A 57,671-nucleotide genomic window follows, 5' to 3' on the forward strand; every position below is an offset into this window, starting at 1 on the left:
TGAAGGCATTCAGGACCTCTCCCTGCTTATACGCGTCATAACGGGAGCTGTACTTACAGAAGTTCCCTACATACCGGCGGACAGGGCCCAGCTTATGGAGATGCTGCTTCACCGCTGAAAATCCAGGCATCAGCGTGGACTTCATCGCTTCCATCAGGACGACCCCTTGGTTTTTGGCTGTATCAATCATACCGGCAATTTCCTGCTGGTTTGACGCCATCGGCTTCTCACAGAGTACATGTTTTCCATGCTTCATAAGAGTGACCGCATGTTCGGCGTGGAGAGCATTCGGACTGGCTATGTAGACGGCCTCGATTTCTTCACTGAGAGCCAGGTCTGTTATTTTTGTGAAACGGAGTGGAGCTCCGTACTGATCGGCGAACGCATCGGCCCGCTCCTGGTTTCTTGAATAAACCCCTGTCAATTCAAATTCCGGATGGCTGCGCCCGGCTTCAATCAGCTTTTCGGTAATGGTATTTGTTCCTATGATGGCAAATTTCAAAACGATACACCGCCCCTTCTTTATGGTCATTATACATGAAACCATAGGAAACCCCTATATTTACCGCTTGTTTTTCAACTGATTCCAGCCCAGCTCAGCCAGTTTTTCCTGTCCCTTTTTGTTCGGGTGAACATCCCGTTCTATGATATATTCCGGATGTCCTTCAAAAGCTCCGTACGCATCAATCAGCGTAACAGAAGCAAAATGACGGACCAGTTGGACGAGTGATTGATACTGCTGATTAATGTAGGAGAGGGGGGCACTCAACTGATCAGAGGCTGCCGGATAGGGATTATATAAATTATAGACAAGAATTTCCCCGTCTGACAAATCGTCAATTTCAAGGATTGTCGAATACACATTATAAATAAGATCTCTGATGACAGGTGCCGCTTTCTCCAGATCCACCCCTTGTAGGTTATCGTTTTTCTTAAGGAAATTGAGCAGGTCATTCCCTCCAATATAAAGAAGGATATAATCCGAATCAGCGACCGCTTTACGGAAGACCTTATTTGTTTTCAACTCCTGAAGCAGTTCTCCTGATGTAAGTCCCGGGACACTGAGATTATTGACGGCCATGTTCCCTTTTTTCCCAATCAAATAAGGAAAAGCATAAGGTGATGGCTGTTTATTGACGGGGGTAAGGTGATACCCATATGGGATGGAGTCACCAAGCGCTGTGATCTGCTTTTCAGGGAAGCTGTAGACATGGACAGCTCCCGTCATCCATATGAGCAGAAACAGTAGTAGTCCTGTCTTCTTCATGTGTATCGTCCTTTGCTGGTTTATGTAGAAAGGCGCCGGCAGAGCCGGCCGCTTTTCTTTACTTCGCTATGAACATCTGCACCCAGTAGTTCCCATCCTTGGCATAGCCTACACCAATGTGGGTGACACTGTTGTTCATGATATTTTTCCGGTGTCCGGAGCTGTTCAGCCATCCATCCACAACGGATTTTGGTGACTGCTGGCCTGCAGCTATGTTTTCAGCCGCTGTAGAATAATCGACATCAAAGTCCTTCAGCATATCGAACGGACTGCCGTAGGTTGGAGACGTATGGGAAAAATAATCATTCTCCGCCATATCCTCTGATTTCACCTGGGCGACCTCTTCCACTTCTGCACTATTCTTCAATGGCTCCAACCCATTCTTTTTACGGGCTTCGTTTGTTAACTCGATGACCTTTTTCTGAAAATCACCGGATGCTGCCTGGCTTTCGCTTGGGCTGGAGTCTTTTTCAGTTTGGTTCTTGTTTTGCTGAGCAGACTCCGGCTGTCCTTGGTTATCCCCGGATGGTGCAGCCTGACGTTGGTCATAACGGCCTTCCTGATCGAAAAAGTACGGACCTTCCATCCTTCCATTCGGACCATTGGGATTGATGCCCTCAAAATAGACGTTGGCATCGAAACGGCTCTGTTCATTGGAACGGGGATCTACGGCATACCTTTGTTCCTGCTGCATGTTCTCATCTTCCGGATCGAAGGTAACCTGGTTCAAATTGTTGCGCTGACTTTCACGCGCACGTTCTTCTGTTGTATTACAAGCAGCCAGCAAGCCGAGAAGCATGATGACTGATAAGATCACAAGGATATTCTTCCTCATTTTCATCCTCCTTAAGGAATAGGTTCATCTATACTATCTGCTCTTTCCATAACCTTATCCCTGAAAAGAAGTACCAGCATCACTCTTGCTTTTCCACGTAAAAAAAAGACTGCGGAACCCCACAGCCTTCGTATTTATCACCGGTGATTCAATCGGAAACAGACGACCTTCTGCTCGGTCATTGCTTCCATGCTGAAGCGCACACCTTCCCGGCCGATCCCCGATCCCTTGGTTCCACCAAACGGCATCTCATCAATCCGGTAATCACTGCTGTCGTTGATCATCAGTCCTCCAACATCCATATACTGAATAGCTTCAAACGCTTGTTGGATAGTATTGGTGAAAATTCCCGCCTGCAGCCCGTAGTTCACAGAATTGGACAATTCAATCGCTTCATCCAGACTTCTCACCGGGTGTACGAGCACAACAGGTCCGAATATTTCCTCCTTAGCCACTTTTGCATCATGCGGAACGCCGGTCAGAATGGTCGGATAGTAAAAGGCTCCTTCTCTTCTTCCACCAAGGACGATCTCCGCCCCTTCACTGACCGCTTCCTCCACCCAGCTTTCCACCCTGAGCGCCTCTTTTTCCTGAATCATCGGCCCGACATCCGTTTCTTCCTCCATTTTATCGCCAACATGGAGAGCAGCTGACGCGGCTGCGAACTCATCAAGAAAAGCTCCATACTGCTGTTCCTCCACATAAATCCGCTGCACACCGATGCAATTCTGCCCGGCCGCTGAAAAAGCACCTGAAACGCAGGCTTTTACAGCTTCTTCCCGGTCTGCGTCGTTCAAGACGATAACAGGGGAATTGGATCCGAGCTCCATACTTAATTTTTTTGTCCCTGCTTTTTTCGTAATCGCATCACCTGCTTCGGGTCCACCGGTAAATGAGATCATCTGAACGGCCGGATGAGTGATTAAAGTGTCACCAATATCTTTTCCTGATCCTGTAATGACGGACAAATACCCTTCTGGAAGCCCTGCGGCTGTAAACGCCTCAGCAAGTTTCAAAGCACTTAAGGGGGTGACAGAGGCCGGTTTCAGGACAATCGCATTACCCGCAGCGATCGCAGGGCCGATCTTATGCGCCACTAAGTTGAGGGGATCATTAAACGGCGTAATAGCTCCGATGACACCGATCGGAAAGCGCTGATAATAGCCGACTCGGTTTTCACCGCCTTCATTCTGATCAAAATTGATGGTTTCTCCTTTTAACCGCCGCGCTTCCTCGGCACTGATTTCAATCGTCTGAACCGCCCGCTTCACTTCTCCCCTGGCTTCGGTAATCGTTTTGCTTCCTTCCAGGGCGATCACTTCAGCAAAGGACTCTTGATTCTCCCGCACGTAAGCGGCAGCTTTTTTCAACACTGTCATCCGTTCATGCGTCGGCCAAGGGCGCCGGGAAGTAAAAGCACGATGCGCCCCTTCCACCGCCTCTTCCATATCTGATTTGGAGGCGGAAGGTACTTCGGCGAGTAAACGCCCGTCCTGAGGGTTGTAGACCGGGAAAGTGGAATCAGCTTCGACCCACCGCCCCGCGCACAGCATTTTTTCAACAACAGGATTCGTTTTCATGGCTCTGCTCCTTTCCTACACTTTTATTCTGGACTGCTGTTTATGGTAATGAATCAAATCAATCAACAAGGCATACCCGGTTTCCTTCAGTCCCGCTCCTGCTCCTGTCATAAAAATGGGGCCGGACATGTCACAGTCATATAAAATGGCATTCAAGGCTCCTGATACTCCCGCAAGAGGCTCATGAGCGGAGATGCGTTCCGGCTTGACCACCCCTGTAACACGGTCACCGTCCAAGGTTAATGTACCGATCAACCGCCATTTCTTTCCCGCTTTTTCCGCTTCCTGTATATCCGATGCACTCACTCCCGTAATCCCTGTACAAGGAATATCTTCCGGGGACAACGCCACACCAAAGACATGACCGGACAGGATGGCGAGTTTATAACGGACATCATAACCTTCCACATCACTGGTGGGATCAGCTTCTGCATACCCTAGGACCTGCGCCTGCTTCAAAGCCTCTCCATAGTCCAGACCCTGCTCCATCTCCGTCAAAATATAATTGGTCGTACCATTCAGGATGCCCTTAATTTTATGAATCGTATTTCCCGCAAGTGTCTGCTCTGGAAGACGCAGCGCAGGTGTTCCGCTCATGACCGTGCCTTCAAAACCGAAAAATGCACCTTTCTCCTCCGCTTTCCGGGTCAACTCCTCATACGCATGGGCGACAGGTCCTTTATTCGTCGTGATGACACTTTTCCCTTGATCCAGAGCCCGGCGGCAGTGGGTCAATGCCGGTTCGCCTGTTTCCACATTCGTATAAGTGACTTCCACGATGACGTCTGCATGAGCGTGATCGATCATCTCCAAACTGTCCCAGCCTTTAACGACACCCGCGTGTTCCGGATAGGTTTCCACAGTCCCATGATCGCTGAGCCCTTTCAAAAGAACGGGAATATCAAGCCCATCTGGATGATATACCGCCCCTTTCATAACATCACTGACTCCGACAACGACAGTATCCAAGCCATACTCCTTCCTAAGGCGGAATCTTTTCTCTTCGATGATTTCCGCAAGTGCGCGTCCGACTCCTCCAAAACCGATAAAGGCGATTTTAACAGGCATTGTCATCCCCCTCGCTTTAATAGTTCATAAGCACTCCCCAAAAGGACTTGAACACCATGGGGCAGTGCTTGTTCGTCCAAATCAAAATCGGATTGATGCAGACTTTTCTCTTCGGTCAGCCCACAGCCAAGGAAAAACATCGCACCGGGAATGGTTTTCGTGTAAAAACTGAAATCTTCACTCCCCATGCCGAAGGGTTCTTCAATAAGCTTCAAATAACCTGCGGCTGTTTTGATGGCTGTGTTGATATCGCGGTCGTTTACAAGGGCTGGTTCTCCCCGCTGGACAGTAAGTTCATATTTCCCGCCAAGGGCTGTCACGAGTGCAAGGGTCTGCTTCAATTCTTCCAGCAGCTGTTCTCGGACGGATTCCTTATAAGAACGGATCGTACCCTCCAGATAAAGCCGGTCGGGGATAATGTTTCCCGCTTCACCAGCCTGAACCCGGCCGACGCTGAGTGTCCCGACTTCCAATGGGTCCATCCGGCGCCCATTCAGGCTGTATAAAGCTCCCAGCAGCGAGGAGGCCATCCAGATTGGGTCTTTCACATGCTGTGGATAGCCGGCATGGCCGCCGGAACCATGGATGACAATGGAAAATTCATCGTTGTTTGCCATACTCGGCCCGTCATGCCACTGCACTTCCCCTGGTTTACGCCACGGACACATGTGAAGCCCCACCATTTTTTGAATATCATCCAATCTTCCTGTCTGCAGCATTTTCACAGCTCCGGTTTCCCCTTTAGAGTCGCAGCATTCTTCGGCCGGTTGAAAGATCAACTTCACTGTGCCTTTGAAACGCCCTCGTTCTGCATCTTCATGCAGCAGCTGAGCGGTACCCAGCAGTACAGCCATATGGGCATCATGGCCACAGGCGTGCATCACCCCTGGAACCCTGGAAGAGAACGAATGGGTGGTCGTTTCTTGAATCGGGAGGGCATCCATATCCGCCCGCAGTCCGACCACCGGACCTTCTCCATGACGAATGGAAGCAACCACGCCATGGCCGCCTACTTTTTCTTCTACCTTAAAGATTGGAAGCTTCTTAAGTTCCGCAGCAATCGTTTCACTCGTCCGCTTTTCCTGAAAACTGAGTTCAGGGTGGCGGTGGAAATCCCTTCTCCAGCTGACCAGCTGCTCAAACAATTGACGGGATCTCAAGGCCAAGTCCAGGTTTCTGGTCTCCACACCGCTCCCCCCTTAAGGATTCACATAGGTTTTCAGCGATTGGAATGCCTGGGCTAAGTCCGCCTTCAAATCTTCAATGTCTTCGATTCCCGCCGAATAGCGGATCAAGCCTTCAGGAATTCCCATAGCCGCTCGTTCTTCTGGTGTACACTCCACATGACTCGTCGTTCTCGAAGGGCCGACAACGGTTTCTACAGACCCTAAGTTGGCGGCTCTATTGGCATAATTCAACTTAGGCAGTAAATCACGGACACCTGCCACTCCGCCTTTCACAGAAAAGCTGAGCATGCCACCGAATCCTCTCATCTGTTCTTTCGCTGTCTGGTGATGCGGATGCTCCGGAAGGCCTGGATAGAAAACGGCTTCCACTTCGTCAAAGGATTTCAAGTATTCAGCGATGGCTGCAGCATTCTTGTTTTGTTGATCGACGCGCAGCTTCAACGTCTTCATCCCGCGCAGAAGCAGGTAGGCAGCCATCGGGTCGAGGGTGGCTCCATTGATTTCACGGTAGTGGTAGATCGGTTCAATCAATTCTTTTCTGCCACAGACTGCTCCCCCAAGAGCATCAGCATGGCCACCGAGGAATTTCGTGGCACTGTGGATGACAAGGTCTGCCCCTAGCTCCAGTGGGTTTTGGTTGACCGGTGTCGCAAATGTATTATCGACGATGACAAGGGCACCAGCAGCCTTTCCAGCCTCAGCCATCCGCTTGATATCCGTAATCTTCACGGTTGGATTGGTCGGGCTTTCCAAGTACAACACCTTGCATCCTTTGGCAATCTCCCCTTCAATCAATTCGTGATCTCCAGTCTCACAAAGGACAACCTCGACCTGCTGCTTGGGAAGGAATTCAGTAAAGATTTTATTCGTTCCGCCGTACGTATCTTTAATGGACACCACCCTGTCGCCCGGGAACAAGTACGTACTGAGCGTATTGCTGATGGCCGCCATCCCTGTGGAAAAGCTTGTGGCCGCCTCCGCTCCTTCCAAGATACGGATTTTGTCTTCAAACGCCTGCACAGTCGGGTTGGTGTTCCTGCCATAAATATGACCGGGCTTAGCGCCTACAGCAACGTCATACCATTCATCCATGTCGTCATAACCAAAAGATACGCTGTGGACGACAGGTACCTGTGTCGCTCCGAAAGCCAGCTGTTCCTTTTCACCAGCCCAGATGGATTTTGTGCTCATTTTAGCTTCTTTCACGAAGATCATCTCCTTTATTTTTCAAAGCTTTCCACGCAAACCTTGCGATGGCTGTGTCCTGCACCCCTGTTCCTGTTAAATCACAGACCGTAATATCCTCATCGGATGTTCGGGCCTGTTTACGGCCGCTGGTGAGCTCCCCGAGTTCCAGAGCCTGTTTTTCCAGATCCGGTACCCCTCTCAGTTCCCCGAGACGTCTGGACTGATGGATGACATCACAGGTGATGCTGTCCGCTTGTTCCAACACCCCGTGGTCAAGCTCCTGCTTATGTTCCGCATCCGATCCCATTGCTGTGATGTGAAGGCCGGGTTTTAACCATGCTGCATAAATCAGCGGCTCACGGGACGGGGTGGTCGTTACAACGATGTCGCTTTCATCGACGACCTGCTTCACGCTTGAGCAGATCGTTACCGGCAGGCCCAGTTCGTTTTCCACCTCTTTTTTATACGCTTCCGCCTGTTCCACTCTTCGTCCATACACATATACGTGATCGATAGGACGGACGAGCGTCAAAGCTTTCAATTGGAGTCTTGCCTGGGCACCTGTCCCGATGATACCGGCCCGGTGTGCGTCTTTTCTGCTGCAGAACGCCGCTGCCACGGCCCCCGCGGCGGCGGTACGCAGATCTGTCAATAGACCCTCATCTGCCAGCACGGCAAGCGGCTGTCCGGTACGGCTGTCAAGCAGAATCATCATGCCTCCGGATGTCGGAAGGCCTGCGGAAGGATTGTTAAAGAAGCCGGTGGATAATTTAACAGCAAAACTGTCTTCGCCCTCAATATAGGCGGACTTGATGTCCACTTCCCCGTTATGCTCCGGCACGTCTATACGCATAATCGGCGGCATCGTCACCTTTTTCGTGACCAATGCCGTAAAGGCTTGTTCGATGACTTTGAGTAATGGGGGATCGAGACGTATGAGGCGCTCGATCTCCTCCCTGGTATACAATTGAATCACGGCCACTTCCTTTCAGCTGATTTGTCCGCTCAAATCCAAATGGTCACGAATGACTAATTCCTGAGGATATGTGGTGAAGCGTTCACTGCCTGAGTCCGTCACCCGGAACGTTTCCGATATTTCTATCCCATCTGTATCAAACCAGAGTGCCGGGATGAGGTGGAAGGTCATATTAGGCTGAAGGACAGTCGGGTCCCCTTTTCTAATACTGGCTGTATGCTCGCCCCAGTCCGGAGGGTAATTCATGCCGACAGAATACCCGAGACGGGCTTCTTTTTCATATCCGTATTTTTTGATCGTGTGCCGCCATACTTCTTCAAGCTCTCCACAGGTGACTCCAGGCTTCGCAAAATCAAGCACCGTCTGAATACCTTCGAGAACCACGGGAGCGACCTGCTTCATCTTCTCATTCGGCTGTCCGATGGCTACGGTTCTTGCAAGTGGAACATGGTACCGCTTATAACACCCTGCCAGTTCTATAATAACGGCGCTTCCTTCTACAAACGGCCGGTCCGTCCACGTTAAATGAGGAATCGATGTATGGTCTCCGGTCGGCAGAAGCGGCACGATGGATGGATAATCCCCGCCGTATTCCGGCGTCCCTTTTACGAGATGGTAGTAAATCTCCGCTGCCGTATCACATTCTCTGACACCGGGCCGGACGCTTTCCACCCCTTGAGTCATGGCAAGATCCGCAATCCGGGCTGCCCGCCTCATGTATTCAATTTCCTGGTCTGACTTGACCATCCTCACTTGGTTGACCAAAAGCGAACCATCCGCAAAAGAAGCGTCCGGAAGTCCCTGCTTCAGCCGTTCCAGAGCCATACCCGTGAAGTAGTAGTGATCCATTTCCACACCGATGCGTCGTTTCCCCTGACCGATCTGCCGGATGATTTCCGCTGCAAAATCCATCGGATGGTACACGGCTGAATGGACATAGTAATCCGGATAGGCGATGACATTTTCATCGTAGATCCATGTCGTCACTTTGGCACCGCCGGCATCCTGGTATCGGCCAATCCAGAGTGGCTGAGGTTCATCAATCAAAATTACGAGCATTTGATGGACATAAAAGGACCACGCATCATAACCGGAGAGATAATTCATATTGGCAGGATCCGTTATCAGCAGCACATCGATCCCTCTGTCCGCCATATTTCCTTTGACGGCCTGCAGACGCTTCTGGTACTCCAAAATGTCAAACGGAAGAACCATTCCATCCCCTCCATCCAAGTAGTCAGAATTTCAAATCTTCATTACGTCCATTGTATTCAACAGAAATTTTTTATGTAATGTAAAAATTGTATGAATTTTCAAGGCTGTCCTTGCTACATAATGGACACAGATGTCCCCTTTGGTGTTATGCTCTTTATAAATGCTTGTAGGAGGATGATCCATGACGTACAGTTACATCTCTCACCTTTACTGCCCGAAATGCTCGAAAACCTACAACACCTCAGAACCTCACCACTTATGTACTTGCGGCTCACCACTGCTTGTAAACTATGATTTGGAAGCGCTGTCTACATCTTGGTCAAAAGAAAGCCTCAGGGACCGCAATCCCGATCTCTGGCGCTATCATGAACTTCTTCCACTACAGAACCCTTCTTCCCGGGTCTCCCTGGGAGAGGGGATGACACCGCTCCTTTCTCTGCCCGCTCTTGGAAAAGACATGAACATCCCCCATCTGGATATGAAGGATGAAGGCGTCATTCCGACGGGCTCTTTCAAAGCCCGCGGAGCAGCTGTCGGGGTATCCAAAGCCCGCGAACTTGGCGTGAAGGAACTGGCTATGCCGACAAATGGCAATGCAGGAGCGGCTTGGTCCCTCTATGCCGCCAGAGCGTCCATCACCCCCACCATTGTTATGCCGGTCGGTGCCCCGAAAATCACACGGAATGAGTGCGCGGTTTCGGGAGCACGCCTTTTCCTTGTCAATGGCTTGATCAGCGATGCCGGCCAAATCATTTCACGGGCCGCTCAGGACCCGGACATCTATGATGTTTCCACATTGAAAGAGCCTTATAGAATCGAAGGAAAGAAAACAATGGGGCTTGAAATCGCAGAACAGACCGAATGGAAGCTGCCGGATGTCATTTTGTATCCGACCGGAGGCGGCGTCGGTTTAATCGGTATTTATAAAGCGATTCGGGAGCTCCAGCGACTGGGATGGGTAGAAGACGGGCGGATGCCGCGACTTGCTGCTGTCCAGTCAGAGGGCTGTGCCCCCATTGTGAAGGCCTGGGAAGAGGGACGGACAGAGTCCGATTTCTGGGAGGATGCAGATACGATAGCGTTTGGAATCAACGTTCCGAAAGCCATCGGTGATTTCCTTGTGTTGGAGGCGATCTATGAGTCCAATGGCTGTGCGGCTGCTGTATCTGAATCATCGATTCTGGAAGAACAGCAGCGGGCGGCGGAAATGGAGGGAACATTCGTCTGCCCGGAAGGTGCGGCTGCTTTTGCTGCTGCCCGGCAGCTGCGTCAGAAGAACTGGATCAAGGAAGAAGAGCACGTCGTCGTATTGAATACCGGAGCCGGCATCAAATATCCGGACACCGTAAACCTTGATATTCCAATCCTTCAACCTGGTGACACTTTGAAAAGAAAGGTATGATGAAAGTATTCTTAAAGAAAGTTGGGATAGAATGGAACGCATACAAATAGCAGAAGACCTCTCTTATTCACGCATTGTACACGGATTATGGCGTTTAGCCGACTGGAACCAATCGAAGGAAGAGACACTGGACTTGATTGAACACAATATCGATCAAGGCATAACGACATTTGACCATGCTGATATTTACGGAAGCTATACTTGTGAGAAGCTTTTCGGAGAGGCACTCAGTCTGAAGCCATCTCTCAGGGATCAGATGGAGATTGTAACGAAGTGCGGCATCGTACTTCCTTCAGAAAACCGCCCGGAGCATATGTCTCATCACTACAATACGACGAAAGAACATATCATCAAGTCGGTGGAACAGTCGCTTACCGATCTTCAGACAGAGTATGTAGACACTTTGCTGATCCATCGTCCCGACCCGTTCATGGACCCTGCATCCACAGCTGAGGCCTTTATTCAGCTGCAGAAAGAAGGAAAAGTACGTACCTTTGGTGTGTCCAATTTCAAGGATCATCAATGGCAGATGCTTGAATCCTATCTGCCGTTTTCTCTTGTAACCAACCAGCTGGAACTTTCCGCCTACCAACTGGAAAACTTTGAAGACGGTACGTTAAACCTTTGTCAGCAGAAACGCGTCGCGCCCATGGCCTGGTCCCCTCTGGCCGGCGGAGAAGTCTTTACATCCAACGATGATAAAGCCGTGCGGCTGCGAGACACACTGGCGAAGATCCAGGAGGAAATCGGTGCCGAGGGCATAGATGAAGTCATGTATGCCTGGCTTTTGAACCATCCGTCCCGGATTATGCCGATCGTCGGATCCGGTAAAAAGAACCGGATCGCCGGTGCCGTTAGAAGCCTGGATTACACCCTTACTCATGATCAGTGGTTTGAAATTCTACAGAGCTCCATGGGCCATGATGTACCGTAATTCATTTACAAACGTTTGATTCTATAAAAAGGACCGGAACGACGCTCGTCATTGCGTCGTTCCGGTCCTTTTCAGCGTTTATAACTCTCCAACAGCCTTCCGGATATCCTCCGCTTTCGTAATGGCGGATATGACAGCTGTGCCGGATGCGCCGGCTTCCATCACTCTGTGTGCATTTTCCGTGGTGATGCCGCCGATGCCGACCACAGGCATGTCCGGCTGTCTATCTTTTAATTCTTTGATCCATTCCGTACCGGAAACCGGGTTGGCATCCTTTTTACTCGTTGTAGGATAGACCGGCCCTGCTCCAAGGTAATCGACGAGATCAACGGGGCTGTTTTCCCATTCATCCAGGTCGGAGACGGACAGACCGATCACCGCATCAGGATGTGCCTCCCGGATCCCCTTGACGTGTTCATCCGACTGACCGACATGGATGCCTTCCGCGTTCAATCGGCGGAAAAGGTCCACATCATCATTTACGATGAATAAAATACCGGCGGATTTACAGCGCTGCTGCAATGCAGCCGCCAGCTGATATTTTTCATCCCCCTGCAGCGCCCCTTCCCCTTTTTCCCGGAATTGGAAAGCCGTAACGCCCCCTTCAATCGCTTCGTCCAGGATGGATAAAGGGTCCCTGTCACAGTCCTGACTGCCCATGATCAAATATTTTCTGAGCTGCTGTTCCAAATTCACCGGTCCGCCTCCTCTTCTGCTCCCAGAGCATCGATAAACGCAGGAACAAATGTCCCGGGTCCTGACACATGAGGGTGAGAAGCGGCCTGTTCTGCTGCTTTACCAAAATGATAGAGACCGGCCCGGACGTTTCCTGCGCGGTCTCCTTCTATGGCAAGAAACGCAGTGAGAACGGCACCAAGCAGACATCCGGATCCTGTGACTTTTGAAAGCCATTGGTGTCCTGTATCGTTTTTGAAGACTTCTCCTTCATACCCGATCACATCGGTTTTGCCTGTGCAGACAGCCATCGTCTGATAAAGTTCAGAAACTTTGAGAGCAATCTCATCGGTATTGGAGGCTTCTCCAGAGTCCACCCCTTTTGTTTCGACTTTCTCTCCAGCAAGGAAAGCCAGTTCTCCCGCATTGCCTTTGATCACATCGACATGAACCGTCGACAATATTTTCCTACAGGCCTCTTCCCTGTAGGAGGTGGCAGCGACTCCTACAGGATCCAGAACGACAGGGACGCCGGCTTCATTCGCCGCTTTTCCCGCCTCCAGCATCGCTTCCACCTGCTGCTCGTTCAATGTGCCGATATTCAACAGAAGGCCGTCTGCCAAACGAGCGACATCCCCGGCTTCCTGAACGGCATTCGACATAATCGGCGAAGCGCCGAGAGCAAGCAGGCCGTTGGCTGTATAATTCATGACGACTGCATTGGTAATGTTATGGATCAAAGGGCGTTCACTCCGCAGCTTCTGGATCAATGTTTGTGTCATGGATGAAAAACCTCCCTGCGTACAGCGAAATGATTGGTCGGACCGTCCCCTTTACCAAGATCGAAAGAATGGCGAATAGCCTCTGTCACAAAATGCTTGCCCTTTTCTACCGCCTGCGCGAGCGGATATCCCTGGCTCATATAAGCGGCTATAGCAGCCGAGTACGTGCAGCCTGTGCCATGGGTATTCACTGAATCAATCCGTTCTTCTTCGAAGGTGTGCAGCTCATATCCGTCATATAGAAAGTCGACCGCTTTCCCTTTTAAATGGCCGCCTTTTACAAGCGCAGCACCGGCTCCCAGCTGTTCTACAATTTCCACAGCTGCTTCCTTCATATCCTCTTCATGATGGATCCTTCGATTGAGAAGGGTTTCTGTTTCCGGAATATTGGGGGTGACAAGCGTCGATTCTGGTACAAGATGCCTTTTTAAATAGATCTGTTCTTCCTGCTCTACAAGCGGATCTCCACTTTGAGCAATCATGACAGGGTCCATAATATACGGAGCATCGATGGTCTGCATCCAGTCTTTAATGACCTGCATCATTTCCTTATTGGCAATCATCCCTGTCTTCACAGCGTGCACCGGCATATCATCACTTACCGCAAACAGCTGCTCACGGATGAAGGAGTCAGGGAGATGATGCACATCTTTGACTCCTGTCGTATTTTGGGCGACAACCGAAGTCACCACACTCATACCATAGCTTTTCAATTCCTGGAATGTTTTCAAATCGGCCTGGATGCCGGCTCCTCCACTTGGATCCGTACCGGCAATTGTTAATACACATGCGGGTTTCATTGAACCACTTCCTTTCCTATCAATCATTCTTTTCAATTGGATTTCATCAGGACTGCGGGAGCGGGCTTTCCACCTTCACTCTTGATAAAAGGAACACAGCAATGACCGCTCCTGACAGACTACTCACTAGAAACGACGGAAGAAACGCAAAGACCGCTGCTGAGCTTCCCATGAACCAGCTGGCGAAGGGAACGGCGGCCAGAGCACCAATCACACCTGTGCCCAGCACTTCTCCTGCTGCTGCAGAAAGTTTCCGTGCATAAACCTTATAAAATACACCGGCAAAAAACGCCCCGAACATACCTCCGGGAAAAGCCAGAATCGTCCCGAGTCCCAGCAGAAAACGCAGCAGGCCGATGACAAAAGCGACCGCCACCGCTGGAATCGGACCGAGCATTACGGCTGCCATGACATTGACGGCGTGCTGGACAGGGTAGGCTTTGGCTGCTCCAGCGGGAAACCATAAAAACTGCGAGCCTAGTGTACCTACGGCCACAAGGACGGCCATGAATGTAAGAATTCTGGTTTTATTCATCAGTCAGCTCCTTCCTGGGAATAAAATAAAAAACCAGGTCCACCGGGGACCTGGTTTTGATAGAAGAAGTCGATCAATGACGATCATGTGACTACTTCCCTCCGCTGGTATTAACCAGATCAGGTACGTAAGAGTCAGAAAGCGTCCATGCTTTCCTCTCAGCCTCTTCAGGCTCCCCTAGTAGTTTTGAAATCTATTCACTTGCATCCATCATAACAAAACTGGTTGAATCTGTCATCATCTCCTGCCTCATGCAGCCAGGCAAAAAGACTTCCGTTCACTGCGGCCCGGGCTTCTCTACTTTTTTCAGGAGCCACAGCCGCACACTCAGCTCCAGTAAAAATAAATCATCCGCGTTCAACAAGGACAACCCCGTCAGCTGTTCAATATTCCTCAGCCGGTGCAGAAGGGACTGCCGGTGCAGATTCAGTGCCCTCGATGTCTGGCTGACATTGCTGTTGTACTTGTTATAAACCATAAATGTATGAAGAAGCTCCGCCTGCCTTTTCTGATCATAATCAATCAGGGGCTGGAGAGTATCCTGAACAATATCCTCGATTTCTTTTTTATGGGATAAGGCCATCAAAAGCCTGTTCATCCTTGTCTCCTTAAAGAATGTCCGGCCCCCGGCCTCGTTCTGCTGCTCTCCCATCTGCAGGGCTGTCCGCGCTTCCTCATAGCTGTGATGGAAGACTTGATACCCTTCTTTATGACACGAAATCCCCCATTGGATCGTGACACCAGCCAGCAGTTCGAACAAACGCCTTTCGACAAGGTCCAGAAATTGATTCGCTGCTTCCTCACTGCCTGCTTTATCCGCCTCCAGAAAGATGATGACTCTCTCTTCATCAAAGGTCGTCATCACCTGCCGTCCCACCATGTGCCCGGCATAAGCGGCCTCCTTCTGGATGTAATAGTTGCGGCTCTGTAGAGAAGAAGAAGAGGGAAGCTGTCCATCGTTTCCTACTGAACGGCTTGCCGGCCGATGGAACAGAACCTCTCCGACAAAGCAGACGTAAGGTTTCTCAAGATCATAGCCGAGAAGCCTGGCTTTCGACAACAGCTGCTTGTCCATGCGCTGCTCCTGCTTCGCCAGTTCCAAAAGAAAGTTATCCTTGAGACGGATTTCTGTCATTTCGATGGCATTTTCCTTCACGAAATAAAGGGCACAGGCGGTCAGCGTGTGCTCAAGAATCGTCATCATCTCTGTTGTTACCTCTTGGTCCTTTTCCGGCTGAAACAACAAATATCCCTGTTTCTTATAGTTGGATAGAATCGTAAGCTGATAACAGCATTCTTCACCGATTTGATAAGCTTCTATAAAATGTGTAAGCGGGTGCTCCACACGGAAAGGATGCTCAATTAAAGAAACAACCGCTTCTTTACGCCCGTTCAACGCTTCAATCAGGGAAGAATCAAAATGCTGATTGGCCCGGATGTGCTTCAAATGGTCACTGATGGCATTGGGCAGCCCTGTGTATTGATAGAGGATGGTCGTGATTTCCTGAAGTCCCTTCCCATTCAGCACGCAATTGATCAATTCCTGACGGATCCCTTCGACATGCCTGTGAATCTTCTGTTTCTCATCATTGATTAACTGCAGCACGCCTTGAAGAATATCCGCAAACCGTACTTCCCAGGGGATTTCCACAAGCACGAGCTCATGTTGTTCAGCTAGAGCAATGATACGATCAGGGATTTTAAACAAATGACGGCCGGTGGCAAAAGCCAGAATGGAAGCATCTGACCGGATGACATCCTTCACGTAGGCCTCCAGGGCCGGGATATCCTCCCCGCATCCCACTCCCGTGCTGAGAACAAATTCATTGTTTCTCACAAAATTTTCGACAGGCGTCTCTATGACAGAGATCCACTCCACATCACGCTCATAAACAGGCGTCTGCACGTTCGCTTTCTCTAACATCGGCAGCTTCAATACCTCTTCCACAGGTACACCCATCCCCACTCCCCCTTTTTCAGTTGTCCATCCACGTTCGAACCGTATCTGTATCTACATTGTTTCCCGTAATGATCAAGACCACAGGCCCTTCCAAAATCGGCTGATCAAGGAGATAGCCGGCTCCAACAGCGGCTGCACCCTCTACGATAATTTTATGATGATCAAGGAGACTGTATAATCCTTCTTTAATACGGTCTTCCTGTAAAAGCACACCTTTATCCATCAACGACCGGGTCATAGAAAATGTATAACGGTTATCCTCACCAATGCCACCCAGCAGACTATCGGCCAGGGTATCCTCTTCTTCCAGCCTAACGACCGCCCCTTTTTTCAGACTGGCCTGCATGACGGCACTTCGTTCCATCGTCACCCCGGTGACTGAAACAGCAGGATCCATCTTCTTCAAAACGAATCCGATCCCGGATAAAAGGCCGCCTCCGGACAGCGGGATCACCACTTCTTTCAGTTCAGGAAGCTGTTCCATCAATTCAAGACCGATGGTTCCCTGTCCAGCAATCACCTCGGGGTCATCAAAGGGCTGGACGATCGTCATTCCACACTTAGATGCCAGCTCCCTGCAGCGAACAGCAGCTTCATCCTGACTGACCCCCGTCCGTTCGATATCCGCCCCCAGACGCTTCAGACGTCTAAGCTTCGCTTCTGGAACACGACGGGATAGGCAAACCGTACAAGGAATACCCATCTGCCGTGCTGCGTAGGCGGTGGCGATTCCATGATTTCCTGTAGAAAATGTTGTCACACCACGCTTTTTTTCATCTTCTGTTAAAGATAGCAGCTTGTTTGCCGCCCCCCTTATTTTAAAAGATCCTGTAGGATGGGATTGTTCCATTTTCAAGTAAACCGGCTGCCCTGAGCGGTCGGAGAAATACTCCGAATACACAAGCGGCGTCGGTTTCACGATGCTCCCGATACGTTTCCTCGCTTTCCACACATCTCTCAACAACAGCTGTTCCAAAGAATCCCCCCTGAAATAGATAAAAAATTCTGATTATTACTTATTATAGGGGATGGATTGATAGTCGGAAAAGGGGCAGAAAGGGGAATCTTTGTAAAACCCTCTAAAAAAAGCCCTCCCATGACGGGGAGGGCTTGATGTATTCAGGATGATTTCTTCTTTCCGGACGTCGTTGTTTTCGTTCGTGCTGCTTTGGTCTTGCGCTTTTTCGTGGGTCCTTTTGTCTTTTCAAGGGATTTTTCCAAGGCGTCCATCAGACTTGTAACGTTATCCGGAGCCGGTTTATCCTTCGCTGTTGTAATTTCTTCATTATTTTTCTTCGCTTCAATCAGTTCCATCAACGCTGTCCGGTAGTCATCTTTATATTTCCCAGCATCAAATTCGGTGGTCAGCTGGTCGATCAATGTAACAGCGGTACTCAGTTCTTTTTTACTTAAATCAGATTCTTCAGGGACATTCGGGACATCCTGGACACTCCGCACTTCATCAGGATAGTGGATGGTCTCCATGACTAAGGTGTTCTCATACACCCTTAAAACAGCCAGCTGCTCCTTCGAGCGGATGATGATTTTGGCAATCCCGATTTTACCGGTATCCCCGAGTGCCTGACGCAGAAGGCTGTAGGCCTTGGCCCCGCCTTCGTTTGGAGAGATGAAATAGCTCCGTTCAAAGTATATCGGATCGATCTCCTCCAGTTTTACAAAATCGAGGATTTCCACCGCTTTATCGTCTTGTTCCTTTTTCAGCTGCTCTAAATCCTCGTTGTCCAGGACAACAAACTTATTTTTCGCATACTCGTAGGCCTTAACGATTTCTTCACTTTCGATTTCTCTGTCACAGACAGGACAGCGCTTTTCATATTCCACCGGCGAATGACACTCTTCGTGCAGCTGCCTCAGCTTAATATCCTTATTTTCTGTAGCAGCATGCAGTTTCACAGGAATGTTGACCAGACCGAAACTGATGGTTCCTTTCCACATGGTGTGCATAGTGATGGCTCCTTTTTTCTTAGCTTTTGCGTTCAAAGTGAAAATATGTTCCATCCTGAAAGGACAACCTAAGGGAAAAAGGAGGAAACGTATGAAACGTCCGATGCTGCTCACCCCGTCCGCCGATCTCCCTGAAGGCGAGGAGTGGATGTATGAACCAAAATATGATGGCTTCCGGGCACTCCTCGAATGTACATCTGAAGGCATCCGCCTGATCAGCCGGAACGGGAAGGATTTAACAAATAAATTCCCTGAAATCAGTGAAGCCGCCCCTCCCCCGCATACAAGTCCCTTTATCCTGGACGGGGAAATTGTCATTCTAAATACAGCTTTTCAAGCCAATTTCGACCTTCTCCAAAAGCGGGGACGTTTAAGAAAGACAGCGAACATTCGAAAAGCAGCGGCGGAGCGGCCTGCCTTATTTGCAGCTTTTGATTTCGTTCAGGAAAAAATTCCGTTAAAAGAAAGAAAACAACGGCTGACGGAACTCCTTGCCAAGTGGGAACACCCACGAATTGAAATGGTGGCCGTTTATCAACATGTGGATAAGCTGAAAGACATCACCCACCTGCACTTTGGTGAAGGAATCATCGCCAAACGGAGCACCAGCACCTATCAATTCGGAGAAAGGACCCGGCACTGGCTGAAGTGGAAGCAGTGGAAAACAGCATCCGTATTCCTCACCCGCTTCGACCCGGGCAATGGATATGTGGATACAGGTGTGTATAACGAGGGGCAGATTCGAAAAGCTGGACGCTTCAAACATGGTCTTCCACATGATGAAGCTGCCACTCTTCGTCAATTTTTTAAGGAGAAAGGGAAAAAAGAAAAGAACAAGTGGACACTCCCGCCGAGCGTCTGTGCTGACATCCACTGCTTAGGAGCAGAAAGTGGAGAGTTCCGGGAACCGATGTTTCACCGTTTCCGTTTCGATCACACACCAGAAGAATGTACATCAAGGAAGATGACGTGGGATTTAAGTTTGTTCCCCGGCCGTTTTGAGCCGACCAGCCTTGAAAAAGAGCTGTTCCCAGGTGTGACCAAGCGGGACTATCTTCTGTACACCCGTCATATCGCTCCTTATATGCTGCCTTTCATGAAAGAAAAGAAATTGACCGTGATTCGCTTTCCTGACGGCATTCATAACGAATCCTTCTTCCAGAAACACCGGCCGGATTATGCACCGGATACACTGAAACTGTGGATGGAAAAAGGAGAGCCCTATATGATCTGCGAAGAACTTCATGGTCTTCTCTGGCTGGCGAATCAGGGAGCCGTAGAATTCCATCTTCCTTTTGAAAAAGCAGGCGGTGTTCACCCGGATGAAATCATTCTTGATCTGGATCCTCCAGAAAAAGAGGCTTTCCCTCTCTGCCTCACAGCCGCTCTTCTCTGCCGGAAATGGCTGGATGAGCTGGACATGATCAGCTTCATTAAACTATCAGGAAGCAAAGGGATGCAGCTTCACATCCCGTTCCAAGAGGGAGATCTTACTTATGAAGAAACGCGGGCCATCACAAAGACATTAGCCCGGCTCCTCGTTGAGACAAAACCGGATCTTTTCACTGTGGAACGATTGAAAAGAAAGCGTAAAGACAGACTGTACATCGATTATGTCCAGCATGGGGAAGGGAAGACGATCATCGCTCCCTATTCTGTACGGGCGAAGGACGGCGCTCCGATTGCCGCCCCTTTGCACTGGGAGGACGTACAGGATGGACTGGACCCCCGGTCATTCACGGTGGAGAACATGCTTGAAAGGCTCCAAAAAAGAGGGGATCCTTTTCAGGACTATGAAAAAGCCAGAGCCTTCCAACCGATGGATCAGGTTCAAGCCCTGCTCGACTATTGATGTAGGATATTGCCCGGGAAATAGGAAAATACGCCATTCTTCTTTCATACAGGCGGATGTCGAGGTTCCATTTTTTATGTAGAGGTGTTGGGAAAAGGAGAAATCCAGCGGTCGATTCTCCTTTTCCCAACCTTCCCGTAAGCCTCAGGTGTCTTCATGACTTATAATTCAAGCTTTTAACACCTGTTTCCGGGTTATGACAGCAAGCAGAACAGCGACGAACATTTCCGCAAGAGGCAGAGACAGCCATACCCCTGCAGCTCCAAACCAATTTGGAAGCAGCCATAAAAGCGGAAGGATGAATACAAAGCTCCGCAGAACAATAATCGTTGTCGAAGGGCGGATCTGACCTACGGACTGGAAATAGGTCATATAAACGAAGTTGAAGCCTAAAAACAAGTAACCGGTAAAGAACAGCCGGATGCCGTTCACCGCAAGATCCGTGACATCTTCGGACTCCACTCCAAACAAGGAAACAAGAGGACGGGCAGCTAAAACTCCTATGATTAGCAGCACGATGCCGAGACCTGCAGCTGTCCGTTCACCTATCCTCACTGAATCCTTGATGGCAGCCTTGCTCCCAGCTCCATGGTAATAACTGATCATCGGCTGGAGGGCCGATTCAATACCGAAAAAGGATAAGAACATAAAGCCGTGCAGGTAATTCACTACTGAAAAAGCGGCGACGCCTTCCGTTCCAAGTAACTCCCCGATCGCTATATTATATCCAGCGACAAATACAAGCGTCCCCGCCTCTGCAAGAAAGCTCGGAAAACCGATGGTCATAACTTCTCCAAGAAGCTTCCATGACCATAGAAAAACCGGTTTTCGCAGATAAGTATTTTCCTTGAAAAAGTGAAGCAGCAGCACAACCAGACCTGCCACACTGGCAAGCACGGTCGCCAGTGCCGCTCCAAACACCCCTTTTTCCAAAATGAAAATCATATAATAGTTCAAACCAATGTTCACGATGGCAGTTACCCCAAGCGCCACCATAGAGAGGGTAGGACTTCCATCGTTCCGGACGAAGATACTGAGGAGCTGCTGAAGGGCAATCAACCACCCCAGCAGAAATAAAACCGTTAAATAGTCCACGGTAGGAGCGAACGTATCCGCATTGGCCCCGAGCCAATAAGCGATTGGCTCAATGAAAAAGTATCCGGCTGTTCCGATTACAGCCAGTATAACGAGAGAAGACGCAGTGGAAAGCGAAAAGACACTCCGCGCTTTGTCAGGCTCTCCACGGCCGATATGCATGGAATAAATCGTCCCTCCTCCGATTCCGATCCAGAGGGAAATGGAGAAGATCAATGAGAAAACCGGCATAGCAAGATTGACACCAGCCAGTCCTTCTTCGCCTACACCGCGTCCTACGAATATGCCATCGATCAGGATGTTGATCGACATCAGCATCATCCCGAACAACGCCGGGAAGAAATATTGAAAGAATACCTGTCTTACTGGTTTGGTTCTCAACGTCTCATGTGTTCCACTCATCTTTATGACCTCCTGCATCTGTTTGCAAGAGAAAGTATAAACCTTAAAGTGACTTTAAGGTCAATCCTTTTCTGTTACAGGAATTTGAATCCAAGTAACATAGGCAGATGAATCGTTGGTTACCGATTCATCAAGAACCGCCACTTCCAGAGGTGTCCCTGATATCTGCCTTCCATCCTCCTTCAAGTGATCCAGCATCACGGCATAACTGTCTTTAATCGTCTCATAAGGCCCCCGGTGGGGGTAGCAGGCATATGTCCCTTCAGGAAGGCTGGGACTCGCCGGTGTTTCCTTGTCTTTTGCTAAAAATATGAACACAGCGAAATATTTCGCAGGTCCTTCTCCATGAAGACTGTCCATGTCGACCATCGTCCCCATATCCCCTGTGAAAAATCCATCATAACCGCCTCCAGCAGATGCGAGTTCTTCCAGATCCTGAAGAAAAATGGCGTCTGATGCTACAAAAAGATCCACCGGTTGATCATTATACAAATACGTAATCGGGCGCTCAGGAAAATAACGATAGACGAAAGAAGGCGACCGGCGGAGCGCAAGCCCCTCATCAATGGTCTCAATTTTGCTTTGAATCATTGCGGAAACCTTCTTCAGCCTTACCATTTCGTTATCGATTTCCCTTTGTTTGCTCTCCAGCAGCTCTTTTGTATTTTCAGCTGTCCGGTTTGCCAGCTGGTGGTGGATATCATCGATGGAAAAGCCGTTCTTCTTTAGAAATATGATCGTATCCAATACGACAAACTGTTCAAAGTTATAATAGCGGTATTGTGTTTCCGGATCCACATACCCCGGACGAAACAGCCCGATTTGATCGTAATACCTTAACGTAGAAGCAGAAATCTGAAATAACCGGGACATTTCCCCGATACGAAAGCGCCGCTTCATAAGTATCCCTCCTCCCTTTCATCTCTCCCCCCTATCCTATATCATATCCTAAACCGATCGCACGGGTCTCTGGGCTGGATTTTTCCATTAGAAAAGGGTGCCTTGATCAGGGGCACCCTTTTCTTTCTGCTATTCTGTTACCTTTTCCACGGTTTCCCTCAGTTTGAATTTTTGAAGCTTCCCACTGGCATTCCGCGGCAGTTCGTCCACAAATTCATAGCGTCTCGGCCTTTTATAGCGGGCCAGCTGCCCACTTGAAATACAAAATTCATCGAGCTCCTTCTCCGATAATCCGGGGTCTTTTCTGACGATATAAGCGGCGACCCGCTCTCCCCAAAGCTGATCCGGCTCACCGATAACAGCGGCATCCAGGACACCCGGATGTGCGAATAAGCAGTCCTCCACTTCCCGCGAGTAGATGTTCTCCCCGCCGGATAGAATCATATCCTTCACCCGGTCACTCACCCACAAATAGCCGTCTTCATCAAAGGAGCCGATGTCCCCGGTGTGGTACCAGCCTTTATACAACGCTTCCTTCGTCGCTTCCGGGTTGTTGTAGTATTCCTTCATCATACTCGGCCCCCTCACGATAATTTCCCCGAGTTCCTGAGGCTTACAAATTTCATTGGGCTCCGCAGGACCGTGTTCATTCGTCCGTACGACCCGTATGTCATGATGGAAAATCGGCCTTCCCGCCGATCCGGCTTTCTCGATCTGCTCGTGGTCGAACAACGCCGTAATCGCCGGTCCCATTTCAGTCATCCCGTACGCCTGGACCAGTTCCACCCCGAGCACTTCATGCAGTCTTAAAGTAAGCGCTGGAGCCATTGGTGCGCCGCCATACAGCCCTTGACGCAGTGTTGAAAAGTCCTCATGGGAGAAGTCTTCCTGCAGCAGCATATTCCACATTGTCGGTGCAGCGAAGAACGTTGTAATCTGTTCCTCTCTTACGGTCTTGATCACTGCCGGGGCATCAAAATGATGGAGAAGAACATTGGATGCACCAATCATAACTCGTGGGAAAAAGGCACAGTGCAGTTCCGCGCAGTGGAAGATAGGTGCCGCGGTCAGCCCTCTGTCTTCTTCCTGCAGACGCATGGAAGCCGCTATAATGAGCGCCTGGTCCACCATATCCCTGTGGGTATGAATGACTCCTTTCGGCAGACCGGTCGTCCCTGATGTATACATGATTGCGTAAGGGTCATCCTCCTGGACCTCACAGACAGGGGGGCGCTCCAGGACTTGTTCCATACGATCGTAATAATGAGAGGCAAAAGAAAAGGCTTCATCAATCGACCAGAACTCCACTCCCGGCATCCCACCAGCCACTTTTTCCACTTGAGGGGCCGTCGCTTTTTCAAACAGGACAACTTTCGGACCGGCATCCTGCAAAATAAAGCGGATCTCTTTTTCTGTAAGTCGGAAGTTGATCGGGTTGAATACAGCACCGATTTTCATGCAGGCAAACAAAACCGTGGCGAATTCTGCTGTGTTGTACAGGACGGTTGATACTTTATCCCCCTTCTCCACACCGGAAGCAGAAAGCGCTGCGGCTGTCCTGTCCACTTCATCCTCCCACTCCTTGAACGTCCACCGCACTCCAAGCCGAACATCTACAAGGCCTTCTTTATCCGGATACTTCGCAGCAGTCTGCTCAAACATGCTCTTTAATGTTGGTCCCATTTTCATCGACTCCTTTTCGTTTTTACCAGTGGCTTTTCTGCCGGTTCAACAGGAAATCCAGGACACGGAAGGATTATTTCGGCTGCATCCGTATGGCTCCGTCCAGGCGGATCACCTCCCCATTCAACATAGAATTTTCTATGATGCTTACAACCAGATTGGCAAATTCATAAGGTTTTCCCAGCCGCTTCGGAAATGGTGTCATTTGACCAAGAGCTTCTCTTGCTTGTTCCGGAAGACGGTCAAACATCGGCGTTTCAAAAAGTCCGGGTGCAATGGCCATCACACGGATACCCCAGCGGGCCAGCTCTCTGGAAACTGGAAGCGTCAGCCCGGCTACGCCTGCTTTTGAGGCACTGTAGGCCGCCTGACCAATCTGGCCTTCAAAAGCAGCGACAGAAGAAGTATTGATGATGACGCCTCGTTCCCCGTCCTCAACAGCTTCATTATTCTGCATAACTTCAGCAGACAGGCGGATAACATTAAAGGTGCCTGTCAAATTGACCTGGATCACCCTTTGGAACGAATCCAGCGAGTGGGGTCCCTCTCTGCCTGTTACTTTTTCAGCCGTGACAATACCGGCACAGTTGATAACCGCCTGAATGCCCCCAAACACATCCACACCCTTCTCTAAAGCCTGTTGGACTTCTGTCTCAGATGTTACATCCGTCTGGATAAAAAGCGACCGGCTCCCAAGTTCGCGGGCAAGAGCCTTTCCGTTCTCTTCATTCTGATCGACCATCACGACACAGCCGCCCTGCCGGATGATCTTCCGGGCAGCGGCCTCTCCAAGGCCAGAAGCTCCGCCTGTGATGAACGCTGTCACACCTGAGACATTCATGAGTGTCCTCCCACTCTTTCCACCACTGTGGCATTAGCCATGCCGTGTCCTTCACACACAGCGAGCAGTCCGTAACGCTTCTCCGTCCGTTCTAATTCGTGAACCAAGCTGGTCATCAATTTGGCTCCGGTAGCCCCGAGCGGGTGGCCTAAAGCGATCGCTCCACCGTTCCTATTCAATTTCTGATGAGATACTCCGGTCTCTTTCATCCAGAACATAGGGACGGGCGCAAAGGCTTCATTCACCTCAAACACATCCACATCCTCTATTCTCAAGCCGGCTTTTTTCAACACCTGCCAGGTTGCTGGAACCGGCCCCGTCAACATGAGCGTTGGATCTGATCCCACCACTGCACGGGCAAGGACTTTTGCTTTTGGAGTCAGTCCGAACTGTTCCGCTTTATCTTTCGACATCAACAGGATAGCTGCCGCGCCGTCACTAATTTGGCTGGCATTCCCTGCTGTAATGCAGCCGCCTTCCTGAAAAGCCGGCGTCAGGGTGGATAAAGTTTCCACAGATGTACCTGGTCTGGGTCCCTCATCCACTTCAACCCGTCCAGCCTCTGTTTCCACAGCCATGATCTCCTTATGAAAATGCCCTGCCTGGATGGCTGCCAAAGCCCGGTGATGGCTTTCTGCTGCATAAGCATCCAGCTCTTCCCTCGTAAGCTTCCATTGTTCGGCGATTCTTTCCGCTGATACCCCTTGATTGATCATGTCAAAGCGCTCCGTCAGCATCTCGTTGAAGGAAACGCCTTTCATGTTTGAAAACATCGGGACGCGGGACATGCTTTCAACACCACAGGCAATGACAACATCCATGTCACCGGATGCAATCGCCTGTGCACCGAAATGAACGGCCTGCTGGCTGGAGCCGCACTGACGGTCAAGGGTTACCCCTGGAACTTCAACAGGAAATCCGGCCGTTAAGGCTGCAATTCTGGCAATGTCACCGGCCTGCTCCCCCACCTGTGACACACAACCTGCAATCACATCCTCCACGGTTCCCTTTGGAATACCAGCTCTTTCTACGACCTCATTCAAAACGCCGGCCAGTAGCAGATCCGGGCGGATAGAACTTAGCACGCCATTCCTTTTCCCTACAGGCGTTCGAACCGCTTCAACAATTACGACTTCATTCATGCTTTGATCCTCCCAATCCCATCTTCTTCGCAATAATGGTTTTCATGATTTCATTGGAACCTGCATAGACAGCCGTTACAGGGGCATCACGAAACCTCCTGGCAATCTCATACTCTTCCATATATCCATAGCCGCCGTGGAGCTGCATGCACTCCAGGGCTGTCTTTTTCACGAGTTCTGTCGTCCACCATTTGGACATCGATACTTCCTTTACAACGTCTTCTCCCTGCATATGAGCTTCAATCGTCCGGTTCAGGAAAGTGCGGCCGATTTCAATTTCTGTATGAAGCTCAGCCAGTTTGAACTGAGTATTTTGAAACGAAGCGATGGACCTTCCGAAAGCTTGACGCTGGGTGACGTAATCCACGGTTATTTCCAACATCCGTTCGCAGGCCGCAACAGCTCCGATGCCTACAATCAGCCGCTCCTGCTGCAGCTGATTCATCAAATAATAAAATCCCTCTCCCTCTTTTCCCAGCAGCTGGGAGGAAGGGACGATGGCATCCTCAAAAATTAATTCCGCGGTATCCTGGCTGTGCAGTCCGACTTTTTCAAGTTTCCTTCCCCTTGAAAAACCGTGTGTCCCCCGCTCGACAACGAACAGGCTGATCCCTTTATGCGGCGGGGAAGCATGAGGATCTGTCTTACAGACGACGACAATTAAATCCGCATGAATCGCATTCGTAATAAATGTCTTTTCTCCATTCATGACATACGTATCATTTTTCTTTACTGCTGTTGTACGAATAGCAGCAAGGTCCGACCCCGCTCCCGGTTCCGTCATGGCAACAGCCGTGATCACCTCTCCTGTCACACATTTCGGAAGCCACCTTGCCTTCTGTTCTTCCGTACCATAGGCTTCCAGATAAGGAACGACAATGTCATTGTGAAGGCCGATCCCAATCAAACCGGTTCCTACTTTTTCAAGCTCCTCATTAATGATGACAGAGTAACCGAAATCCGTCTCCATCCCGCCATAGGTTTCACTAAGCCATGGACACAAATAGCCCTGCTCCCCGAGTTTTCTCCAAAAGGACCGGGGCACTTCCCCCTTTTCCTCCCATTCTTTGTAATAGGGGACAGCTTCCTTTTTTAAAAATTTTTTAAAGGAATCCCGGAGCATTTCATGTTCTTCTGTTATGTATCCCGCTTTCATGTCCACCCTCCCCGCCTTTACTAAGCACCTATTTCTCCTCTCTTCCTCGTTTTTCCTGCCCTTAACAGAAAACGCTTACAAAAAATTGTTTTTCTGCATCGAATGACAAAAAAACCAGCCCTTACCGGACTGGTTTTGTTCGTTATTCTATAACTTTTTTAATCGCTGCGGCTACGCCGTCCTCGCTGTTTGATTTCGTTACAAAAGAGGCTTCATCTTTGACAATCTGCTGTGCATTGCCCATCGCTACACCAAGACCCGCTTCCCGGATCATGGCTATATCATTCATGCTGTCGCCGACAGCCATGACATTCTTCATATCAAGATCCAGCCACCGGCACACTTTCAACAGGGCAGCTGCCTTGTTCACGCCTACGGGATTCACCTCAATATTGGTAGGACTTGAATTCGTCACTTCCAACGCATCATTAGCCTGAAGCTCATCCAGGATCACTTGACGGACCTCATCATCTTCGATATCGAAACCGAATTTGAGCCAGTCGTAGTCTTCAATTTCATTATCAAAAGGGTTCTGCGTATTATACAGCCCCTGGACTGTTGATGACCAGAAATAAAGGCCGTGTTCCTGTTTCATTTCCCACAAACGGTTCACATGGCTGTGATCGAGTTTCGTCTGATCCACCAGTTCGTAATCATGATTATAAATCTCTCCACCATTAATGGTGACGATGTACGACGAACGGCCAAGCGCTTCAGAAATATGCCGGCACCGGGAAAGGGAGCGTCCCGTGCTCAGGACCACATGGATCCCCTTCTCCTTCGCCTCTTTCACAGCAGCAGCGTTGGCTTCTGACACCTCTCCTGCGTGATTCACTAACGTACCATCAAGGTCAAGAGCTATTAATTTGATATCTTCTGTCATTCCAGTCACGTCCTCTCTTTATCCACACTCCATTTTAATATAAGGACGGCCCTCTTACAATTCACACCTTTCCAATCCTCCATGATTAACAACATACCACAATGGGTATGGTAAAGAAGAATTCATAAGGAGGGAGAACATGTTTCATTATACGGTTGAAACAGAAAAAAGCGTAGAGCAGGCCGTTGAAAGCCTGGAAGCGAATTTGAAAGAGGAACAGTTCGGTGTCCTATGGAATTTCGACCTGAAGGGAAAATTGAACGAGAAAGGCTTGGATTTTGAGGACGATTTCCGGGTTCTTGAAGTGTGCAATCCAAAAGAAGCCCAGCGTGTCCTGGAACAGAACAAAATGGCTGGATACTTCCTGCCTTGTAAAATGGTTGTTTATAAAGAGCAGCAGCAAACAAGGATCGGGATGCCCAAACCATCCTCCCTTACACAAATGGTGAATGACGACCAAATTCTTGCCATGGCTGAAGATATTGAATCACGTTTGATCCGCTGTATGGACAAATCGATATAAGGGTGAAAAGAGCTGCCTCGTGGCAGCTCTTTTTTAATGGTTAAGCGGAGGCAGATTGTCTGGAGGATTCCCTTTTAACGAGTAATGAAATTCCCCTTCACTTGTTATTGCCCCGAAGAAAACATCTGTTACCTGATGATCTCCAAGCACTGATTCCAGCCACCCACGGTCACGCCCCATCCTCTGGAGGATATCAAGCTGGAGGGTTCCATCAAGAATGACGGGGATATCATACCCCCCTCCCCTTAAAGGCATCTGGAATTCCTCACGTGTGGGCGGTTCTTTTTCAGGCACTAATTTCACAGATAACTGGCCGTTGGCTTCCACGATTCCGAGCTCCACCTGAGTGAGATCGAAAACCTGCTGTTCGCGAAGCATTTGAGTAATGTTATCAATGGAATAGCGGATCTGCTGGAGGTTTTTCTCCACCATTTTCCCTTCATATACGACAATGGTCGGTTCAAATGTCAGCAGTCTGCCCAGCTTCCTGTTTTTCAGCTTCACCGTAACAATGAATTTCTGGAGCAGGGCTATAACAATAATGGCAGCAACCGTATGTATATGATCGATATCAGGATCCGCGATATCTGCGCCAACGACAGAACCTAACACAAGCACGACGAGAAAATCAAAGACCGGCAGTTCCCCGATCGACCGTTTCCCCATGAAAATACCAACCCCGAGCATCAGCGGGAGAATCGTAACAATCCGAAGGACGACAATGAACAGGTCTTTCCACAAATCCATGGATCCTCACCTCCTTTCCTAGCTTCACCCTTCCTTCTCGTCCTATCCATTTATTCAAACGAAGGTGTTGACATTATACCTATAGGGGTATATGATATGTCATGTACTGTTCAACAGCAAACATCTTCACAAGGAGGGGAAAACATGGAATATAATGACGCCATGAAGAACAGAGTCAAGCGTCTCGAAGGCCAGCTGCGTGGTGTATTGAAGATGATGGAAGAAAATAAAGACTGTAAAGATGTCATTACGCAGCTTTCTGCTTCGCGGAGTGCCATTGACCGAGCGATTGGACTTGTGGTAAGTTCCAACCTTGTGGAGTGCATCCAGGAAGCAGATCAACAGGAAGATAAAGAAGCCTCCATTAATGAGGCCGTTCAACTGCTCGTCAAAAGCAGATAAATTTTTAGATTTTAATATACCCTATGGTGTATAAATTCAAGGAGGATATAACATTGTCTGACACAAAAAAGACGAATATCATTTTATTCAGCGGGGATTATGATAAGGCAATGGCTGCCTACATCATTGCCAACGGAGCAGCAGCTTATGATCATGAAGTCACCATTTTCCACACGTTCTGGGGATTGAATGCTTTACGTAAAGATGAACCCATCCAATTGAAAAAAGGGTTTATGGAGAAAATGTTCGGCCGGATGATGCCTAGAGGTGTAAATAAAATGGGCATCTCTAAAATGAACTTTGCCGGATTTGGACCGAAGATGATCAAAGACGTTATGAAAAAGCATAACGTTATGCCGCTGCCGGATTTGATCGACATGGCCCAGGAACAAGATGTGAACCTTGTAGCCTGCACGATGACTATGGACCTTTTAGGTCTGCAGAAAGAAGAACTGTTGGATGACATTCAATATGCCGGTGTAGCCGCCTATCTCGCTGATGCTGAAGACGGCGCTGTAAACCTGTTTATATAATCAAGGAGGAATCAAGAATGAAGACATTGACGGCAAAAGAAGTCGAACAAAAGCTGAATGAAGGAAAAACATTAAATATTGTGGATGTTCGCGAAGATGAAGAAGTCGCTGAAGGTATGATTCCAGGTGCTAAACACATTCCGCTGGGATCCATTGCAGACCGCGCAGATGAACTTGATAAAGAAAAACCTTATCTTATGGTCTGCCGTTCAGGTGGACGCAGCGGGCGTGCCAGCGAGATCCTTGAAGATAAAGGATTTGATATCACGAACATGGAAGGCGGCATGATGAGCTGGGAAGGACCGACGAAATAACCAAGTGACCCTTATGGGTAGAGGAGGAATTGCAATGGAATTGAAAACAGATGCAACACTGGACGCTAAAGGATTAGCCTGCCCGATGCCGATCGTGAAGACGAAAAAATCGATGAAAAACATGGAATCCGGACAGGTACTTGAAGTCCAGGCCACTGATAAAGGATCAACGGCAGATCTGCAGGCATGGACGAAAAGTGCCGGTCACCAGTACCTGGGTACCATTGAAGAAGACGGAATCCTCAAACACTTTGTACGCAAATCAAATGATGAAGAAACAGCAGAGAAAAAGCACCCGGATGTCGTGAACAACGAAGAACTGGATGCTGTTCGCTCAAATCCTGAATCCATCATTGTTGATGTTCGCGAAACAGCAGAATATGCCTTCCATCACATCCCTGAGGCCATTTCTATTCCTTTGGGTGAAATCGACGATCGTGGCGATGAACTCGATCAAAGTAAAACGGTCTATGTCGTGTGCCGCACAGGCAGCCGAAGCGATCTGGCCGCACAAAAGCTTGCCGATAAAGGGTTTCCTGCTGTTTATAACGTAGTTCCCGGGATGAGCGGCTGGAACGGCGAAATGAAATCACTGAACCAATAATTTTTTGACTGAAATAATACCCAAGGGGGTAAGTGTATGACAATGAAAAATATGTCGATCCAAGACATTGCTCATAAAGTCCTGAATAACGAAGAGCTGTTCCTTTTGGATGTCCGCACAGAAGATGCCCATCAGGACTGGAAAATCGAAAGTGAGCATTTTTCTTATTTAAACGTTCCCTATTTTGATTTGCTGGACGGTGTCGATGAAATTATAGGACAGCTGCCAAAAGATCAACCGATTGCTGTCGTTTGTGCCAAAGGTGGTTCTTCACAAATGGTTGCAGAGATGCTTGTTGAAGAAGGAATGACAGATGTTTATTCAGTGGAAGGCGGTATGAAAGCCTGGAGTGAGCATCTCGAGCCAAGGAAAGTCAGTGATCTGAAGGACGGCGGTGAACTGTATCAGTTCGTCCGTCTCGGAAAAGGATGTCTTTCCTATATGGTCACATCCGGAGGCGAAGCAGCCATCATTGATGCAGTAAGAATGACCGAAGCCTACACGGATTTTGCTGAGAAACTCGGAGTAACGATTACGAATGTCTTTGATACCCATCTTCATGCAGACCACATTTCAGGCGGTCGTAAGCTTGCAGAGGAAACAGGAGCTGTTTACTGGCTGCCACCGGAAGATGCCGGTGAAGTTGTCTTCAACTATCAGCCTCTAAGGGATGCCGATCACGTCCAGATCGGTCATTCGAACATTGATATTCATGCGTTGTACTCACCAGGACACACAATCGGATCCACTTCTTTTGTCGTGGACGATACGTTTCTGATGACGGGAGATATTCTATTCATCGATTCCATCGGCCGTCCTGACCTGGCTGGAAAAGCAGAGGACTGGGTAGGGGACCTGCGCGAAACCCTTTATACACGCTATAAGGAACTCTCTAATGAACTCGTCGTCCTCCCCGCCCACTTTATGATGATGAAAGAATTGAACGAAGACGGCACGGTAGCAGAGAAACTTGGAACTCTGTTTTCCCGGAACCACGGCTTGAATATATCCGATGAAGGTGAATTCCGCCGTATGGTTACAGAAAACCTGCCACCACAGCCAAACGCCTATCAACAGATCCGTGAAACGAATATGGGCAGAATCAGCCCTGACCACGAAGAGCAGCGGGAAATGGAGATTGGTCCAAACCGCTGTGCTGTAAGATAAACCATTCTGACATGCGTCCGTCCACTACGGACGCATGCATCAATCAAAATTGAGGAGGAAACAATATGAACGCAGCGAAAGTACTTGATGCAAAAGGTCTGGCATGCCCAATGCCGATTGTAAAAACCAAAAAAGCGATGAAAGACGTTGAAGCCGGTGAAATTCTTGAAATTCACGCCACGGATAAAGGTGCGAAAAGCGATTTGACAGCATGGGCAAAGTCCGGCGGTCATGAACTGCTGAAACATGAAGAAGAAGACGGCTTATTCAAGTTCTGGATTCAAAAAGGCGAGTAAACACACAGATTTACGTATAAAAAATGCAGAGGGAACCAGTACAGGTTCCCTCTTTTTAAGGAGGTCATCTTCATGGAATTTGGATTTATTCTTACGATTTTCCTTATCGGTTTTGTCGGTTCCTATGTATCAGGCATGCTCGGAATTGGCGGATCGATTATAAAATACCCGATGCTGCTTTATATTCCACCTCTTGTCGGTTTTACAGCCTTCACCTCTCATGAAGTTTCCGGGATCAGTGCGGTCCAGGTTTTCTTTGCCACCATCGGCGGTGTGTGGGCCTACCGGAAAGGCGGTTACTTAAATAAGCCGCTGATTATTTATATGGGAATCAGCATTCTGATCGGGAGCTTTATCGGAGGGTACGGGTCGCGTTTCATGCCGGAAGCAGGTATCAACCTTGTTTACGGTATCCTCGCCCTGATTGCTACCGTTATGATGTTCATTCCGAAAAATGGACTGGATGACCAGGAGATGGATGAAGTGACGTTCAACCGTCCGCTGGCCGCCGGGCTTGCCCTGATTGTCGGGATTGGAGCCGGGATCGTCGGTGCTGCCGGAGCTTTCCTGCTTGTACCCATTATGCTTGTCGTATTAAAGATCCCAACAAGAATGACGATTGCTTCTTCTCTGGCGATTACGTTCATTTCTTCCATTGGCGCAACGATTGGAAAAATTACGACCGGCCAGGTGGAATACGCGCCTGCTGCTATTATGATTGTGGCCAGTCTGATTGCGGCCCCTCTCGGAGCAACCGCTGGTAAGAAAGTGAATACAAAGATTCTCCAGACGGTCCTTGCTGTACTGATCCTGGCATCGACGGTTAAGATCTGGATGGACATCTTTTAAAAAGGCTCTGTTATTGCTTGGTGTTATTATTTAACATGTGAGCTCAGATCACCCCTTTCTGTCATGGGATTTGTAGGAGGCGGCGTTGGAGTTCGAGGAAGTTCCCCGCGGAAAACGGACGGTTTTCCCTGCCATCCTATGCTCTGAGTAAATAGCAGACCGGACCCCTAATTCCAGAGGGAGACGATTTAGTACTCGTTTAAAATATCAACAACAGACTTTAACAGTGCTCTTAAAAAAGGACCCTCCCAGGTCCTTTTTCGTTGTTATCTTTACCCGCCCCTCTACCCCCGGAGGATTTCCGGGATGGAGGTCCGTAGCTTCTGGTCCGTTACCGTGAACCTTTCTATATTTGAAAACCTTCTTATGCACTCTGGACATAAAAACCCCTCTGCCTGACAGCAGAGGGGTTTGGTTTATTCTTCGTTTGCTTGGGGTTGTTCATCTTCTGTGACCAATTCCGTTTCGTCCAGATAGCGGAGCAGGTCGCCGTATACGATGGAGTCGGACATCTCCAATTCTTCCTGTGCGGCCGTGAAGCCATCTTCACAGGCAGCTCCATCTTCGACTTCTTCTCCTGTTTCACGATCATAGCATGTGCCTTGAATACCAACGTATTCTTCGTTGGCAAAGTTTCCGTCTCGTGTGATCATCAGTTGACGGCGGTCTTCATCCAACAGATCATGACCGAATTGGACAGGGTTCTCATCTTCAATACCTAAAAGATTCATAAGGGTTGGACGCAGGTCAACTTGTCCACCAACCGTATGATTCTCCTCAGACTCAATGTCTTTTCCGTAGATAAGGAAAGGAACACGTTGAAGCTGGAACTGTTCATACTCATTTATTTCTTTTCCTAAATACTCACCCATCGCTTCCTGGTGATTCTCGGAAATGCCGAAGTGATCTCCATAAATGACGAGGATTGTATTGTCATACAGCTCTGAGTTCTTGAAGTCCTCGACGAATTTTTTCAACGCTTCATCCTGATAGCGGATGGTTTGGAAATAACGGTTCAATGTGCCGCTGCTCGTTTCGCCTTCTTCAATGAGTTTCAACTCTTCAGGAAGTGTGAACGGGTAATGGTTGGTCAGCGTAATCATTTTAGAATAGAACGGCTGATCCATCTCCTGCATTTTGTTCAAGGAATCTTCAAAGAAGTATTCATCAAGGTACCCCCACCCGTGGGACTTTTCTGTCGTTACCTCATAATCTTCCTTGGAGAAGAATTCATCATACCCCAGCGAATCATACATCACGTTTCTGTTCCAGAATGTCTTATCGTTGGCGTGCATGGAATTTGTAAAGTAGCCATTTTCACCAAGTACGCTCGGCATCGCTTTATATTCGTTACCGGAGTGCGTAAAGAATACGGCGCCACGGTTCAGAGGATAAAGGGAGTTCGCCAGTAGAAATTCGGAATCAGACGTCCGTCCTTGTTTAACCTGGTGATAGAAGTTATCAAAGTAGATCCCCTCTTCTTTCAGGTCGTTGAAGTAAGGAGTCAGCTCCTCGCCATGCAGCGTATTATCCACTACAAAGGTCTGTGTACTTTCCAATGAAATGGCAATCACGTTCTTGCCTTCAGCGGCACCTTCCAGTCTGTCGCTGTCTTCTTTCTTGTTTTCGTTCAAATAGTTAATGACCGGGACGAGCTCATTGCTGTCCGCCAGCGTTTTCTTCATTTCGGTCTTCCCTTGAAGAACAATATCATACACATGATAGTTCAATACACCAATGTATTTGACAAGCATGTTGCGGTCAAATGTTCGTTCAAGCAGGTCCGTACGTTCTGTCTCCGCCCATTGAAGGTTTACAATGAACAGGGGAATAGCAACGATGGCCAGAACGATTCCCTCCGGCCGCTTCGGTGTGAACGCCTGGAAGCGGGAAGGTTTGAGATAAAACAACAGAAAGCCTGCAGCAATCACATCAACGAACAACCATAAGTCAGCAGGACTCATAATCGTCGTAATACTTCCCCCGAGGTCAGCCAGGTTGGCTACTTGATTTAACATCGGAATAGTGATGAAATCATTGTATTCACGATAAAACAACACATTCACATAAAGCAGGATGGATCCTAGAATGTAGGCAGCAAACATCCCTCGCCGGCGTCCAAGCAGAATTCCAACTCCGAACAATAGGAATATACTGCTGAGCGGGTTGAAGGCCAGAATATTCGCCTCATTCGCATTCTCGACACCCAATGTGAAAATGTTTGTTTGAATATAATACATTTTCAACCAGAATAGACCGATCACAAATGCATAGACTAGTAGTTTCAGTCCTGTTTTTTTATTTATATATTTATTTCCTGTAAACATTGTAAAACCTCCGTTAATTTTACATTACCCTATTTTAACTCATCTTATTTCATTTTTGTACCATTATGGCGATAGTTTTAAAACTCTGACACATTTATCCTTGGTTTATTACAGGTTTGTCATGGAAAAATGAACCTCTTGGCCTATGACACTTAAAAGTTACTATCTATACATGAATTTTTCATCGTTTGTCATCTCTCTCCTCTTTTTATGTTAACCTATTATAAAATAAGTTTACAAAAGGAGGCTGCTTCATGTCAGACGAAAGCAGAAAGCTATGATTTTTGTTGAATAGTGCGATTTTCGCCGCATTAACGGCCATTATGGCCCAAGTTGAAATCCCTCTTCCCGTTGTACCGATCAGCGGCCAGACACTTGCTGTCGGCTTAACCGCCACGATTCTCGGGAGCCGCCAGGGCGCAGCAGCTATGGTTGGATACATGGCTTTGGGTGCGGTAGGGATGCCTGTATTTGCAGGGTTCAGCGGAGGACCCCAGGTTCTTGCCGGACCGACGGGAGGATACATTTTCGGATTCATACTCAGTGCATTTATAACTGGATATATCCTCGAAAAAACGTCATTCAACTTAGGATGGGCGTTGGCGGCGAATACGGCCGGGATGGTCATCACTCTTCTATGTGGAACCCTGCAGTTAAAATTCGTTCTTGATATCAGCTGGACCGCAGCCCTTGCCACCGGTGCCTATCCTTTTATCGCGGTCGGATTGATCAAGGCGTTTCTTGCCTCCTGGCTGGGCATTACGGTCAGAAATAGACTCGTGGCCGGACAGTTCATTCAGCAATCCGTACCAAAGGAAGCCTCCTCGTTCTATTCCCCGGGAAATAAGGCCGGCTCATAAATGCCGGCCTTTCGGGAACCCTATTCCTGGAGGTGATCGATTTGAATCCTTATTTATGTCCAGGATGCAGAACAAACCGTTCTCGCTTTAACGTCATTGAACAGCAGGCAATGCCGGTCAAGATGGACCCGCAGACTGGAGAAAAAAATCCTTCTTACACTGCAGAAACCATGGATGCCTTTCATCTCGCTTATCAAGGACCAGCCATTAAGGTCCAGTGCGGGGCCTGCGGTCTGATTGAAGATGAAGCCTCTTTCATAGCCTTTGCTGGACACCACCGTATGAATGGAACCCCCTGAATAGAATCAGAGGGTTCTTTTTCGTCGTATATTCAAACGGAACCCTCCCCGGGTGAGAAAGAAGACCATAAGAAGGAGAGCTGAAGGTGGATACACCATAACGGCGGCTGTGAATACATATCCCGCCAATCGATACCACGAAGCTGGATAAAAGGATTCTTCATTCACTTTCCTCATCTCCTCCAACACGCTCCCTTTCAAGTCATACCCCGTCCAACAAGCAATGGCCAATGCCTGGATACACGAAGAAACCAAAGAGAAACCGAGCATCTCCTGAATAACCATCACCGCACATCCATAAATAACAAGCAGGGGGTTCATCCATTTCACATACGTAAGGGCGAGCAGTTCATCCTCAACTGGGATAAATCGAAATACCGTCGGCTGTTTAAAAAAGTTGTGAAAGATACTGGTCGACACTTCAACAAAGATAAAAGCAGCCAGCGGCACCGTTAAAAATCTCATCCAGTCCACCTGGAGTGGAACTGCGACTATAATAAGGACGCCCGCTGTTAGAGCAGACAGCAGATAGTTGTAGGATTCTTTTCCATGGGACAGCCAGATCCGATCATACAACCGCTTAGGATAAAACCTACTGTTTCTCCTTCTCTGGACCGCAGCCGTAAACCGTCTGGGTGGTTTTACAGCGACATTCGTCACTTGATTGACCAGCCACAGGTTCCAAACCTTTGCGTCGTTCCGTTCCGCGATCCTGCCCCAGGAAGGTTCATAATAATAAAAGCAGGCACTGGAAGCTGCGGCAGCCCACACCAGTGTCCCGATAACCAGACCAAGGAAGGATCCTGCTGTATAGCCGGCCGTTATAACCATTCCCCCTGCAGCGGCAAGCACCAGTTTGATATACCACGGTGTGCTGTACATTCTCCATTGAATCCACACCTCAAACAGATGACTGACTCCATATACCATAAGAAATAAAAGTGTAAAGGCTGACGATAGTGGGGTGATAGAACCGGCTGCCAATAGCAAAACGGCTGCCAGAAGGAGGGTTTTCCCTGCCTTCTCCTTGTATAAATATAAAAGAATGTCCCGTCTGGAATGAGGAAGAAGACTGAGGTGAAGTTCTGATGAAGTAAAAGGCAGCGAGGAATCCTTGAAAGCTGCCATACAAGCTCTCACCCACACTGCAAGGGGAAGAAAAGGGAGATACATCAAGGCACGTTTTTCCAATGTTTGAAAAAACGGGGTGAATTCTTTCAACCAATCAAGGCTGATAAAGAGCAATATAACGGCCATGACCCCGGCATAAAGAAATACCACAGGATCATACAACGTCTTAAACGATTTTCGGTACAAATGCATCTTTTTCTGCCGACGACTACGCTGCAGCAGCCGAAAAACCTGCCTGCTCTCCGGCCTGTTCATTTATGCTCCCTTCTTTCCAGCTTCTCAAAAGATTCGACAGGGCCGGAGGAAGACACAGAACCATGTTTCAACATAACGTATGTATCTGCCAGAGCTTTCACTTTGTCCAGCTGGTGAGTGGTCAGAATAATCGTCATGCCCTGTTCTTTTCTGCGAATCAACTCTTCTTCTAAATATTGACCAGCGTATACATCCAGCCCCATAAAAGGTTCGTCAATAAACAAAACAGGAACATCCGGCAGGAGGGCACAAATCGTCTGAACCTTCTGCCTCATTCCTTTGGATAACGCTTCTGGATAGTCATCCTTTTTGTCCGTCATTTCAAAGGCGGCCAAATACCCTTCAACTCTGGCTGCAAAAATATCTTCATCGATGGAGTAGCTCCGCCTGTATAGATCAAAATGCTGCCGGGTCGTTAGTTCACTGAACAGCAGCGGCTCTTCCGGGATATAACTGAATAAACGCTTATAGTTCTTCAAATGGTCATCCATACTTTCCTGCTGAATCATAATCGTCCCTGTCAGCTTCCCTCTCATACCAATCATCGTTTTCATCAACGTCGATTTGCCTGCTCCATTATGACCGACCAGAGCAAGGATTTCTCCGCGTCCGGCCTGGAGACTTACGTGTTGTAAGATCGGATTTCCGGCGATTTCCACTGAACAATTCTCTACACGAAGTACCAAGTATATCCCTCCTCGTATAATGGTTTACGTAATTTTCCAGTAAAAAGTTTCAAAAAAATAAGCCCTCTCCTGTGTTAAGAGCGGGCTTACGATTATTGATTCATCCTTGAAAGAAAATCTCCGAGCAGGTCATCATCCTCTTCCTCGGCTTCCCCCGACGACTCCGCATCACGGAGGTCGTCCTGGAAATGGCCAAGGTCCAGTCCATCCAAATCATCGTCTCCGGTTGTATCCAACACCGGCTCCTTCAGCTCTTCTCCTTCTTCCTCTTCATCAGGAATAACAGGAACTTGAGGCTCATCGGATGCAGCGGTTTCTTCCTGAAGATACAGGGCGTCGTCTATATCATAGGCGCGGCTGTTCAGGGAAGCCAGTAGTGTTGTAGCACGGACGGGATCCATAATGAGTTGATGGAGGATACTGCCGATCAATGCTTCGGAATGTTCATGCTTCATCCAGTTTCTCTGCTCTTTCGACAAGGCTTTCGGAAGAGGGACTGTAATCGTTTCTTTATCCTTGGAAAGAGATTCATTCACTCCGTCCATAACGAACTGAGCAATACGGCTGGAAAAATTGCGCCGTTCTATCTCTTTCAAGTGCGACAATTGTTTCAATAAATGATCCGGAGTGTCCGAGGGGACACGAAATGTAATGGACTGCCCCCGTTCGACACTTTTTCTAGATGAACTCATGAATGATCACCTTACTTGGAAGATCCGGTCTGTTGTTCCACTTTTTTATTCGCCGGTTCGGCTGGTTTTTTGTTCGTTTTACGGATAAAGTCGGAAATCAGCTTGTAATAAGCGTTTGCCATCATCCAGATGCTTTCTTCCTCATCCTCGAAGAATTCAATATTAAATCCGTCCAGTTTATTGTTCAACATCTTAATGTATTCCTTAAGAACAGCAGAGCCTCCACCAACAAAATAGCAGATTTCCGTCTGGGAATTTTTCTGCCACACGTTGCGCAGGTAGCGGTATTGTTTCTTAGCCAGTTCAAGGAGAATACGATCGGTTATGTCATGGACACTTGTACGGCTTCCGCGAACCATAATGTGGTGACGGTCGTTCTTCCTCGTAATAATATCGACTACGTCCCGGCGGCTGTCGAGTTCTACTCCATGCTTCGTCAAAATTTCATCACGAATCATTTCCAGCGATTCAGAAACACCGAGGTTGAATCCCTGTGCCTTGTCATCATCCACATTACGGTTGCGGATGACCGCGATATCTGTGGATAATCCACCAATATCCTGAATAAGAATCTGCTTGTCCACAAGCTCCTTGTTGATAATGTTCAAATCATTATCCATAACAAGGTTGACATAGGCGGCGAAGCCTTCCGGATAAACTTTCACTTCGTCAAACTTAAGGTTGACTTTCATCCCCTGATATTTAGGGGTTACTAAAAATTCAATCTGGTGGACAGATCCGAGGAGCTGGGAACGGTATCCTACGTCCTTCCCTTCTTTGACTTCACGCAGGGGAAGACCCGTACCGAGCGTATAGTTGGCTTCTACTACATTATTTTTAGCTTGCTGAGATCCTTTTCCAGAAACCGCATCAAGGGCAAGGGACGCAAACAGCATAATCAGGGTCTGATCTTCTTCCGATTTATAGCTTCCTGGATCAAGCTCGGTGGAGTTTGTTGTTTTTGTCGCCAGATTACCTACGCGGTAAATCGCATTATTTTCCCTGAGGGCAGGGGAATGCACCCGAATATGTAGATTATCGAGTGGGTTTTTATCATCCAGATCCTCAATCCCGATAACCGGGCGGTCCTCCAAATCTCTCGCTACTACGTTAGGAATATAAAGGGAAGATTCCAGTTTCCCGAAGTTTGCTTTCAAAGCATCATTACCAACATCAATGGCTGCAATTCTTGAATGTGTCATAAACAGTTCTCCTTTTATAAGTTATTTAAATGACCTCTCCTTAGTTAGAATCTATTAAACTATCAGAGAATAGTCAATCCTCCTTTTTTCGTGTTCATTTATGCACACAAGCAAACAATACTGTGTACTTGCACACATAATTGCACACATCCTTTCATTACGGCATGTACACGCTTTTGTGTGCATGCAATCATAAACGCAAACAAAACGTTTTCTTTTTGTACACTTGCAAACATTTTTGTATACATAAGATCATTTTCATGTTTTTTACATTTTTCTACACAAAGTCACGGACTGAGTTTTCATCACTGTTTCTATTACATGGACTGAGATCCATAAAAAGAAGACGATGCTATCTGCATCGTCTTCTTTTTACTGCTTCATATAAGTACTGAACAAATCCTCCAACTTCTTCGTTAAAGCCAAAGTCATCAACCCATTGCCCTCTGCTGTTTTTGAATATCCAAGAGGAGTCGTACGTTTGATAAGCTGGGAGAATATTTCTGATTCTGTCATCGATCGATTGAATTGCTTCTCAACTAATGGAATAAGGAGAGCAAGTCCTCCGGAGACGTGAGGCGTGGCCATTGATGTACCAGAGAGCCTCGCGTATTTTCCTTCTAAATAGGTGGAAAGGACATCCACTCCGGGAGCCACAAGATCAAGCTGGGTGTTCGTATTCGTAAAATCAGCCAGTTCCCGCCGTTCATCTATGGCTCCTACTTGAATGACTTCATTATATGCTCCAGGATAACCGTACTCCATCGTGTCTTCCCTGCCATCTCCCTCGTTACCAGCAGCACAAACGACGGATACATTATGGCTGACAGCGTTTTTAACAGCTTCTCTCAAGGCTTTTGTATCTTGAGGACCTCCAAGTGACATGGATATGACTCTCACCCGTTCCTGATTGGGGCCTCTCCAGTTAACGGCGTAATGAATGGCATCAATAATCCATTCATACTCCCCTCCCCCATCCTCTGATAAGACCTTTAAGATGAGAAGTTTTGACTTGGGTGCCGCTCCTATGACACCTTCCCCATTCTCTACGGCAGCAATGGTCCCTGCTACATGTGTCCCATGGCCATTATTATCTGAATAATTATCAGGATCCCCTCCATAATCATCCGTAAAGTTATGTCCATCCAGGATGTTTTCTTCAAGATCAGGATGATCAAGCTGACAACCTGTATCAATGATCGCTGTAACGCTTCCATTTCCTTGATCCGATTCTTCCCAGAGGCTTTCAGCTTCCACCATCTGTATACCTTTCGGCCGCTCGTTTGTTGTTTCTATAATCGCTTCTGTACGGTACGGAATCAATTTCATCCGACTCATGGACATCCTCCTCCATTATGGTAAAGGGTGTTGGTGTACAATCTTGGAGTCATTCTTCCTTTCATTATAACATCCAGATATACCCACCTCGGACAGGTTTTTGAAATAAGGACCTTAGAATCACAAATGATATAAAGAACATATGTATTTTATATTGAATCCAACACGCAATGGAGTATAATGAAAGAAAGTTCTTTATAAAGAACAACTAATCAAGGAGTGACTTTGCCTTATGTACAGGAAAATATGTCATCATTGCCACAGGGCATCCTACAGCTGTCAGAACGAACATTGGACCTGCCCCTTATGTGGCAGAGATTTAAGCCGTCAGGCACGCTTACCAGTTCCATTACATACATCAGGCCACCGAGGCATCAAGCAGTATAAGAAGCAGGCAGCAATGACAGGGTCATCACCAGTTTGAAAAGTATAAAAAAGAGCTGCACCGATTCATATCGATACAGCTCCTCTCACTTATGGGAGATACTTTCTAGGGTTTACAGCGTTCGTACGGCTTCCATTCCAGGATCCTTCGTGAATTTCGAAGTGAAGGTGCTGTCCTGTAGATGCACCTGTACTTCCCATATTACCTAGGAATTGACCTTGAGAGACCGTTTGCCCGGCAGATACGGCCGGTGTACTTCTCAAGTGTGCATATACGGTTGTGAACGTCTGACCGTTAATCTGGTGTGAAATCATGACTACATTCCCGTAACTGGATGAATAGTTTGCCCGGATAACCGTACCTGATGCAGACGCAACAATCGGAATCGTACCGCCCGCAGCTAAGTCAATCCCAGAGTGGAATTTCGGTGTACCATAAATCGGGTGGATCCGGTTGCGGTCAAACTCTGATGTTGCTGGTGCATTGCCAGGCCAGATGAATCCTGAACTGTTGCTGCTGGATGACGAACTGGACGTGCTTTCAGACTCACTTGAATCAGACGTGCTGGATTTATCAGAAGATGAAGAATTGGAAGAGGCACTGCTTACAGTCTCCTCTGATTTTTCTTCCTCAGCCGCTTTTTCTGCAGCGGCTTCTTCAGCTGCGGCTTTTTCGGCTGCAGCCTTCTTCCTGGCTTCTTCTTCAGCTTTACGCTTCCGTTCAAGTTCGAGCTGGCGCTGACGCTCGATTTCCTTCTCAATAGCGGCTTCCTGTGCAGCAAGTGTTTCCTGTTCTTCTTCCACGCTGACCATGTGGTTATGAGCATCTGCTTCTTCCTGCTCAAGTGTGGACATCAAGGCTTCTTTTTTATCTTTCTTACTTTCAAGCTCCTGCTTTAAAGTTTCAAGCTCGGACAATTTACTTTCAAGGGAAGATAATTCCTCTTCCACCTGGGCTTTTTTTTCTTCCACAGCCTGCTTATCAGCAAGATGCTCTTCCAGAATTTCCTTATCCTGTGTAGCAATCGTATTCAGGCTCATGACACGCTCCAGGAAGTTTCCGAAGCTTTCAGCGCCCATGAGAACATCAAGGTAATCCACGCTTCCACCATTTTGATGCATGGATTTCACCCGTTCTTTAAGAAGTTCATCACGCTCTTCAATCCGCTTTTCAAGCTCCGCAATTTCTTCTTTCAGCTGATCGATGTTCTCTCTTGTCTGTGCGATTTCATTTTCCTTCGTCTGGATCTTATCCAGTGTATCCATCGTCTGCTCGTCCAGACGTGCAATCTCAGCATCTACTTCATCCTGATCTTCCTGAAGCTCAGCGATTGTATCTTCTTTTTCTTGAATTTCCTGCTCATTTTCAGACTGCTGTTGTCTATTCTCTTCCAGTTTCTCCTGATTTGTTTCAGCATTCACCGTTGTTGAAACAGGTAAACCGGATAGAATCAGACCGGCAGTAAGAGCGGCAGTTATGATTTTTGATTTCACTCTTCTTCCTCCCCCGATTCCTCACCTGTGTGTATGATTCATCTATTTTTTAAACCTTCAAATACTTACGGATGGACGTAAAGCTTCCCCAAAGTCCAATGGTGACCCCCATCAGGACAAGCAGGGCAGATACTTCAAAAACAAACGGATAAACCGGCAGTAAGTCTATAAATAAAGTAGGATATCTGGCCGTAATCTCATTGTAGAGAGCCTCATAACCAAAGATCACAAAGGCGATAGGTAAAATCGACCCGAGAATTCCGATTAGGATACCTTCGAATAAGAAAGGCCAGCGTATGAACCAATTGGTCGCTCCTACCATTTTCATAATCTCGATTTCACGTCCCCTGGCTACGATAGTGATCCTGATTGTATTCGCAATCAAAAACATCGCTGTAAACAAAAGTCCTGCGATAATCGCCAGTCCGACGTTTCTGGCTACATCCATAACGCTGAACAAACGTTCTACGGTCTCTTTGGCATACTCGACTTTGTCCACGTTTTCAAAGCTTTCAATCGATTCAGCTACCTGAATCGTATCCTGTGGATCTGCCGTTTTTACTACGTAAACGTCATTCAATGGATTTTCATCTTTGAGAGATTCAAAGGCTTCCCCTTCATCTCCCATGCTGTTGATCAGGTTATCCAGGCCTTCATCCTTCGACTGGAAATTCACACTGGATACACCCGATACGTCTTCCAATTGACCCTGCAGGTTCTCACGGCTTTCCTCATCTGCGGTACGGTCGATGAAAACACGGACTTCGACGTCTTCCTCGATTTGTTCTCCCATATCATTCAAGTTCAGGAGAAGTGTCGCGAAAACTCCTACAAGCAGAAGGGTTACGGTTACCGCTGAAATGGAGGCTACCGACATCCACTTGTTTCTCGTTATGTTTTTGACGCCTTCTTTTCCGTGCCGGCCGAACGTTTTAAATTTCATAATTCCTGTCACCCCGGCACTTCTGATTTATAACGGTTTGAAAGTCCCTCATCCTGCCTGCGTCTTCGGTTATACGGTGATGTGTTTCAAACAATTTCTATCACTTCCTACCAATCTTTCATATTTGTTGATCTATGTTGTAAAAAATTATGTAGTCTCAGTCGTCTCGTTCAATTACCCTACTAATTATATCAAATATATTCGCTAAATAAAGACAAATTATTATTACATTTGTGTTTCATAAGTTTACAGAACCCTGTAATATCAGGGTTTCTTTTCGACATCATCCGTCATATTCACGAGTCTTTACAGGTAAATATAATCAGGTCCATAGACCCTGAATAAGCATAAAAAAATAAGCTGTCCTTGTAGAAAGACAGCTTATTTTTTCAGGTGATGATTCTTTAATTTTTCAATTTCCCTCTTGAGCCGGAGGTTTTCCAGTACAACGGAATCGTACGACTTCCTCGTCCGGGCGTCCGGATCCAGGTTTACTTCGTACCATGATTTTCGGAGCACGGCATCCACCGGGCTCGTCTGTTTAATCTCAGCCGAAGGGTAGAGTTTCTTGAGACGTGTCACCTCTTTTTCAGACAAGCGGAGTTCCCTGAAGAAGATACCTTCTTGAAATGACTCGAACAAGAATCGCTCAAACGCTTTTTTTGCCAATGCCTTTCCCCCTCGAGTGAATCGTCTTAGTTATATATAAGACGAAACGGGAAGGTTCATGACTTCTGGAATACAGATTCTTTTACTACGGCATGGGCTACGACTTCCATGGGATCAAGCAGCGGCACAGGAAGATGGTAGGGTTTTAGAACCAGACCGATTTCTGTGCAGCCGGAGATGATCACTTCTGCGCCCTGATCGAGCAGTTCCTCAGCAGCAGCTTTTAAAAGGGAGAGCGGTTCTGCATCCGTGTTGCCGCTTTTAATGCCATTGCTTCCATAGATGGATTCCATCACTTTCTCGTTCTGTGTCACCGGGCGCGGTTCAATAACATCAAGGTGCCCAAGGTGCTTTTTGAACAATCCGGTCTGCAGTGTGCCGGACGTTGCCAGCACCCCGATTTTACGAACCGCGGGATAATGATCCTCGATGTATTTTTTCAACTCTTCAAAAGCATTCATAAGTGGGAAGGATACGGCTTTTTGAACATCTTCGATAAAATAATGGGCTGTCATACACGGAATACAAGCCACATCCACATTTACTTTTTCCAGATTTTTAGCGGCATCGATCATTTGCGGGACAGGATTTTCCCCGCGCCCGGATATGGCCGCAGTACGGTCCGGGATTTTAGCATTGCTGTCAATAATCACACGGTAATGATCCTGATCCTTTTCGGCCTGTGTCGCGCGGATAATCTTCATATAATATTCAGCCGTAGCCTCAGGTCCCATCCCCCCGAGTATGCCGATAATTTTGTCGTTCATCGTCTGCCTCCTTACAAAAGACCCGATACGTGGCTGAGAAGCCATTCACAGAACACCGGCCACCCGGTTTTTCAACGGTTTGAACAGCTGATCTTCGTCGATGTCTGGTCTTTTTGTACTTAACTGTTCTAAAGCAATCTTTGCGCCGGGATCCATGCCCTGACATCCTGCAAGCAGCAGCACATCGTTTTCCTTCACTTCAGATATAGCGTGGTTCACAGCGTCATCAAGCTCTTTATAAAGATGGACTTTGATGCCGGCTGCATCCATTGCTTCTTGGAACACACGGACCTCTTCGTCCGTCACAACATCCTTCTCAGTCACATGAGAATGGCTCACTGTAGCAATGATTTCCGTCAAGCCAAGACGCGGAGCCCATTCAACAATGGCATTTGCGTTCTCTTTGTTCACTGTGACCCCGCGGCTTCCACGGATAGCATAAACAAGTTTCAAGTCTGAGTAGTCCATCTGCTGCAGCGTACTCAGTGTAACGTTGATATTTCCATAGTTGGCGAAGTGATCATCCAGCATTTTGAAGTCATCTTCAAAGACCATTTCAAAGCGGCGCTCCACCCCGCCAAAGCCTTTAATCCCGGACTGGATCGTTGGAATCGGTACCTCATTCAGAAGTGCAGCTGCAATGGCCACCATGGAATTGTAAACGGAATGATAGCCCGGCGTGGACAATTCAATATCGAATTCCTGTGGAGCGTACCCGGTATTCCCGACAGAGAACGGGCGGCGGATTTCCACTGTGAACTTAGCTCGTCCCGTTGAAAGATCAAGATTCTTACAGACGAGATCCCCATCGGCGGTTTCCACACTGAATGTAAGGACATTGGCTTTCGTTTCTTCAACTAAGGATGCCGAATAGGAATCATCCAGGTTCAGGACTGCCCAGCTCCCTTCAGAAGCGTTCCGGATCAAGCTGGCTTTACTGTTAAAGTATTCCTCAAAAGATCCGTGAAGATCAATATGCTCTCTGCTGATATTGTTCAATGAGACGATATCAAAATCGACACTGCCCACCCGGCTTAAATCAAGGGCGGAGGATGAAACCTCCATCGTTACGTGGGAAACATCCTGGTTTCTCATTTCTGCAAAATATCTGTGCAGATCCAGCGATTCAGGTGTCGTCAGCTTGGTCGGTTCGGAATAGTCGCCGTATTTCACGACTACGGTCCCGATCAATCCTGTTTTCAAGCCGTGCTCTTCCAAAATGGCATCAGTCATAAAGGAAGTGGATGTCTTTCCATTCGTGGCTGTAATCCCGATGGTTTTCATAGCCTGGGAAGGGTGGTTGTAGTAGGCATCGCTTAACGCAGCCAGAGCCTGACGGCTGTCCGCGACGCGGTATTGAGGAAGATCGCCCCATCCGTCCTGGTAATCTTCTACAACTATTGCTGCTGCACCACTCTGGACCGCATCTTTCACGTAGCGGTGCCCATCCGTCTTAAAGCCTTTAATGCAGACGAAGACGTCCCCTTCGTTTACGTTTTTAGAATTGTAGGCAAGTCCCTGGACATGTATGTCTTGATCATTCCAGGCTTCCAACACTTCAATCGATGATAATAACTGATTAAGCATAGCCATTGTTATCTACCTTCCCTGCTCATTTTTGACTGATTTCCATTTCGATGATCATCCGCATATATGTTTCGTACACCGCAGAACGTTTCCTGCTGTCCCCCGGCATATATTTCCTGTTTTTCTACGCTTTTTTCGTCACACGTCCAGCGACGAGGCGTGCCAGCTTCTTCCCGAAAGCAAAGGCCGGTTTCGGGTCTTTCGGGTCCCAGATTGCATGGGCTTTCGGTCTGAAATAGGATTTCATCACACTTTTCGGGGAAAGCTGACCCGTCTTGATATATTCCCTTACGGCAAGAAGATCCTCATAGGCATACCAGAATACGATGTTTTTATCCTCACGTACAGCTTTCGGCTCAAGTGGACGGCCTGTAAGCTCCCGGTAGGTGATATAAGGAATATTGATTCCTGTCTTCTGCAGCAGGTGGTTTAAGTTTGTAATCCTCACATTGATTTCAATCAAATAATACTGCCCTGTTTCGGCATCTTTTTTGAACTCGATTTCGGCAAATCCTTTGTACTGGATCCCTTCGAGGAATTTCGTTCCAAGCTCGTACAATTCCGGAACGTATTTCTGCTGAGTGTAGACAGAGGCCCCATAATTCACAGGAAACTGACGAAGCTTCTGGCAGGTCACCCAGTGGGTCACTTTCGAATCCTGATCCAGATAAGCATCAAATGTGTACATATGATCGTCAAAACCAGGAATGATGCGCTGTACAATCACTTCGATATCTGCCGCTTTCGCCTCGTTGACTTTCTCCAGCAGTTCCTCCTGATTGTGTACCGTGAAGAGCTTTCTTCGGAACTTGGCCACAAATGCCGGTGAATCCACCGGTTTGACAAGGCACGGATACTGAATGTCCTTTTCCACACGCTCTACGAAATTCTCTTCATCGACATTGACGGTTTCAGGAACCGCCACCCCATGTTCAGAAGCCAGGGTATGAAGCGTTCCTTTGTCCATTATTTTAGTATATAACCCCTGTTCCTTTTGAGGAATAAGGAAATGTTCCCGTAATTCCGGCAGATGTTCATCGACGAACTCCACGTACGGATCGGCTGTCGGAATGAGAACAGGAGGACTGTCCTGTTTCTTAGCATAATCCACGAGGAAAGCAGCAAGTCCAGCCGGATCTTCTTTATAGTGAGGTCCGATCAGCGCTTCCGAACAATATTTAGATTCCAGCCCGTAAGCCCCTTCCCACGCGTAATCCACAGCAGCAACATGGACACCATGAATACCCAGACACCGGATTGTACTCAGTCCAATATAATAATTCGCACCTAAAACGACCGCTTTATTCGTCATGAGATATCCCCTTTTACCTTTTTATTAACTGTTCACGACCCGTAATCTAAGGCGTGAATCTTCCGATATGTAAACATATATATTTTACCACAATCCACGGGGGAACAAAACGCAAACCGGTTCCCGGCATAGAAAAGGCGGCCCGGACACGGGACGCCTTCAATCTTTCTATCTATTTGGCAGATGGCGGCTGAACATCCAATGGATTGGACGGAGCAGCGGCTGTTTCCTGTCCGCTTTTGCGGAAACGGCGCACCCACGTATCAGCTGCATACATCACTAAGAACAGAAGCAGGACGGTCAGTGACAACATCGCAAATGATGTAACCATTGTTTTTCCCCTTTATTCGTTAAATTTCCTCAAATCACTACAAATCCTTATATATAATACCAAATATACGGCTGTTGTAAATGTTTATTTCTATTTTCTCCAATATTCTATGGATTCTTCAAAAAAGCCGCCTTCCATGTAAAGGAAAGGCGGCCTGGAATCAGGACCATTCAAACTCCCAGTCTTCTTTTAAAATCAGGTAGGCGGCAAAAAGGCGGTCCTCTCTGTCCAGATGGTCTGCACGGTCTTCCAGCTGCAGTTTCGGTAAAAGAATTGCTGCAACATCTTCCGTTAACTCTTCCTGTTCCACGGCATTCAAACCAGGGTAGCGGTGAACATACGTCCGAAGCAGTTTCCAATCTTCTTTTGAAAACCGCTGGCGTTCCCAATCTCCTATGTGCACCGTCTGCGCCGTAATGTTCCTTCCCCTGAGAAGCTTGTTCAGCTTTTTATCCGAACTCTTCTCTGCCTTTTTCTTCTTCTCATGGATGACAATCGTTCCAGCTACCACATCACCAAGACGTTTGTGGGACGGATGGAAAAAGACCATCAGCATACCAAGCAGGTAATAGAAAGGAAGCATATCAATAACCCGGAGCAGATTTCGGATGAGAACAGAAAGAGCGGTCGGACGTCCGCCATTCCCCCTGACCACTCGCAGTCCCAGAAGCATCTTGCCCGGCGTCCTTCCGTTTGCAAGCCATTCAAATAAAAAGAAGTACCCCCAGTTAATAATAAAAACGATCACAATGATGACAGCAACGATCACGCTCTCTGCCTGCCAGAAGTAAACACCCATGTAGTTATCCATCAGCAGGATGACTGTCAGCAGACCGGCATTCATCAGCGTAGTAATCAACGTATCTGTAATCTGTGCCGCTCCCCGGCTGCCCAGTCCAGCCAGTCTGAAATTAAGAGTCACATGCTCCGGTGTTTTCACTTGTACATTTTCCTGCATACGCCATCTCCTCTCCCGGGTTTCCATTAAAGGCAATCTTGCTTATAATTAAACTGCGTTGTAAAAAATTTCCGAGCGGCAGGTGACCCTATGAATTATCGTACATTTATCTCGCAGAACCGCCAGGATTGGAAGCGGCTGGAGAATCTGATCCATACGCTGCAGCAGAATAAGAAAAAATGGACAGCCGGGCAAGTGGAGGATTTCCAGCGGACATATCAGAAGGTTACCCAGCACCTGGCCTTCAGTCAGACGTACTTCCCTGAAGAAGAGAGCACGGATTACTTGAATACGCTGACATCAAAAGCCCACAACACCCTGTATCAGGAGCAGACCTCCAACTGGAAACAGGTGAAGCATCTGTTCGGCCACACCTTCATCCATCTTCTTCGTGAGCAGTGGGCGTTTGTCATCATCAGCATGTGCCTGTTTCTTCTTGGAGGAACGGCTGCGTTTACAGCCGTCTACCAGGACCCAATGAGCCTGTACACGATACTGCCCGCCAACATCGCTCAAAACGTGGACCCGTCACAGATCGGCAGTGACGGTGGGGTGAATTCACCAGTGATGTCGGCTGAAATTCTGACCAACAATATACAGGTGGCCTTCCTTGCGTTTGCCGGTGGTGTAACCTTTGGACTGGTCACCGTCTATGTGCTTATTTTTAACGGCATCATCGTCGGCGCGTTGGCCGCTCTTTTCTTCACCCACGGAAAATCCTATGATTTCTGGGCCTATATCGTCCCTCACGGAATCATCGAGCTGACAGCCATTTTCATTGCCGGCGGAGCCGGACTTCTGATGGGCTTTAAATTATGGGTCCCCGGCTCACGAACCCGTGCCTATCAATTGAAAACGAACGCCTACCGCTCCGTGCTGCTGTTAATCGGAACGCTGCCCTTGTTTATCATCGCCGGGATTATTGAAGGATACATCACGCCTTCTGCACTGCCGCTTGAAGCTAAGTATGCTTTTGCTGCACTGACTGTGATCGGACTACTCGTCTATATCGTTCTTGGAAGCCGACCGCTTAAAGCAGCCCGCGGTTCATAATATCAATGTAATAGGATACCGAGGCGGATGCGAGAGCCTCTTCCGGAGCTTCAACCATCGGAAGCCCACGGCTCTCCCAGCGTCTCATTTCCTCCTTTTTATCCATCAACTGCTTCTGTGCCATACTTTTCACCATTGTGGATGCAACATCTTCCGGGATGCGCCTCGCAGCCTCATCCACTGTCCTGTCCTCAATACCAACCATAAGAAATAAATGGGAACGCCTTAACCTCATCAAGTAATGCAGCGCTGTTTCTTCATATAGAAACGTGGTGACATCGCTGAACAAAAGATAAAGGCTGCGCTTATTTTGGACGGATTGTAAATATTGAAAAGCGGAGGCGTAGTTCGATTCATAACCTTCCACCTCCAAATGATAGACTTCCTGTAGAATGGTCTGCATATGGGCCATTCCTTTTCCAGGAGGCACATAGACATGAACACGCTTTGAAAAAGCAGCCAGAGAAACATAGTCGCCTCGCTTTAAAGCCGCCGTTGTTACAGTAAGAGCCGCTTCCAAGGCTTTTTCGAGGCGGTTATTTTCTTCAAGCTCCACTCCCATCATTCTTCCGCAGTCAATAAGGATCGTCACATACTTCCCATGTTCCGGCTCATATTCATTCATCATGAGCTCCTGCTGTTTCGCCGTCTGGCGCCAGTTAATCTTTCGAATGTCATCGCCTGTCACGTACGACCGGATCTGACTGAACTCTCCTGAGCCGACCCGGTCTTTCCTAATGCGGGTTCCTTCATAAAGCAGAAAACGCTGGGCATCTTTCAGAAAGTACCGGCTGCCGCTTAAGTCCGGGATGACACGCACCTTCATTTCCTGATCGACACGTCCCTGTCTCGCCCACAGGCCGATGGATGAACACCAGCGATAGGAAATGGACGGAAGTCTATAATCGCCCCGTTGTCCGGCCGTAAACGAAAACGGGAGGTCTTTTCTTTCTCCTTCCTTGATCCATCCTTCCAGTGGAAAAGGTCTGGAGAACGATGGAGGAAAATGATCGATCACTTCTACAAACATCCGGTGATCCGAGTTGTTTTTTATGACAAGGGCAGCTTCACTCTCTAACCCACGTTCAATCTCCTCCTCCATTGAACGATGGAGGTGAATTTGTTTTTTCCCTGGCATCAGCATCAAATCCAGAAGGCTGAGGAGAAAAACGACAGCATTTAAGGAAAGCAGATACGGCCAGGGAACACCCAGGGCCGCCAGTCCTGTCACTAAAACCAACAGCACAGCTGCAAGAAGGAGCAGCCTTCGCGTTGGTACGATCCCCCTATCGCGGAACAGGAACAGATCCCACCAGCTCCTGAATGATCTGGTCATAGGTGGCTCCCTCCAATTCCATATGAGGCGCAAGTAAAATCCGGTGCCTCAGTGCAGGTACGGCTACTTTTTTCACATCGTCCGGTGTCACATAATCCCGCGACCCTAAATAGGCCCAGGCTTTTGCCGCACGTGCCATCGCTATAGCCGCCCGGGTACTCGCCCCGTTCCGGATCGTATCCGTCTCTCTTGTTTTCCTTACCAGCTGTGTGATGTACTCATAGACGTCATCCGTTACGGTAATCGCTGCAATCTCCCTGCTTACCTCCTGGAAGATATCCATAGACAGAACGGAAGTGGTCTCAGCATCAGCTGTCCCACCACTGACGATACTCTTTATAACATTCACTTCTTCTTCGAGAGCAGGGAAATCGACAGTCAATTTAAACATAAAGCGGTCCTGCTGCGCTTCCGGGAGTGGGTACGTGCCTTCAAACTCGACCGGATTCTGTGTAGCCACAACAAAAAACGGAGCAGGAAGCGTATAGGTACCCCCCTGAATGGTCAGCTGTTTTTCCTCCATCGCCTCAAGCAGTGCCGCCTGTGTTTTAGCGGGCGTACGATTGATTTCATCTGCCAGAAGAACGTTTGTAAAAACCGGTCCCTTCAATGTTTCAAACATGCCGGACTTCATGTTGTAGATCATGCTCCCTGTGATATCACTCGGAAGCAGATCGGGTGTGAACTGAATGCGTTTGAAATCGCCGCCAAGCAGGTCAGCGAGCGTCCGGACCATTTTCGTCTTCCCTGTACCCGGCACACCTTCCAAAAGGACATGGCCTCCGGAAAATACCGCTGCCAGCATCAGGCGGAGATTTTCCGACTGTCCGATGACTTTACTTTCGTAGGATTCGATTAATTGATGGATCTGCTCTTTCATCTGTCCTGCACCTCTTTCCTCATCTGTTCAAGTACACCTGACCATTCCAGGTAGGATTTTTTATCGACATGACTTTGATGTTCCAGCGGTTCAATCCGGCGGGACATCGTCGTCCACCTTTCCAACGAATCCGGGTCGATCCGTCCGTCCAGACGCTCTCTCGTTTCTTCCCATGATATGTGGACCGGTACACCGAAGCGCTCCTGCAGCAGCTGGCGGATATAGGATTCCTGGATCGCCAGCGACTCCCGGTAAAACTCCCCTTTTTTATACCAGCTTGCAACGGCCTGAAGACGTTCATCCCCAAAGCGGACGACATCCTCCCGCGGTGTGAAGAATGGGCCGAAACGCTTCCCTTTCCACCACAGCCAGGCCAGCGTCAACAAGGCCAGCTGAAAAGTGAAAAACAAGAGCCAGGAAGGGTAAACACCTGCTTTATCAGCGAACCCGTTCCGGGTATGTATGTATTCATCAAACCAAAGACTTCCGCCGCTGCCCGCTGTATCCATAAGTTTCGTGACGAGGGTAAAGTGATCCTTTTCTATTATCCGGTCGTTAACAAGCCAGGAGGGCGTTAAACCGACAATCAGCCTCCCCTCGCCGTAAGATCGTTCAATGGCAACCGCTCCACTTTCGTCCTTCAGCAGTATTTTATCTGCTTCCCCGGTCCGCAGCCGGTGGGGAGCAGGGATATCTGCCTCATACTGATTTCCGCCGGCATCTGTGATGAGCGAAGATCCCTGGTCGGAATCCGGATACTCAACAGCCACATCAAAATAACCGGCCGGATGCTGTTTCATCAGCCAGATGGTGTTGCCCGCCTCCATCCACTCCTTGTACCGCTGCATCTCCTCCCCACTCACCGTCGTCACAGGCTCCGCCATCAAGAGGGTCTGGGAGGTACCGGCCGCCGGAAGCTGTCCAGGGGCTGCATTCCAGCGCGCGGCATCCTGATCCCGCTCTTCCAACAGCGTGTAGAACCCCTTCAATCCGTTTGGTGCCGGAGATTCGGATGTGTACGGAGGATAGACTTCCGGTTCTTCTTTTGAGCTCCAGTAAATGACCCCGGCAAACAGAAGGAGAGCCGCTCCGATTCCCAGCCATGTTTTCCTTTGGTTCATCAGGCCTCCTCCTTTCTTCCTTCCTTCACATACCATGCTGCATCAGAACGGAAGGTATGGTAGTCCTTTTCATTCAGCAGCCGCTCTCCGTAGGTCATCTGGTCATACATTAAGGCCAGACGGCGGAACGCTTCCACATAATCCGCTCCGGTATGAGCTTTCAATTCCTTTTCATAATCCCCATTGGTTTTCCATGACTGCACATCTACAAACCCTTGATCATCAAAATGAAGCAGGAGCCCCAGAAAAACCTGACGGGCCGCAGCAGTCCATTGTTGCTGTTCCGCCCATTCATCTGCCTGCCGCCAATGACTATCGAGCGAAAGCGGTCCTTCTTCACCTGGAAGAAACGTCCGGTTTCTACGGGCATGCTTTTCGCCCGAGAGTCTGCTGAACAGCCGGAAAGCCAAAAACACGAGAACACCGAGGCCGATGGCTCCAATGAAATACAGCACACCATCCACCGCAGATCCTGTGATTTCCGCCCCGGGAAAAAGAGTTTCCAACAAGTCTCTGACCCATGCGGAAAGCAGTTCGCCGATCCGGCTGCCTGCACGCTCCGGCTGCTCTTCATACGCTTCATATTCCGTCCTGCTCAAAATATCGCTCAAGTGTTCCTTTTCCTGCTGTATTGCGCTCATACTGCCACCCACCTTCAGCCCTTCGCAGATTACATGTTTTTATAGGAAGCAATCATATCCTTCAAGTCTCCGCCCTCATTCCGGGTCTTCAAATCGTACAACAGGACCGTGTAACCAACCATTAAAAACAATGTTCCGAGGAGTGTAGACAGGTCGGTCAAAAGTTTGCCGGCTACACTTCCTCCAAGAAGAATAATGGAAACCGCATCAAATATAGAAGTCAGCAGGAATATGATGATGCCGAAGACAACAAATAACCCGAGCGTCGCCCAGAATCTTCCTTTCGTTAATTTCCAGCTTTCTGTGAACCCAGGCGCTGCCTTTTTGTAAACAACCGATCCGAAGAACATACTTAGTCGTGTTCCAAAAAAAGCGAGCAGCGCGATAAAACCGAGGACGAGGAGAATGATCGGAATAAATCCAGCTCCGTCTCCAGCCGCAAGGGTCAGTCCGATCCCGCCAAATCCAATGACAATAAAGAAAACGAAAAAGACTCCAAAGACGATGACCCCAAGCAGCAAAGAGCTTCCAATCAACGGCCAGAACCTTGAAAAGGCCCCTTTTACTGCTGTTTTTTTCGTCCAGCTTTCTCCTTTGATGACTTTGCCGGCTGCAATGATGACCGCAGCCTGAGCCATTGTATAGAGCACGAGATTCAAGATGGTGTTCAACCCCAGGTACACCATTTCCATTCCAATTCCCAGGTTAGCAGCAACCGAAGCTTGTATGTTTCCCGCACTGTCCAGGTTGTTCATCAGCTGCTCTCCGAATCCTCCGCCGGATGTTTCGCGGAAAAGATCAATACCGCTTACAATCATGAACAAGTAATCGACTATGAAAATCGGGCCGATTAAAAATAACAGCATAAGAAATAAAGACGGGAAATGCTTCTTCGATATGCTGAACGATGTATCAAGAATTTCCCCAAATGATTTAGGTTTCAGCTGTGTTGGTTCCATAACCTTCCTCCTCTATAAGCATTTACTATTAGTTTAACACGGAGAAAGGGTTATTTTGACAAAAAAAGACAATGATCTCGTGATAGAATCATAGGAACGTACCCGTAAAGGAGGAAAAGGATGGGCGATATCCAGCTGCACAACTACCAGCACGTATGGCCTGAGATATTTGCTGAAGAAAAGGCTGAAATCTTGAGCTTTCTTGATCAGGACTACCCTGTCGAGCATATAGGGAGCACAGCTGTCCCCGGGATGAAAGCAAAGCCGGTGATTGACCTGATGCTCGGTCTTCCCCGCCTTGATCTAAATGGTTCCTTCATCCATGCTCTGCAGAAAGCCGGCTATACATATGTGCCAAAGCTCGAATGGAAGGAGCGGTACTTTTTTCGTAAAGGAGAGCCGGGGAACGGAACGTGTCACCTTCACATCACAGCGTATGAAGGAAACGAGTGGCGGGATAAGCTTGCCTTTCGCGACTATCTCATGAAACATCCGGAAAAAGCCATGGACTATCAGAGGTTGAAAAGCCGCCTTGCCGTCACACACAAAAAGAACCGCTCCCGCTATACCGCAGCGAAGGAACCGTTCATTCAGCACATCCTCCATCTCGCTGAAAAAGAAAGCTGACACCCGTGTGGGTGCCAGCTTTCTTTCATGATAACTTCTGAAGATATTGGGCGGCCGTTTC

Annotated in this window: 59 protein-coding genes and 1 riboswitch (2 of these 60 running past the window's edge); of the genes, 15 read left to right on the forward strand and 44 right to left on the reverse strand. The window is 48.2% G+C overall.

All coding sequences use genetic code 11. From position 1 onward, the window contains the following. The 9 genes from ACXAGL_RS05920 to ACXAGL_RS05960 form a co-directional block, all read right to left on the reverse strand. Positions 1-532: the 5' portion of a Gfo/Idh/MocA family protein gene (locus ACXAGL_RS05920; protein ID WP_474992338.1), read on the reverse strand. The gene continues 479 nt to the left of window position 1, outside the view; only the first 532 of its 1,011 coding nucleotides appear in the window; the start codon lies at positions 530-532; its stop codon lies beyond the left edge, outside the window. A 30-nt stretch (positions 533-562) separates the two neighbouring features. Continuing rightward, on the reverse strand, positions 563-1,267 hold the full coding sequence (locus tag ACXAGL_RS05925; protein WP_474990339.1) for a GDSL-type esterase/lipase family protein: 705 nt from the start codon (positions 1,265-1,267) through the stop codon (positions 563-565). A 58-nt stretch (positions 1,268-1,325) separates the two neighbouring features. Then, positions 1,326-2,102 (reverse strand): CAP domain-containing protein, encoded by a 777-nt coding sequence (locus ACXAGL_RS05930; protein ID WP_474969924.1) that lies wholly within the window; start codon positions 2,100-2,102, stop codon positions 1,326-1,328. A gap of 137 nt (positions 2,103-2,239) precedes the next feature. Further along, on the reverse strand, positions 2,240-3,682 hold the full coding sequence (locus tag ACXAGL_RS05935) for an aldehyde dehydrogenase family protein (RefSeq protein ID WP_474969925.1): 1,443 nt from the start codon (positions 3,680-3,682) through the stop codon (positions 2,240-2,242). Positions 3,683-3,697: 15 nt separating this feature from the next. Beyond that, positions 3,698-4,750: a homoserine dehydrogenase gene (locus ACXAGL_RS05940; RefSeq protein ID WP_474990341.1), complete on the reverse strand. Its 1,053-nt coding sequence runs from the start codon at positions 4,748-4,750 to the stop codon at positions 3,698-3,700. 2 nt (positions 4,751-4,752) lie between these two features. Next, complete coding sequence (locus ACXAGL_RS05945; protein WP_474990343.1) at positions 4,753-5,937, reverse strand: M20 metallopeptidase family protein; 1,185 nt, start codon at positions 5,935-5,937, stop codon at positions 4,753-4,755. 12 nt (positions 5,938-5,949) lie between these two features. Continuing rightward, entirely contained in the window at positions 5,950-7,128 is a 1,179-nt protein-coding gene (locus tag ACXAGL_RS05950) for a cystathionine gamma-synthase family protein (RefSeq protein WP_474970453.1), read from the reverse strand. A 1-nt stretch (position 7,129) separates the two neighbouring features. Then, on the reverse strand, positions 7,130-8,101 hold the full coding sequence (locus ACXAGL_RS05955; RefSeq protein WP_474990345.1) for a cyclodeaminase: 972 nt from the start codon (positions 8,099-8,101) through the stop codon (positions 7,130-7,132). Between the two features lie 12 nt (positions 8,102-8,113). Next, a complete protein-coding gene (locus ACXAGL_RS05960) occupies positions 8,114-9,316 on the reverse strand; it encodes a M24 family metallopeptidase (protein WP_474969929.1) in 1,203 nt (400 codons plus the stop codon). Positions 9,317-9,497: 181 nt separating this feature from the next. Here ACXAGL_RS05960 and ACXAGL_RS05965 point away from each other — a divergent pair, with 181 nt between their 5' ends. Together ACXAGL_RS05965 and ACXAGL_RS05970 are read left to right on the forward strand one after the other, a co-directional pair. After that, positions 9,498-10,718, forward strand: a complete 1,221-nt coding sequence (locus tag ACXAGL_RS05965; RefSeq protein ID WP_474990347.1) for a threonine synthase — start codon at positions 9,498-9,500, stop codon at positions 10,716-10,718. A gap of 31 nt (positions 10,719-10,749) precedes the next feature. Further along, on the forward strand, positions 10,750-11,652 hold the full coding sequence (locus ACXAGL_RS05970; protein WP_474990349.1) for an aldo/keto reductase: 903 nt from the start codon (positions 10,750-10,752) through the stop codon (positions 11,650-11,652). A 78-nt stretch (positions 11,653-11,730) separates the two neighbouring features. Here ACXAGL_RS05970 and thiE read toward each other — a convergent pair whose 3' ends face one another. From thiE to ku, 7 genes are all read right to left on the reverse strand, one after another. Then, entirely contained in the window at positions 11,731-12,348 is a 618-nt protein-coding gene (thiE, locus tag ACXAGL_RS05975; protein ID WP_474990351.1) for a thiamine phosphate synthase, read from the reverse strand. Further along, positions 12,345-13,109: a hydroxyethylthiazole kinase gene (gene thiM, locus ACXAGL_RS05980; RefSeq protein ID WP_474970766.1), complete on the reverse strand. Its 765-nt coding sequence runs from the start codon at positions 13,107-13,109 to the stop codon at positions 12,345-12,347. Before thiM ends, thiE begins: the two co-directional genes overlap by 4 nt. Beyond that, positions 13,106-13,909, reverse strand: coding sequence for a bifunctional hydroxymethylpyrimidine kinase/phosphomethylpyrimidine kinase (thiD, locus tag ACXAGL_RS05985; RefSeq protein ID WP_474990353.1), 804 nt, complete (start codon positions 13,907-13,909; stop codon positions 13,106-13,108). The genes thiM and thiD overlap by 4 nt, the downstream gene beginning before the upstream one ends. A gap of 46 nt (positions 13,910-13,955) precedes the next feature. Then, complete coding sequence (gene thiW, locus ACXAGL_RS05990; protein WP_474969935.1) at positions 13,956-14,444, reverse strand: energy coupling factor transporter S component ThiW; 489 nt, start codon at positions 14,442-14,444, stop codon at positions 13,956-13,958. A gap of 79 nt (positions 14,445-14,523) precedes the next feature. After that, positions 14,524-14,633, reverse strand: a riboswitch (TPP riboswitch). Between the two features lie 88 nt (positions 14,634-14,721). Then, positions 14,722-16,404 (reverse strand): PucR family transcriptional regulator, encoded by a 1,683-nt coding sequence (locus tag ACXAGL_RS05995; RefSeq protein WP_474969936.1) that lies wholly within the window; start codon positions 16,402-16,404, stop codon positions 14,722-14,724. 16 nt (positions 16,405-16,420) lie between these two features. After that, the gene (locus ACXAGL_RS06000) at positions 16,421-17,380 is read right to left on the reverse strand and encodes a pyridoxal-phosphate dependent enzyme (RefSeq protein WP_474990355.1); all 960 of its coding nucleotides are present in this window, start codon (positions 17,378-17,380) and stop codon (positions 16,421-16,423) included. Between the two features lie 143 nt (positions 17,381-17,523). Continuing rightward, on the reverse strand, positions 17,524-18,369 hold the full coding sequence (gene ku / locus ACXAGL_RS06005) for a non-homologous end joining protein Ku (protein WP_474990357.1): 846 nt from the start codon (positions 18,367-18,369) through the stop codon (positions 17,524-17,526). Positions 18,370-18,460: 91 nt separating this feature from the next. Between ku and ligD the strand changes: the two genes are divergently transcribed. Beyond that, positions 18,461-20,221 (forward strand): DNA ligase D, encoded by a 1,761-nt coding sequence (gene ligD, locus ACXAGL_RS06010; RefSeq protein ID WP_474990359.1) that lies wholly within the window; start codon positions 18,461-18,463, stop codon positions 20,219-20,221. Positions 20,222-20,389: 168 nt separating this feature from the next. Here the strand turns inward: ligD and ACXAGL_RS06015 are convergent, their stop codons facing one another. From ACXAGL_RS06015 to ACXAGL_RS06045, 7 genes are all read right to left on the reverse strand, one after another. Continuing rightward, a complete protein-coding gene (locus ACXAGL_RS06015; protein WP_474990361.1) occupies positions 20,390-21,718 on the reverse strand; it encodes an MATE family efflux transporter in 1,329 nt (442 codons plus the stop codon). Positions 21,719-21,778: 60 nt separating this feature from the next. Then, entirely contained in the window at positions 21,779-22,618 is an 840-nt protein-coding gene (locus tag ACXAGL_RS06020) for a MerR family transcriptional regulator (protein ID WP_474990363.1), read from the reverse strand. 129 nt (positions 22,619-22,747) lie between these two features. Next, complete coding sequence (locus tag ACXAGL_RS06025) at positions 22,748-24,301, reverse strand: fatty acid--CoA ligase (protein WP_474969942.1); 1,554 nt, start codon at positions 24,299-24,301, stop codon at positions 22,748-22,750. Positions 24,302-24,374: 73 nt separating this feature from the next. Next, positions 24,375-25,142: a 3-hydroxyacyl-CoA dehydrogenase gene (locus ACXAGL_RS06030; RefSeq protein ID WP_474969943.1), complete on the reverse strand. Its 768-nt coding sequence runs from the start codon at positions 25,140-25,142 to the stop codon at positions 24,375-24,377. Then, positions 25,139-26,284 carry a thiolase family protein gene (locus ACXAGL_RS06035; protein ID WP_474990365.1) on the reverse strand — a complete coding sequence of 382 codons (1,146 nt, stop codon included), beginning with the start codon at positions 26,282-26,284 and terminating at the stop codon, positions 25,139-25,141. Before ACXAGL_RS06035 ends, ACXAGL_RS06030 begins: the two co-directional genes overlap by 4 nt. Further along, entirely contained in the window at positions 26,277-27,440 is a 1,164-nt protein-coding gene (locus ACXAGL_RS06040; protein ID WP_474990367.1) for an acyl-CoA dehydrogenase family protein, read from the reverse strand. Before ACXAGL_RS06040 ends, ACXAGL_RS06035 begins: the two co-directional genes overlap by 8 nt. Positions 27,441-27,582: 142 nt before the next feature. Next, the gene (locus ACXAGL_RS06045; RefSeq protein ID WP_474969946.1) at positions 27,583-28,323 is read right to left on the reverse strand and encodes a Cof-type HAD-IIB family hydrolase; all 741 of its coding nucleotides are present in this window, start codon (positions 28,321-28,323) and stop codon (positions 27,583-27,585) included. Between the two features lie 139 nt (positions 28,324-28,462). Here ACXAGL_RS06045 and ACXAGL_RS06050 point away from each other — a divergent pair, with 139 nt between their 5' ends. Beyond that, positions 28,463-28,846: a DUF302 domain-containing protein gene (locus ACXAGL_RS06050; RefSeq protein WP_474969947.1), complete on the forward strand. Its 384-nt coding sequence runs from the start codon at positions 28,463-28,465 to the stop codon at positions 28,844-28,846. A gap of 33 nt (positions 28,847-28,879) precedes the next feature. On the opposite strand, the gene ACXAGL_RS06055 is transcribed toward ACXAGL_RS06050, so the two are convergent. Then, positions 28,880-29,593, reverse strand: coding sequence for a DUF421 domain-containing protein (locus ACXAGL_RS06055; RefSeq protein WP_474990369.1), 714 nt, complete (start codon positions 29,591-29,593; stop codon positions 28,880-28,882). Positions 29,594-29,737: 144 nt separating this feature from the next. On the opposite strand from ACXAGL_RS06055, the gene ACXAGL_RS06060 reads away from it, so the two are divergent. The 7 genes from ACXAGL_RS06060 (at position 29,738) to ACXAGL_RS06090 (ending at position 33,758) form a co-directional block, all read left to right on the forward strand. After that, positions 29,738-29,995, forward strand: a complete 258-nt coding sequence (locus tag ACXAGL_RS06060) for a metal-sensitive transcriptional regulator (protein ID WP_474969949.1) — start codon at positions 29,738-29,740, stop codon at positions 29,993-29,995. Between the two features lie 23 nt (positions 29,996-30,018). Further along, positions 30,019-30,528, forward strand: coding sequence for a DsrE/DsrF/DrsH-like family protein (locus ACXAGL_RS06065; RefSeq protein ID WP_474990371.1), 510 nt, complete (start codon positions 30,019-30,021; stop codon positions 30,526-30,528). 17 nt (positions 30,529-30,545) lie between these two features. Beyond that, the gene (locus tag ACXAGL_RS06070) at positions 30,546-30,842 is read left to right on the forward strand and encodes a rhodanese-like domain-containing protein (protein WP_474969951.1); all 297 of its coding nucleotides are present in this window, start codon (positions 30,546-30,548) and stop codon (positions 30,840-30,842) included. Between the two features lie 34 nt (positions 30,843-30,876). Next, positions 30,877-31,446, forward strand: coding sequence for a sulfurtransferase TusA family protein (locus ACXAGL_RS06075; RefSeq protein ID WP_474990373.1), 570 nt, complete (start codon positions 30,877-30,879; stop codon positions 31,444-31,446). Between the two features lie 36 nt (positions 31,447-31,482). After that, the gene (locus tag ACXAGL_RS06080; RefSeq protein ID WP_474990375.1) at positions 31,483-32,613 is read left to right on the forward strand and encodes an MBL fold metallo-hydrolase; all 1,131 of its coding nucleotides are present in this window, start codon (positions 31,483-31,485) and stop codon (positions 32,611-32,613) included. Positions 32,614-32,678: 65 nt separating this feature from the next. Continuing rightward, positions 32,679-32,909: a sulfurtransferase TusA family protein gene (locus ACXAGL_RS06085; protein ID WP_474990377.1), complete on the forward strand. Its 231-nt coding sequence runs from the start codon at positions 32,679-32,681 to the stop codon at positions 32,907-32,909. Positions 32,910-32,981: 72 nt separating this feature from the next. Next, a complete protein-coding gene (locus ACXAGL_RS06090) occupies positions 32,982-33,758 on the forward strand; it encodes a sulfite exporter TauE/SafE family protein (RefSeq protein WP_474990379.1) in 777 nt (258 codons plus the stop codon). 416 nt (positions 33,759-34,174) lie between these two features. Here ACXAGL_RS06090 and ACXAGL_RS06095 read toward each other — a convergent pair whose 3' ends face one another. Beyond that, positions 34,175-36,085, reverse strand: a complete 1,911-nt coding sequence (locus ACXAGL_RS06095; protein WP_474990381.1) for an LTA synthase family protein — start codon at positions 36,083-36,085, stop codon at positions 34,175-34,177. A gap of 284 nt (positions 36,086-36,369) precedes the next feature. On the opposite strand from ACXAGL_RS06095, the gene ACXAGL_RS06100 reads away from it, so the two are divergent. Together ACXAGL_RS06100 and ACXAGL_RS06105 are read left to right on the forward strand one after the other, a co-directional pair. Then, on the forward strand, positions 36,370-36,945 hold the full coding sequence (locus ACXAGL_RS06100; RefSeq protein WP_474990383.1) for a biotin transporter BioY: 576 nt from the start codon (positions 36,370-36,372) through the stop codon (positions 36,943-36,945). A gap of 41 nt (positions 36,946-36,986) precedes the next feature. Further along, on the forward strand, positions 36,987-37,244 hold the full coding sequence (locus tag ACXAGL_RS06105; protein WP_474969957.1) for a DNA alkylation repair protein: 258 nt from the start codon (positions 36,987-36,989) through the stop codon (positions 37,242-37,244). 6 nt (positions 37,245-37,250) lie between these two features. Here the strand turns inward: ACXAGL_RS06105 and ACXAGL_RS06110 are convergent, their stop codons facing one another. The 13 genes from ACXAGL_RS06110 to ACXAGL_RS06170 form a co-directional block, all read right to left on the reverse strand. After that, on the reverse strand, positions 37,251-38,630 hold the full coding sequence (locus ACXAGL_RS06110) for a hypothetical protein (protein WP_474990385.1): 1,380 nt from the start codon (positions 38,628-38,630) through the stop codon (positions 37,251-37,253). Next, positions 38,627-39,316, reverse strand: a complete 690-nt coding sequence (locus ACXAGL_RS06115; protein WP_474990387.1) for an ABC transporter ATP-binding protein — start codon at positions 39,314-39,316, stop codon at positions 38,627-38,629. Before ACXAGL_RS06115 ends, ACXAGL_RS06110 begins: the two co-directional genes overlap by 4 nt. 92 nt (positions 39,317-39,408) lie before the next feature. Further along, on the reverse strand, positions 39,409-40,008 hold the full coding sequence (locus ACXAGL_RS06120) for a hypothetical protein (protein WP_474990389.1): 600 nt from the start codon (positions 40,006-40,008) through the stop codon (positions 39,409-39,411). An 11-nt stretch (positions 40,009-40,019) separates the two neighbouring features. Next, positions 40,020-41,210, reverse strand: a complete 1,191-nt coding sequence (locus ACXAGL_RS06125) for an Alp7A family actin-like protein (protein WP_474969961.1) — start codon at positions 41,208-41,210, stop codon at positions 40,020-40,022. 372 nt (positions 41,211-41,582) lie between these two features. Then, positions 41,583-42,548 carry a S8 family peptidase gene (locus ACXAGL_RS06130; protein ID WP_474990391.1) on the reverse strand — a complete coding sequence of 322 codons (966 nt, stop codon included), beginning with the start codon at positions 42,546-42,548 and terminating at the stop codon, positions 41,583-41,585. Between the two features lie 474 nt (positions 42,549-43,022). Beyond that, positions 43,023-44,426, reverse strand: a complete 1,404-nt coding sequence (locus ACXAGL_RS06135; protein ID WP_474990393.1) for a murein hydrolase activator EnvC family protein — start codon at positions 44,424-44,426, stop codon at positions 43,023-43,025. 49 nt (positions 44,427-44,475) lie between these two features. Continuing rightward, the gene (ftsX, locus tag ACXAGL_RS06140) at positions 44,476-45,369 is read right to left on the reverse strand and encodes a permease-like cell division protein FtsX (RefSeq protein ID WP_474969965.1); all 894 of its coding nucleotides are present in this window, start codon (positions 45,367-45,369) and stop codon (positions 44,476-44,478) included. Positions 45,370-45,750: 381 nt separating this feature from the next. Then, a complete protein-coding gene (locus tag ACXAGL_RS06145; RefSeq protein ID WP_474970752.1) occupies positions 45,751-46,038 on the reverse strand; it encodes a hypothetical protein in 288 nt (95 codons plus the stop codon). Positions 46,039-46,094: 56 nt separating this feature from the next. Further along, positions 46,095-46,805, reverse strand: a complete 711-nt coding sequence (gene cuyB / locus ACXAGL_RS06150; RefSeq protein ID WP_474969967.1) for a cysteate racemase — start codon at positions 46,803-46,805, stop codon at positions 46,095-46,097. Positions 46,806-46,850: 45 nt separating this feature from the next. Beyond that, entirely contained in the window at positions 46,851-48,398 is a 1,548-nt protein-coding gene (locus ACXAGL_RS06155) for a Mur ligase family protein (RefSeq protein WP_474990395.1), read from the reverse strand. Positions 48,399-48,516: 118 nt separating this feature from the next. Then, positions 48,517-49,704 (reverse strand): carboxylate--amine ligase, encoded by a 1,188-nt coding sequence (locus ACXAGL_RS06160; protein ID WP_474969969.1) that lies wholly within the window; start codon positions 49,702-49,704, stop codon positions 48,517-48,519. Between the two features lie 172 nt (positions 49,705-49,876). Further along, positions 49,877-50,035: a hypothetical protein gene (locus ACXAGL_RS06165; protein WP_156896539.1), complete on the reverse strand. Its 159-nt coding sequence runs from the start codon at positions 50,033-50,035 to the stop codon at positions 49,877-49,879. Positions 50,036-50,195: 160 nt separating this feature from the next. Continuing rightward, positions 50,196-50,993: an RDD family protein gene (locus ACXAGL_RS06170; protein WP_474990397.1), complete on the reverse strand. Its 798-nt coding sequence runs from the start codon at positions 50,991-50,993 to the stop codon at positions 50,196-50,198. A 90-nt stretch (positions 50,994-51,083) separates the two neighbouring features. Here ACXAGL_RS06170 and ACXAGL_RS06175 point away from each other — a divergent pair, with 90 nt between their 5' ends. Beyond that, the gene (locus ACXAGL_RS06175) at positions 51,084-52,046 is read left to right on the forward strand and encodes a stage II sporulation protein M (protein ID WP_474990399.1); all 963 of its coding nucleotides are present in this window, start codon (positions 51,084-51,086) and stop codon (positions 52,044-52,046) included. Here ACXAGL_RS06175 and ACXAGL_RS06180 read toward each other — a convergent pair. The 5 genes from ACXAGL_RS06180 to ACXAGL_RS06200 are packed head-to-tail and all read right to left on the reverse strand — an operon-like array spanning position 52,024 to position 56,983. Further along, complete coding sequence (locus ACXAGL_RS06180) at positions 52,024-53,382, reverse strand: DUF58 domain-containing protein (RefSeq protein WP_474990401.1); 1,359 nt, start codon at positions 53,380-53,382, stop codon at positions 52,024-52,026. The genes ACXAGL_RS06175 and ACXAGL_RS06180 overlap by 23 nt on opposite strands. Then, on the reverse strand, positions 53,333-54,262 hold the full coding sequence (locus ACXAGL_RS06185) for an AAA family ATPase (protein ID WP_474990403.1): 930 nt from the start codon (positions 54,260-54,262) through the stop codon (positions 53,333-53,335). Before ACXAGL_RS06185 ends, ACXAGL_RS06180 begins: the two co-directional genes overlap by 50 nt. Then, positions 54,259-55,383, reverse strand: coding sequence for a DUF4350 domain-containing protein (locus tag ACXAGL_RS06190; protein ID WP_474970748.1), 1,125 nt, complete (start codon positions 55,381-55,383; stop codon positions 54,259-54,261). Before ACXAGL_RS06190 ends, ACXAGL_RS06185 begins: the two co-directional genes overlap by 4 nt. Beyond that, positions 55,383-56,024, reverse strand: a complete 642-nt coding sequence (locus tag ACXAGL_RS06195; protein ID WP_474990405.1) for a hypothetical protein — start codon at positions 56,022-56,024, stop codon at positions 55,383-55,385. The genes ACXAGL_RS06190 and ACXAGL_RS06195 overlap by 1 nt, the downstream gene beginning before the upstream one ends. A 29-nt stretch (positions 56,025-56,053) precedes the next feature. Next, a complete protein-coding gene (locus tag ACXAGL_RS06200; protein ID WP_474970746.1) occupies positions 56,054-56,983 on the reverse strand; it encodes a hypothetical protein in 930 nt (309 codons plus the stop codon). A 120-nt stretch (positions 56,984-57,103) separates the two neighbouring features. Here ACXAGL_RS06200 and ACXAGL_RS06205 point away from each other — a divergent pair, with 120 nt between their 5' ends. Continuing rightward, on the forward strand, positions 57,104-57,610 hold the full coding sequence (locus ACXAGL_RS06205; RefSeq protein ID WP_474970745.1) for a GrpB family protein: 507 nt from the start codon (positions 57,104-57,106) through the stop codon (positions 57,608-57,610). Between the two features lie 25 nt (positions 57,611-57,635). Here ACXAGL_RS06205 and ACXAGL_RS06210 read toward each other — a convergent pair whose 3' ends face one another. Continuing rightward, a protein-coding gene (locus ACXAGL_RS06210) for a dipeptidase (RefSeq protein ID WP_474990407.1) crosses the window boundary here: on the reverse strand, positions 57,636-57,671 show its 3' end. It continues 1,317 nt past the right edge of the window; only the last 36 of its 1,353 coding nucleotides appear in the window; its start codon lies off the right edge, out of view; its stop codon occupies positions 57,636-57,638.

This window comes from Halobacillus sp. ABA4_118, assembly GCF_056160205.1.

Coding starts and splice junctions, on each gene's coding strand:
- ACXAGL_RS05925 (WP_474990339.1), bottom strand. CDS start 1,267: ATGAAGAAGACAGGACTACTACTGTTTCTGCTCATATGGATGACGGGA.
- ACXAGL_RS05930 (WP_474969924.1), bottom strand. CDS start 2,102: ATGAGGAAGAATATCCTTGTGATCTTATCAGTCATCATGCTTCTCGGC.
- ACXAGL_RS05935 (WP_474969925.1), bottom strand. CDS start 3,682: ATGAAAACGAATCCTGTTGTTGAAAAAATGCTGTGCGCGGGGCGGTGG.
- ACXAGL_RS05940 (WP_474990341.1), bottom strand. CDS start 4,750: ATGCCTGTTAAAATCGCCTTTATCGGTTTTGGAGGAGTCGGACGCGCA.
- ACXAGL_RS05950 (WP_474970453.1), bottom strand. CDS start 7,128: ATGAGCACAAAATCCATCTGGGCTGGTGAAAAGGAACAGCTGGCTTTC.
- ACXAGL_RS05960 (WP_474969929.1), bottom strand. CDS start 9,316: ATGGTTCTTCCGTTTGACATTTTGGAGTACCAGAAGCGTCTGCAGGCC.
- ACXAGL_RS05965 (WP_474990347.1), top strand. CDS start 9,498: ATGACGTACAGTTACATCTCTCACCTTTACTGCCCGAAATGCTCGAAA.
- ACXAGL_RS05970 (WP_474990349.1), top strand. CDS start 10,750: ATGGAACGCATACAAATAGCAGAAGACCTCTCTTATTCACGCATTGTA.
- thiM (WP_474970766.1), bottom strand. CDS start 13,109: ATGACACAAACATTGATCCAGAAGCTGCGGAGTGAACGCCCTTTGATC.
- thiD (WP_474990353.1), bottom strand. CDS start 13,909: ATGAAACCCGCATGTGTATTAACAATTGCCGGTACGGATCCAAGTGGA.
- thiW (WP_474969935.1), bottom strand. CDS start 14,444: ATGAATAAAACCAGAATTCTTACATTCATGGCCGTCCTTGTGGCCGTA.
- ACXAGL_RS05995 (WP_474969936.1), bottom strand. CDS start 16,404: ATGGGTGTACCTGTGGAAGAGGTATTGAAGCTGCCGATGTTAGAGAAA.
- ku (WP_474990357.1), bottom strand. CDS start 18,369: ATGCACACCATGTGGAAAGGAACCATCAGTTTCGGTCTGGTCAACATT.
- ligD (WP_474990359.1), top strand. CDS start 18,461: ATGAAACGTCCGATGCTGCTCACCCCGTCCGCCGATCTCCCTGAAGGC.
- ACXAGL_RS06015 (WP_474990361.1), bottom strand. CDS start 21,718: ATGAGTGGAACACATGAGACGTTGAGAACCAAACCAGTAAGACAGGTA.
- ACXAGL_RS06020 (WP_474990363.1), bottom strand. CDS start 22,618: ATGAAGCGGCGCTTTCGTATCGGGGAAATGTCCCGGTTATTTCAGATT.
- ACXAGL_RS06025 (WP_474969942.1), bottom strand. CDS start 24,301: ATGGGACCAACATTAAAGAGCATGTTTGAGCAGACTGCTGCGAAGTAT.
- ACXAGL_RS06030 (WP_474969943.1), bottom strand. CDS start 25,142: ATGAATGTCTCAGGTGTGACAGCGTTCATCACAGGCGGAGCTTCTGGC.
- ACXAGL_RS06035 (WP_474990365.1), bottom strand. CDS start 26,284: ATGAATGAAGTCGTAATTGTTGAAGCGGTTCGAACGCCTGTAGGGAAA.
- ACXAGL_RS06040 (WP_474990367.1), bottom strand. CDS start 27,440: ATGAAAGCGGGATACATAACAGAAGAACATGAAATGCTCCGGGATTCC.
- ACXAGL_RS06045 (WP_474969946.1), bottom strand. CDS start 28,323: ATGACAGAAGATATCAAATTAATAGCTCTTGACCTTGATGGTACGTTA.
- ACXAGL_RS06050 (WP_474969947.1), top strand. CDS start 28,463: ATGTTTCATTATACGGTTGAAACAGAAAAAAGCGTAGAGCAGGCCGTT.
- ACXAGL_RS06055 (WP_474990369.1), bottom strand. CDS start 29,593: ATGGATTTGTGGAAAGACCTGTTCATTGTCGTCCTTCGGATTGTTACG.
- ACXAGL_RS06060 (WP_474969949.1), top strand. CDS start 29,738: ATGGAATATAATGACGCCATGAAGAACAGAGTCAAGCGTCTCGAAGGC.
- ACXAGL_RS06065 (WP_474990371.1), top strand. CDS start 30,019: ATGGTGTATAAATTCAAGGAGGATATAACATTGTCTGACACAAAAAAG.
- ACXAGL_RS06070 (WP_474969951.1), top strand. CDS start 30,546: ATGAAGACATTGACGGCAAAAGAAGTCGAACAAAAGCTGAATGAAGGA.
- ACXAGL_RS06075 (WP_474990373.1), top strand. CDS start 30,877: ATGGAATTGAAAACAGATGCAACACTGGACGCTAAAGGATTAGCCTGC.
- ACXAGL_RS06080 (WP_474990375.1), top strand. CDS start 31,483: ATGACAATGAAAAATATGTCGATCCAAGACATTGCTCATAAAGTCCTG.
- ACXAGL_RS06085 (WP_474990377.1), top strand. CDS start 32,679: ATGAACGCAGCGAAAGTACTTGATGCAAAAGGTCTGGCATGCCCAATG.
- ACXAGL_RS06090 (WP_474990379.1), top strand. CDS start 32,982: ATGGAATTTGGATTTATTCTTACGATTTTCCTTATCGGTTTTGTCGGT.
- ACXAGL_RS06095 (WP_474990381.1), bottom strand. CDS start 36,085: ATGTTTACAGGAAATAAATATATAAATAAAAAAACAGGACTGAAACTA.
- ACXAGL_RS06110 (WP_474990385.1), bottom strand. CDS start 38,630: ATGAACAGGCCGGAGAGCAGGCAGGTTTTTCGGCTGCTGCAGCGTAGT.
- ACXAGL_RS06120 (WP_474990389.1), bottom strand. CDS start 40,008: ATGAGTTCATCTAGAAAAAGTGTCGAACGGGGGCAGTCCATTACATTT.
- ACXAGL_RS06125 (WP_474969961.1), bottom strand. CDS start 41,210: ATGACACATTCAAGAATTGCAGCCATTGATGTTGGTAATGATGCTTTG.
- ACXAGL_RS06130 (WP_474990391.1), bottom strand. CDS start 42,548: ATGAGTCGGATGAAATTGATTCCGTACCGTACAGAAGCGATTATAGAA.
- ftsX (WP_474969965.1), bottom strand. CDS start 45,369: ATGAAATTTAAAACGTTCGGCCGGCACGGAAAAGAAGGCGTCAAAAAC.
- cuyB (WP_474969967.1), bottom strand. CDS start 46,805: ATGAACGACAAAATTATCGGCATACTCGGGGGGATGGGACCTGAGGCT.
- ACXAGL_RS06155 (WP_474990395.1), bottom strand. CDS start 48,398: ATGGCTATGCTTAATCAGTTATTATCATCGATTGAAGTGTTGGAAGCC.
- ACXAGL_RS06160 (WP_474969969.1), bottom strand. CDS start 49,704: ATGACGAATAAAGCGGTCGTTTTAGGTGCGAATTATTATATTGGACTG.
- ACXAGL_RS06165 (WP_156896539.1), bottom strand. CDS start 50,035: ATGGTTACATCATTTGCGATGTTGTCACTGACCGTCCTGCTTCTGTTC.
- ACXAGL_RS06170 (WP_474990397.1), bottom strand. CDS start 50,993: ATGCAGGAAAATGTACAAGTGAAAACACCGGAGCATGTGACTCTTAAT.
- ACXAGL_RS06175 (WP_474990399.1), top strand. CDS start 51,084: ATGAATTATCGTACATTTATCTCGCAGAACCGCCAGGATTGGAAGCGG.
- ACXAGL_RS06180 (WP_474990401.1), bottom strand. CDS start 53,382: ATGACCAGATCATTCAGGAGCTGGTGGGATCTGTTCCTGTTCCGCGAT.
- ACXAGL_RS06185 (WP_474990403.1), bottom strand. CDS start 54,262: ATGAAAGAGCAGATCCATCAATTAATCGAATCCTACGAAAGTAAAGTC.
- ACXAGL_RS06190 (WP_474970748.1), bottom strand. CDS start 55,383: ATGAACCAAAGGAAAACATGGCTGGGAATCGGAGCGGCTCTCCTTCTG.
- ACXAGL_RS06195 (WP_474990405.1), bottom strand. CDS start 56,024: ATGAGCGCAATACAGCAGGAAAAGGAACACTTGAGCGATATTTTGAGC.
- ACXAGL_RS06200 (WP_474970746.1), bottom strand. CDS start 56,983: ATGGAACCAACACAGCTGAAACCTAAATCATTTGGGGAAATTCTTGAT.
- ACXAGL_RS06205 (WP_474970745.1), top strand. CDS start 57,104: ATGGGCGATATCCAGCTGCACAACTACCAGCACGTATGGCCTGAGATA.